Annotated in this window: 53 protein-coding genes and 1 pseudogene; 25 read left to right on the forward strand and 29 right to left on the reverse strand. The window is 66.1% G+C overall.

From position 1 onward, the window contains the following. Nucleotides 1–167 precede the first annotated feature (167 nt). The 4 genes from topA to QX094_RS34090 are packed head-to-tail and all read left to right on the forward strand — an operon-like array spanning nucleotide 168 to nucleotide 6567. On the forward strand, nucleotides 168–2939 hold the full coding sequence (gene topA / locus QX094_RS34075; protein WP_315711346.1) for a type I DNA topoisomerase: 2772 nt from the start codon (nucleotides 168–170) through the stop codon (nucleotides 2937–2939). Between the two features lie 4 nt (nucleotides 2940–2943). Then, on the forward strand, nucleotides 2944–5325 hold the full coding sequence (gene rnr / locus QX094_RS34080) for a ribonuclease R (RefSeq protein ID WP_315711345.1): 2382 nt from the start codon (nucleotides 2944–2946) through the stop codon (nucleotides 5323–5325). Then, on the forward strand, nucleotides 5322–5768 hold the full coding sequence (locus QX094_RS34085; protein WP_315711344.1) for a DUF983 domain-containing protein: 447 nt from the start codon (nucleotides 5322–5324) through the stop codon (nucleotides 5766–5768). The genes rnr and QX094_RS34085 overlap by 4 nt, the downstream gene beginning before the upstream one ends. A gap of 40 nt (nucleotides 5769–5808) precedes the next feature. Then, entirely contained in the window at nucleotides 5809–6567 is a 759-nt protein-coding gene (locus QX094_RS34090; protein ID WP_315711343.1) for an NUDIX hydrolase, read from the forward strand. Between the two features lie 34 nt (nucleotides 6568–6601). Here the strand turns inward: QX094_RS34090 and QX094_RS34095 are convergent, their stop codons facing one another. Then, nucleotides 6602–6982 carry a RidA family protein gene (locus QX094_RS34095; RefSeq protein WP_316188505.1) on the reverse strand — a complete coding sequence of 127 codons (381 nt, stop codon included), beginning with the start codon at nucleotides 6980–6982 and terminating at the stop codon, nucleotides 6602–6604. A 98-nt stretch (nucleotides 6983–7080) separates the two neighbouring features. Here QX094_RS34095 and QX094_RS34100 point away from each other — a divergent pair, with 98 nt between their 5' ends. The 4 genes from QX094_RS34100 to QX094_RS34115 all read left to right on the forward strand — a co-directional run bounded on the left by QX094_RS34100 (nucleotide 7081) and on the right by QX094_RS34115 (nucleotide 11797). Further along, nucleotides 7081–8412 (forward strand): amidohydrolase, encoded by a 1332-nt coding sequence (locus QX094_RS34100; protein ID WP_316188506.1) that lies wholly within the window; start codon nucleotides 7081–7083, stop codon nucleotides 8410–8412. 195 nt (nucleotides 8413–8607) lie between these two features. Further along, the gene (locus tag QX094_RS34105) at nucleotides 8608–9963 is read left to right on the forward strand and encodes an LLM class flavin-dependent oxidoreductase (protein ID WP_315711340.1); all 1356 of its coding nucleotides are present in this window, start codon (nucleotides 8608–8610) and stop codon (nucleotides 9961–9963) included. 90 nt (nucleotides 9964–10053) lie between these two features. Continuing rightward, nucleotides 10054–10221 carry a 50S ribosomal protein L33 gene (gene rpmG / locus QX094_RS34110; RefSeq protein ID WP_015666342.1) on the forward strand — a complete coding sequence of 56 codons (168 nt, stop codon included), beginning with the start codon at nucleotides 10054–10056 and terminating at the stop codon, nucleotides 10219–10221. A 223-nt stretch (nucleotides 10222–10444) separates the two neighbouring features. Beyond that, nucleotides 10445–11797 carry a globin-coupled sensor protein gene (locus QX094_RS34115; protein WP_315711337.1) on the forward strand — a complete coding sequence of 451 codons (1353 nt, stop codon included), beginning with the start codon at nucleotides 10445–10447 and terminating at the stop codon, nucleotides 11795–11797. A gap of 64 nt (nucleotides 11798–11861) precedes the next feature. On the opposite strand, the gene QX094_RS34120 is transcribed toward QX094_RS34115, so the two are convergent. The 6 genes from QX094_RS34120 to QX094_RS34145 form a co-directional block, all read right to left on the reverse strand. Beyond that, nucleotides 11862–12092, reverse strand: coding sequence for a hypothetical protein (locus QX094_RS34120; RefSeq protein ID WP_315711336.1), 231 nt, complete (start codon nucleotides 12090–12092; stop codon nucleotides 11862–11864). 145 nt (nucleotides 12093–12237) lie between these two features. Further along, nucleotides 12238–12936, reverse strand: coding sequence for an aspartate/glutamate racemase family protein (locus QX094_RS34125; protein WP_315711335.1), 699 nt, complete (start codon nucleotides 12934–12936; stop codon nucleotides 12238–12240). Nucleotides 12937–13191: 255 nt separating this feature from the next. Further along, on the reverse strand, nucleotides 13192–13593 hold the full coding sequence (locus QX094_RS34130; RefSeq protein ID WP_316188507.1) for a hypothetical protein: 402 nt from the start codon (nucleotides 13591–13593) through the stop codon (nucleotides 13192–13194). A gap of 468 nt (nucleotides 13594–14061) precedes the next feature. Next, complete coding sequence (locus QX094_RS34135) at nucleotides 14062–14469, reverse strand: DUF1127 domain-containing protein (protein ID WP_315711332.1); 408 nt, start codon at nucleotides 14467–14469, stop codon at nucleotides 14062–14064. A 1515-nt stretch (nucleotides 14470–15984) separates the two neighbouring features. Next, entirely contained in the window at nucleotides 15985–17406 is a 1422-nt protein-coding gene (locus QX094_RS34140; protein WP_315718396.1) for a PleD family two-component system response regulator, read from the reverse strand. 12 nt (nucleotides 17407–17418) lie between these two features. Further along, on the reverse strand, nucleotides 17419–17784 hold the full coding sequence (locus tag QX094_RS34145) for a response regulator (RefSeq protein ID WP_008964019.1): 366 nt from the start codon (nucleotides 17782–17784) through the stop codon (nucleotides 17419–17421). Between the two features lie 216 nt (nucleotides 17785–18000). On the opposite strand from QX094_RS34145, the gene QX094_RS34150 reads away from it, so the two are divergent. Both QX094_RS34150 and QX094_RS34155 read left to right on the forward strand, forming a co-directional pair. After that, nucleotides 18001–18300: a DUF3572 domain-containing protein gene (locus QX094_RS34150; protein WP_315718395.1), complete on the forward strand. Its 300-nt coding sequence runs from the start codon at nucleotides 18001–18003 to the stop codon at nucleotides 18298–18300. Beyond that, nucleotides 18297–19604 (forward strand): DNA polymerase IV, encoded by a 1308-nt coding sequence (locus tag QX094_RS34155; RefSeq protein WP_315718394.1) that lies wholly within the window; start codon nucleotides 18297–18299, stop codon nucleotides 19602–19604. Before QX094_RS34150 ends, QX094_RS34155 begins: the two co-directional genes overlap by 4 nt. Nucleotides 19605–19612: 8 nt before the next feature. Here QX094_RS34155 and QX094_RS34160 read toward each other — a convergent pair whose 3' ends face one another. Then, nucleotides 19613–20470 (reverse strand): cell envelope integrity EipB family protein, encoded by an 858-nt coding sequence (locus QX094_RS34160; protein ID WP_315718393.1) that lies wholly within the window; start codon nucleotides 20468–20470, stop codon nucleotides 19613–19615. 205 nt (nucleotides 20471–20675) lie between these two features. Here QX094_RS34160 and QX094_RS34165 point away from each other — a divergent pair, with 205 nt between their 5' ends. From QX094_RS34165 to QX094_RS34180, 4 genes are all read left to right on the forward strand, one after another. After that, nucleotides 20676–21143 carry a RidA family protein gene (locus tag QX094_RS34165; protein ID WP_315718392.1) on the forward strand — a complete coding sequence of 156 codons (468 nt, stop codon included), beginning with the start codon at nucleotides 20676–20678 and terminating at the stop codon, nucleotides 21141–21143. 75 nt (nucleotides 21144–21218) lie between these two features. After that, on the forward strand, nucleotides 21219–21971 hold the full coding sequence (locus QX094_RS34170; protein WP_315718391.1) for a glycerophosphodiester phosphodiesterase: 753 nt from the start codon (nucleotides 21219–21221) through the stop codon (nucleotides 21969–21971). A 102-nt stretch (nucleotides 21972–22073) separates the two neighbouring features. Beyond that, a complete protein-coding gene (locus QX094_RS34175) occupies nucleotides 22074–23282 on the forward strand; it encodes a GNAT family N-acetyltransferase (protein WP_315718390.1) in 1209 nt (402 codons plus the stop codon). 60 nt (nucleotides 23283–23342) lie between these two features. Then, nucleotides 23343–23768: an HIT family protein gene (locus QX094_RS34180; RefSeq protein WP_315718389.1), complete on the forward strand. Its 426-nt coding sequence runs from the start codon at nucleotides 23343–23345 to the stop codon at nucleotides 23766–23768. Here QX094_RS34180 and nadC read toward each other — a convergent pair whose 3' ends face one another. The 8 genes and pseudogenes from nadC to QX094_RS34220 form a co-directional block, all read right to left on the reverse strand. Continuing rightward, the gene (gene nadC / locus QX094_RS34185; protein WP_315718388.1) at nucleotides 23769–24617 is read right to left on the reverse strand and encodes a carboxylating nicotinate-nucleotide diphosphorylase; all 849 of its coding nucleotides are present in this window, start codon (nucleotides 24615–24617) and stop codon (nucleotides 23769–23771) included. It lies immediately after the preceding gene. Further along, nucleotides 24614–26167, reverse strand: coding sequence for an L-aspartate oxidase (locus tag QX094_RS34190; protein ID WP_315718387.1), 1554 nt, complete (start codon nucleotides 26165–26167; stop codon nucleotides 24614–24616). Before QX094_RS34190 ends, nadC begins: the two co-directional genes overlap by 4 nt. Then, nucleotides 26164–27150, reverse strand: a complete 987-nt coding sequence (gene nadA, locus QX094_RS34195) for a quinolinate synthase NadA (RefSeq protein WP_315827266.1) — start codon at nucleotides 27148–27150, stop codon at nucleotides 26164–26166. Before nadA ends, QX094_RS34190 begins: the two co-directional genes overlap by 4 nt. A 68-nt stretch (nucleotides 27151–27218) precedes the next feature. Further along, a complete protein-coding gene (locus tag QX094_RS34200) occupies nucleotides 27219–28178 on the reverse strand; it encodes an NrtR DNA-binding winged helix domain-containing protein (protein WP_315752988.1) in 960 nt (319 codons plus the stop codon). A gap of 15 nt (nucleotides 28179–28193) precedes the next feature. Continuing rightward, nucleotides 28194–28676, reverse strand: a complete 483-nt coding sequence (tsaA, locus tag QX094_RS34205; RefSeq protein ID WP_315718384.1) for a tRNA (N6-threonylcarbamoyladenosine(37)-N6)-methyltransferase TrmO — start codon at nucleotides 28674–28676, stop codon at nucleotides 28194–28196. A gap of 78 nt (nucleotides 28677–28754) precedes the next feature. After that, nucleotides 28755–29099 carry an AzlD domain-containing protein gene (locus tag QX094_RS34210; RefSeq protein ID WP_315718383.1) on the reverse strand — a complete coding sequence of 115 codons (345 nt, stop codon included), beginning with the start codon at nucleotides 29097–29099 and terminating at the stop codon, nucleotides 28755–28757. Further along, nucleotides 29096–29780: pseudogene (locus tag QX094_RS34215) on the reverse strand (AzlC family ABC transporter permease). Before QX094_RS34215 ends, QX094_RS34210 begins: the two are co-directional and overlap by 4 nt. A gap of 121 nt (nucleotides 29781–29901) precedes the next feature. After that, complete coding sequence (locus tag QX094_RS34220; protein ID WP_410052227.1) at nucleotides 29902–30867, reverse strand: transglycosylase SLT domain-containing protein; 966 nt, start codon at nucleotides 30865–30867, stop codon at nucleotides 29902–29904. A gap of 192 nt (nucleotides 30868–31059) precedes the next feature. Between QX094_RS34220 and QX094_RS34225 the strand changes: the two genes are divergently transcribed. Together QX094_RS34225 and QX094_RS34230 are read left to right on the forward strand one after the other, a co-directional pair. Further along, nucleotides 31060–31995 carry a glycine reductase gene (locus QX094_RS34225; protein WP_315827271.1) on the forward strand — a complete coding sequence of 312 codons (936 nt, stop codon included), beginning with the start codon at nucleotides 31060–31062 and terminating at the stop codon, nucleotides 31993–31995. 114 nt (nucleotides 31996–32109) lie between these two features. After that, nucleotides 32110–32571, forward strand: coding sequence for a PEGA domain-containing protein (locus tag QX094_RS34230; protein ID WP_315718380.1), 462 nt, complete (start codon nucleotides 32110–32112; stop codon nucleotides 32569–32571). Nucleotides 32572–32586: 15 nt separating this feature from the next. Here QX094_RS34230 and QX094_RS34235 read toward each other — a convergent pair whose 3' ends face one another. After that, nucleotides 32587–33603, reverse strand: coding sequence for a carbon-nitrogen hydrolase family protein (locus tag QX094_RS34235; RefSeq protein ID WP_316175143.1), 1017 nt, complete (start codon nucleotides 33601–33603; stop codon nucleotides 32587–32589). Between the two features lie 193 nt (nucleotides 33604–33796). Here QX094_RS34235 and QX094_RS34240 point away from each other — a divergent pair, with 193 nt between their 5' ends. Next, nucleotides 33797–34753 carry a helix-turn-helix domain-containing protein gene (locus QX094_RS34240; protein WP_316175141.1) on the forward strand — a complete coding sequence of 319 codons (957 nt, stop codon included), beginning with the start codon at nucleotides 33797–33799 and terminating at the stop codon, nucleotides 34751–34753. A gap of 78 nt (nucleotides 34754–34831) precedes the next feature. On the opposite strand, the gene QX094_RS34245 is transcribed toward QX094_RS34240, so the two are convergent. Then, nucleotides 34832–35716 (reverse strand): LysR family transcriptional regulator, encoded by an 885-nt coding sequence (locus QX094_RS34245; protein WP_315718404.1) that lies wholly within the window; start codon nucleotides 35714–35716, stop codon nucleotides 34832–34834. Nucleotides 35717–35810: 94 nt separating this feature from the next. Between QX094_RS34245 and bla the strand changes: the two genes are divergently transcribed. From bla to QX094_RS34270, 5 genes are all read left to right on the forward strand, one after another. Then, nucleotides 35811–36710: a class A beta-lactamase gene (gene bla, locus QX094_RS34250; RefSeq protein WP_316188508.1), complete on the forward strand. Its 900-nt coding sequence runs from the start codon at nucleotides 35811–35813 to the stop codon at nucleotides 36708–36710. Nucleotides 36711–36851: 141 nt separating this feature from the next. Then, entirely contained in the window at nucleotides 36852–37013 is a 162-nt protein-coding gene (locus tag QX094_RS34255) for a hypothetical protein (protein WP_315718376.1), read from the forward strand. A 41-nt stretch (nucleotides 37014–37054) separates the two neighbouring features. After that, nucleotides 37055–37381 carry a cytochrome c gene (locus QX094_RS34260; RefSeq protein ID WP_316171449.1) on the forward strand — a complete coding sequence of 109 codons (327 nt, stop codon included), beginning with the start codon at nucleotides 37055–37057 and terminating at the stop codon, nucleotides 37379–37381. Nucleotides 37382–37480: 99 nt separating this feature from the next. Next, nucleotides 37481–38908 carry an MFS transporter gene (locus tag QX094_RS34265; RefSeq protein WP_315753020.1) on the forward strand — a complete coding sequence of 476 codons (1428 nt, stop codon included), beginning with the start codon at nucleotides 37481–37483 and terminating at the stop codon, nucleotides 38906–38908. Between the two features lie 5 nt (nucleotides 38909–38913). After that, nucleotides 38914–39675 (forward strand): sulfite exporter TauE/SafE family protein, encoded by a 762-nt coding sequence (locus QX094_RS34270; protein ID WP_315827299.1) that lies wholly within the window; start codon nucleotides 38914–38916, stop codon nucleotides 39673–39675. Between the two features lie 87 nt (nucleotides 39676–39762). Here QX094_RS34270 and clpA read toward each other — a convergent pair whose 3' ends face one another. Beyond that, entirely contained in the window at nucleotides 39763–42150 is a 2388-nt protein-coding gene (gene clpA / locus QX094_RS34275) for an ATP-dependent Clp protease ATP-binding subunit ClpA (protein ID WP_315718374.1), read from the reverse strand. A gap of 409 nt (nucleotides 42151–42559) precedes the next feature. Next, nucleotides 42560–42892, reverse strand: a complete 333-nt coding sequence (clpS, locus tag QX094_RS34280; protein WP_008960690.1) for an ATP-dependent Clp protease adapter ClpS — start codon at nucleotides 42890–42892, stop codon at nucleotides 42560–42562. Between the two features lie 490 nt (nucleotides 42893–43382). Here clpS and QX094_RS34285 point away from each other — a divergent pair, with 490 nt between their 5' ends. Next, the gene (locus QX094_RS34285; protein ID WP_315718373.1) at nucleotides 43383–45158 is read left to right on the forward strand and encodes a pilus assembly protein; all 1776 of its coding nucleotides are present in this window, start codon (nucleotides 43383–43385) and stop codon (nucleotides 45156–45158) included. 91 nt (nucleotides 45159–45249) lie between these two features. Here QX094_RS34285 and QX094_RS34290 read toward each other — a convergent pair whose 3' ends face one another. Further along, on the reverse strand, nucleotides 45250–45591 hold the full coding sequence (locus tag QX094_RS34290) for a phasin family protein (RefSeq protein WP_316188509.1): 342 nt from the start codon (nucleotides 45589–45591) through the stop codon (nucleotides 45250–45252). 429 nt (nucleotides 45592–46020) lie between these two features. Here QX094_RS34290 and QX094_RS34295 point away from each other — a divergent pair, with 429 nt between their 5' ends. Continuing rightward, a complete protein-coding gene (locus QX094_RS34295; RefSeq protein ID WP_315827276.1) occupies nucleotides 46021–47769 on the forward strand; it encodes a D-alanyl-D-alanine carboxypeptidase in 1749 nt (582 codons plus the stop codon). 235 nt (nucleotides 47770–48004) lie between these two features. Here the strand turns inward: QX094_RS34295 and QX094_RS34300 are convergent, their stop codons facing one another. From QX094_RS34300 to QX094_RS34315, 4 genes are all read right to left on the reverse strand, one after another. After that, nucleotides 48005–48721 carry a DnaJ domain-containing protein gene (locus tag QX094_RS34300; protein ID WP_316188514.1) on the reverse strand — a complete coding sequence of 239 codons (717 nt, stop codon included), beginning with the start codon at nucleotides 48719–48721 and terminating at the stop codon, nucleotides 48005–48007. Nucleotides 48722–48831: 110 nt separating this feature from the next. Beyond that, the gene (locus QX094_RS34305; protein ID WP_316188510.1) at nucleotides 48832–49590 is read right to left on the reverse strand and encodes a VWA domain-containing protein; all 759 of its coding nucleotides are present in this window, start codon (nucleotides 49588–49590) and stop codon (nucleotides 48832–48834) included. A gap of 132 nt (nucleotides 49591–49722) precedes the next feature. Next, nucleotides 49723–50610, reverse strand: coding sequence for an alpha/beta fold hydrolase (locus tag QX094_RS34310; RefSeq protein WP_315718369.1), 888 nt, complete (start codon nucleotides 50608–50610; stop codon nucleotides 49723–49725). 412 nt (nucleotides 50611–51022) lie between these two features. Then, the gene (locus QX094_RS34315) at nucleotides 51023–51946 is read right to left on the reverse strand and encodes a division plane positioning ATPase MipZ (protein ID WP_315718368.1); all 924 of its coding nucleotides are present in this window, start codon (nucleotides 51944–51946) and stop codon (nucleotides 51023–51025) included. Nucleotides 51947–52208: 262 nt separating this feature from the next. On the opposite strand from QX094_RS34315, the gene panC reads away from it, so the two are divergent. Further along, nucleotides 52209–53060, forward strand: a complete 852-nt coding sequence (panC, locus tag QX094_RS34320; RefSeq protein WP_315718367.1) for a pantoate--beta-alanine ligase — start codon at nucleotides 52209–52211, stop codon at nucleotides 53058–53060. Between the two features lie 168 nt (nucleotides 53061–53228). Here the strand turns inward: panC and QX094_RS34325 are convergent, their stop codons facing one another. The 4 genes from QX094_RS34325 to QX094_RS34340 all read right to left on the reverse strand — a co-directional run bounded on the left by QX094_RS34325 (nucleotide 53229) and on the right by QX094_RS34340 (nucleotide 56074). Next, the gene (locus QX094_RS34325; RefSeq protein ID WP_315718366.1) at nucleotides 53229–53669 is read right to left on the reverse strand and encodes a DUF1489 domain-containing protein; all 441 of its coding nucleotides are present in this window, start codon (nucleotides 53667–53669) and stop codon (nucleotides 53229–53231) included. A gap of 23 nt (nucleotides 53670–53692) precedes the next feature. After that, nucleotides 53693–54685: a hypothetical protein gene (locus tag QX094_RS34330; RefSeq protein ID WP_315827277.1), complete on the reverse strand. Its 993-nt coding sequence runs from the start codon at nucleotides 54683–54685 to the stop codon at nucleotides 53693–53695. Nucleotides 54686–54983: 298 nt separating this feature from the next. Beyond that, entirely contained in the window at nucleotides 54984–55175 is a 192-nt protein-coding gene (locus QX094_RS34335; protein WP_315718364.1) for a hypothetical protein, read from the reverse strand. A 239-nt stretch (nucleotides 55176–55414) separates the two neighbouring features. Continuing rightward, a complete protein-coding gene (locus tag QX094_RS34340; protein ID WP_316171452.1) occupies nucleotides 55415–56074 on the reverse strand; it encodes a glutathione S-transferase family protein in 660 nt (219 codons plus the stop codon). Nucleotides 56075–56194 lie beyond the last annotated feature (120 nt).

Consider the following 56194-nt stretch of genomic DNA (forward strand, 5'->3'; position numbering starts at 1 on the left):
CATCGTGCTCCGTACAACCTGATAGGTACTTCGCCGGTCCAACGCAATCGCCTTTCAACATCCCTCGATTTGACAGGAACCCCCTCACCACCCATGTTCGGGTCAACGCAGCCGGCGCGAATCCCGCGAAGCCAGCTTCAATCCTTCCACTAAGCCATTGGAAATACATGAATATCGTCATCGTGGAGTCGCCTGCCAAGGCCAAGACGATCAACAAGTATCTGGGCTCCTCCTACGAGGTTCTGGCCTCTTTCGGTCATGTCCGCGACCTTCCGGCCAAGAACGGTTCCGTCGATCCGGACGAGAATTTCCGCATGATCTGGGAGGTCGATCCCAAGGCGGCGGGCCGACTCAACGACATCGCCAAATCGCTGAAGGGCGCTGACCGGCTGATTCTCGCCACCGACCCTGATCGCGAAGGCGAAGCGATTTCCTGGCATGTGCTGGAGGTGTTGAAGGAGAAGCGCGCGCTCAAGGATCAGAAGATCGAGCGCGTCGTCTTCAACGCCATCACCAAGCAGGCCGTCTCGGAGGCGATGAAGCATCCGCGGCAGATCGACGGTGCGCTGGTCGACGCCTACATGGCGCGCCGCGCACTCGATTACCTCGTGGGCTTCACTCTCTCTCCCGTGCTGTGGCGCAAGCTGCCGGGCGCCCGCTCGGCCGGACGCGTGCAGTCGGTCGCGCTGCGCCTCGTCTGCGATCGCGAGCTGGAGATCGAGAAGTTCGTGCCGCGCGAATACTGGTCGCTGATCGCAACCTTGGCGACGCCGCGCGGCGACACCTTCGAGGCGCGTCTCGTCGGCGCCGATGGCAAGAAGATCCAGCGGCTCGACATCGGCACCGGCGCGGAGGCCGAGGATTTCAAGACCGCGCTCAACGCGGCGAGCTACACGGTCGCGACCGTCGACGCCAAGCCGGCGCGCCGCAACCCGCAGGCGCCCTTCACGACGTCGACCCTGCAGCAGGAAGCGAGCCGCAAGCTCGGCTTCGCGCCGGCGCACACGATGCGCATCGCGCAGCGTCTCTATGAAGGCATCGACATCGGCGGCGAAACCACCGGTCTCATTACCTATATGCGAACCGACGGCGTGCAGATCGACGGCTCGGCGATCACCCAGGCCCGCAAGGTGATCGGCGAGATCTACGGCAACAAATATGTGCCGGAGAGCCCGCGCCAGTACCAGGCCAAGGCCAAGAACGCCCAGGAAGCGCATGAAGCGATCCGCCCGACCGACCTGTCGCGCAAGCCCGCCGAGCTACGCAAGCGGCTCGATGACGACCAGGCCAAGCTCTACGAGCTGATCTGGACCCGCACCATCGCGAGCCAGATGGAATCCGCCGAGCTGGAGCGCACCACCGTCGACATCATCGCCAAGGCCGGCGCCCGCACCCTGGAGCTGCGCGCCACCGGCCAGGTCATCAAGTTCGACGGCTTCCTCGCCCTCTATCAGGAAGGCCGCGACGACGAGGAGGACGAGGACGGCCGCCGCCTGCCGCAGATGAGCCCGAACGAGCCGCTGAAGCGGCAGAATCTCGCCGTCACCCAGCATTTCACCGAGCCGCCGCCGCGCTTCTCGGAGGCCTCGCTGGTCAAGCGCATGGAGGAGCTCGGCATCGGCCGGCCCTCGACCTATGCCTCGATCCTGCAGGTGCTGAAGGACCGCGGCTATGTGAAGCTCGAAAAGAAGCGGCTGCACGGCGAGGACAAGGGCCGCGTCGTCATCGCCTTCCTGGAGAACTTCTTCCGCCGCTACGTCGAGTACGATTTCACGGCGGATCTCGAGGAGCAGCTCGACCGCATCTCCAACAACGAGATCGCCTGGCAGCAGGTGCTGAAGGATTTCTGGACCGGCTTCATCGGCGCCGTCGACGACATCAAGGATCTGCGCGTGGCGCAGGTGCTCGACGCGCTCGACGAGATGCTGGGGCCGCACATCTACCCGCCGCGCGACGATGGCGGCGATGTCCGGCAGTGCCCGACCTGCGGCACCGGACGGCTCAACCTCAAGGCCGGCAAGTTCGGCGCCTTCGTCGGCTGCTCGAACTATCCGGAATGCCGCTACACCCGCCCGCTCGCCGCCGACAGCGAGGCCGCGGCCGACCGCGTGCTCGGCCAGGATCCGGACACCGGCCTCGACGTCGTCGTCAAGGCCGGCCGCTTCGGCCCCTACATCCAGCTCGGCGAGCAGAAGGATTACGCCGAGGGCGAGAAGCCGAAGCGCGCCGGCATCCCGAAAGGGACGTCGCCCGCGAGCCTCGAGCTCGACTACGCGCTGAAGCTGCTGTCGCTGCCGCGTGAGGTGGGCATCCATCCGGAGACGGGTCTGCCGATCATCGCCAATCTCGGCCGCTTCGGGCCGTTCGTGAAGCACGACAAGACGTATGCGAGCCTGGAGGCCGGCGACGAGGTGTTCGACATCGGCCTCAACCGCGCCGTCACCCTGATCGCCGAGAAGATCGCCAAGGGCCCGAGCAAGCGGTTCGGCGCCGATCCCGGCAAGGCGCTCGGCGACCATCCCTCGCTCGGCCCTGTCGCCGTCAAGGCCGGCCGCTACGGCGCCTATGTCACCGCCGGCGGCGTCAACGCCACCATTCCCGGCGACAAGGAAAAGGATACGATCACGCTCGCCGAGGCGATCGTCCTGCTCGACGAGCGCGCCGCCAAGGGCGGCGGCAAGAAGGCCAAGGGCAAGGCTGCTGCGAAGCCGGCCAAGGCTGCCAGCAAAGCGGCTGCCAGCAAGGCCAAGCCGAAGACCGGCGGCGACGACGACACGCCGAAGCCGGCGAAAAAGGCCGTGGCGAAGAAGGCGGCCGCCAAACCGAAATCAGACTCCACCAGCAAGGCGCGTGCGCCGGTTGCCAAGGCCGCCAAGACCTCGGCCAAGCCTGCGACCAAGGCGACGCCCAAGAAAAGCGCCGGCAAGGCCCGCGGATGAGAAAATGACCCAAAAGCGCGACATCGGCTTCCCTTCGCGGGAGGCCATCGTCGCCTTCATCCGCGCCAATCCGGGCAAGGTTGGCACCAAGGACATCGCCCGCGCGTTCGGCCTGAAGAACGCCGATCGCGTCGCGCTCAAGCAGTTGCTGCGCGAACTCGTCGCCGACGGCACGGTGAAGAAGAGCGGCCGCAAGAAGGTCGTCGAGACCGCGTCCCTGCCGGCCACGCTGGTCGCCGACATCACCGGGCGCGACAGTGACGGCGAATTGATCGCCAAGCCGGCCGAGTGGGACGAGGCCGAGCAGTCCGAGCCGCCGCGCATCCGCATCCACACGCCGCGTCATGCCGGGCCGGGCTCGGTGGCCGGCGTCGGCGACCGCGCGCTGCTGCGGGTCGAGCCGATCAAGGATGATGGCGGCGTCTCCTATCGCGGCCGCGTCCTCAAGGTGCTGGATCAGGCGCGGCCGCGCGTGCTCGGCATTTTCCGCAGCAATCCAGGCGGCGGCGGCCGCCTGATTCCGGTCGACAAGAAGCAGGCCGGACGCGAGCTCTCCATCGCCCCCGCCGACACCAAGGACGCCAAGGACGGCGATCTCATCAGCGTCGACCTGCTGCGCGGCCGCGGCTACGGCCTGCCCTCGGGCCGGGTGAAGGAGCGCTACGGCTCGGTCGCGACCGAGAAGGCGATCAGCCTGATCGCCATCCATGCCCACGAGATCCCGATGGACTTCTCGGCCGCAGCCGTCGCTGAGGCCGAAGCCGCGCAGCCCGCGACCTTGAAGGGCCGCGAGGACTGGCGCGAGCTGCCGCTGGTCACGATCGATCCGCCCGATGCCAAGGACCACGACGACGCGGTTCATGCCGAGCCGGATCCCGATCCGAACAATGTCGGCGGCTTCATTGTCCATGTCGCCATCGCCGACGTCGCCTACTATGTGCGGCCGGGATCGGCGCTCGACCGCGACGCGCTGATCCGCGGCAACTCGGTCTACTTCCCCGACCGCGTCGTGCCGATGCTGCCGGAGCGCATCTCCAACAATCTGTGCTCGCTGGTGCCGGGCGAAGCGCGCGGCGCGCTCGCCGTGCGCATGGTGCTCGGGGCCGACGGCCGCAAGCGCTCGCACTCGTTCCACCGCGTGCTGATGCGCTCGGCCGCCAAACTGTCCTACGCACAGGCGCAGGCCGCCATCGATGGCAAGCCGGACGACGTCACCGGTCCCCTGCTCGAGCCGATCCTGAAGCCGCTTTATGCCGCCTATGAGGTCGCCAAGCGCGGCCGGGACGCGCGCGATCCGCTCGACCTCGACATTCCCGAGCGCAAGATCCTGCTCAAGAAAGACGGCACGGTCGACCGCGTCGTCGTGCCGGAGCGCCTCGACGCCCACAGACTGATCGAGGAGTTCATGATCTCGGCCAACGTCGCCGCGGCCGAACTGCTGGAGAAGAAGGCGCTGCCGCTGATCTACCGCGTGCATGACGAGCCGACGGTGGAGAAGATCCATGCGCTGCAGGAATTCCTGAAGACGCTCGACGTGCCCTTTGCCAAGAGCGGCGCGCTCAGGCCATCGCTGTTCAACCGCGTGCTGACGCTGGTGGCCGGCCAGGACTACGAGCATCTCGTCAACGAGGTCGTGCTGCGCTCGCAGGCGCAGGCGGAATATTCGACCGACAATTACGGACATTTCGGCCTGAACCTGCGCCGCTACGCGCATTTCACCTCACCGATCCGCCGCTACGCCGACCTCGTCGTGCATCGCGGCCTGCTGCGCGCGCTGGGCCTCGGTGACGGCGCCCTGCCCGACAGCGAGACGCCGGATCATCTCACCGAGGTCGCGGCGCAGATCTCGGTCACCGAGCGGCGCGCGATGAAGGCTGAGCGCGAGACTGCCGACCGCCTGATCGCCCATCACTTGGCGGACCGAGTCGGCGCCACTTTCCAGGGCCGCATTTCCGGCGTCACCCGCGCCGGCCTCTTCATCAAGCTCGACGAGACCGGCGCCGACGGCCTGGTTCCGATCCGGACCCTCGGCACGGAATATTTCGACTATGATGAGACGCGGCATGCGCTGATCGGCCAGCGCAGCGGTGCCATGCACCGGCTGGGTGACGTCGTCGACGTGCGTCTGGTAGAAGCTCAGCCGGTGGCCGGCGCGCTGCGCTTCGAACTCTTGACGCAGGCCGACGTGCTTGTCTCGCGCCACGGCCGCCGCGAGCGGCCGAAGGGCAAGGCCGGGATCAAGGCAAGGGCCAAGAGCAAGGCAACGAAGCGCGCCAAGGCCGAGGCGCGGCCGAAGCACAAAGAAAAAAACCGCAAGGAAAGTCAAACGGCAGGGGCAAAACGCAAGCCCGGCACATCGAAGAAAGGCAGATCGTGGACGCCATGACCTCAACGCCCAGCACATTGCCCCCGCAGACGTGGACGCGCGACACCGGCCTCGCCGAGAAGCGCGACGTCTGGACAGCGATGAAGCGCGGCCTGCGCGGCCGCTGCCCGCGCTGCGGCGAGGGCAAGCTGTTCCGCGCCTTCCTGAAGGTCGCGGACAACTGCGACCGCTGCGGCCAGGATTTCTCCGGGCATCGCGCCGACGATCTTCCAGCCTATCTCGTGATCGTCATCGTCGGCCACATCATCGTGCCGCTGGTGCTCTCGATCGAGACCAACTACGCGCCGCCGGTGGCGCTGCAGCTCGCAATCTATCTGCCGGTGACCTTGGTCGCCGCGCTCGCCTTGATTCAGCCGGTCAAGGGCGCCGTCGTCGGGCTGCAATGGGCGTTCCGCATGCACGGCTTCGACGACAATCCGGTGGAAGGCATTCCGCCGGTCTGAGCGACCAGACAATCAACGAATAAGAAAAAGCGGGGAGGACATGAGCGAGACGGCACAGGCCACGGGCGCAGCGGCGGGCAAGCCGGCCGAGAAGGAAGCCGACCATCATCCCTACACCAAGCCGAAGGATGCTGCGACGTTGATCCTGGTGGATCGCAGCGGCACGGTGCCGAAGGTGCTGGTCGGCAAGCGCCACGACAAGGTCGTGTTCATGCCCGGCAAGTTCGTCTTCCCGGGCGGCCGCGTCGACAAGTCAGATCATCGCATCCCCGTCGCAGCGCCGATGCCGGCCGAGCTCGAAGCCAATCTGTTCAAGGGCAAGCCGCAGACGACGGCCTCGCGCGCGAAGTCGCTCGCCGTCGCCGCGATCCGCGAGGCCTGTGAGGAAACCGGTCTCTGTCTCGGACGCAAGGTCGGCGGCTCCGCGCCGAAACTGGACGGGCCATGGGCGCCGTTCGCTGACGCCGGCCTGCTGCCCGATCCCTCCGGCCTGTTCCTGATCGCCCGCGCCATCACCCCGCCCGGCCGCATCAAGCGCTTCGACACGCGCTTCTTCACCGCCGATGCCTCCGCCATCACCCATCGCGTCGACGGCGTGATCCACGCCGATGCGGAGCTGGTCGAGCTGGTCTGGGTCGAGCTCGGCTCCAAGCCGCTCGCCGATCTGCACCCGATGACCAAGAACGTGCTCCACGAGCTCGACCGCCGCCTCGCCACCGGCCCGCTGCGCCACGACGCCCCGGTGCCGTTCTTCCATTTCTACGGCGGCAAGATGCAGAAGGACGTCCTGGGCGGGTGATCGCACTGCTCACGGCGCCCCGCCGCGGCGATGCTCAGTCGTGAACGATGGCGGTGACCTCGATTTCGACCCGTGCCCTCTCAGGCGTGAGGCCCGCGACCTTCACCAGCGTGCTCGCGGGCCGCACTGCCCCGAAGGCCTCGCTATGCGCGCGGGCCACCGCGTCGGTGTCCGCCATGTCGGTCACGTAGACCACCGTCCGCACCACGTGCCGGAGATCCGCCCCGGCCTGCTGCAAGGCGCCGGCGATGATGGCCATCACGCTCGTTGCCTGGCCGAAGGCATCGCTGTCCAGATCGATACCGCGCGCAGTCGTTCCCGAGACGAAGACCTGGTTGCCGACCCTCACCGCCCGCGCATAGCCGTAGGTCTCCTCGAATGGATAGCCCGAGGAGATGTTGAGCCTCTCTGACAAGCCAGTGCTCCTTGCAAGCCGCGAAGATGCCGAAAGACGTGCTGGGCGGCTAAGCCGATGGGTCGTAGAGTAGGCCACACGTATCGTGGAGCCAATCCATGAAGCAGTCTCTCGGGCGTCTATTCGCGTCGGTCGCGCTGATCGCGCTGGCCTCGCCACCGGCCCATGCCGAGCTCGACGTCGCAGCCTTGACATCGACGATCGCGGCCTCGCTCGAGCGCGACTACCCGGCGCTCGACATGCTCTACAAGGACCTGCACGCCCATCCGGAGCTCGCCTTCCAGGAGGTCAAGACGGCGGCGAAGCTTGCGGAGGAGATGCGCAGCGTCGGCTTCCAGGTCACCGAGAAGGTCGGCAAGACCGGACTCGTCGCGCTCTATCGCAATGGCGAGGGCCCGACCATCATGTTGCGCACCGAGCTCGATGCGCTGCCGATGGAGGAGAAGACCGGCCTGCCCTATGCGAGCCGCGACACGGCCAATTGGAACGGGCGCGTGACCTTCGTCGCGCATAGTTGCGGCCACGACGTGCACATGGTGAGCTGGGTCGGCACGGCCAGGACGCTCATAGGCCTCAAGGACAAGTGGAAGGGCACGCTGATGTTCGTCGGCCAGCCCGCCGAGGAGGAGGTCGCGGGCGCGAAGGCGATGCTGGCCGACGGCCTGTTCACCCGCTTTCCGAAACCCGATGTCGGCTTTGCGCTGCATAGCGGCGGCTTCGCACATGGTGATGTAACGTATCGGGTCGGCGTCGGTTCATCGAGCATGGATGGCCTGTCGATCCGCTTCTATGGCCGCGGCGTCCATGACTCGGCGCCGCATACCACCATCAAGCCAATCATGATGGCGGCACGCTTCCTTGTCGATCTGCAGAGCGTGATCCGCCGCGAGAAGGACCCAACCGAGCCCGGCGTCCTCGTCGGAGTGATCCAAGGCGGCACCGCCAGCGAGATCATCCCGGACGACGCGGTCATGCCCGTGACCATCAGGAGCTTCAGGCCGGAGGCCCGCGCCAAGATGCTGGGAGAGATCGAGCGAACCGCCATGGCTGTGGCGGCCATGGCCGGCGCTCCGCGGCCCGGTATCGAGTTGGAGCAACGGACGGATGCCGTGATCAACGACGACGCGCTCGTCGCGGCGGCCGAGCCGGTGCTGAAGGCGGCGTTCGGCGACAGGTTGACGAGATCGCCGCCGAGCACCGCAAGTGACGACTATGCGGAGTACGTCAAGGCCGGCGTGCCATCGATGGTCTTCAACATCGGCGTCTATGATCCAGAGCGCGTCGCGGCTGCACGTCATGGTGGTCCGCGGCTGCCGCCGAACCGCTCGCAGCTGTTCGCGCCGGTGCCCAAGCCGACCATCGAGACCGGCGTCACCGCGATGACGCTCGCCGTGCTGTCGGCGTTCGATGCACGCGCACGGAGGCATTAGTTGTCCGGCCACGAATGACTCGCCATGAGACGGGCAGCCCTACGACACCATTTGCTGCGTAACCTGTATTGCCTCACGACAGAATGAGCGTGCTGCGCACGACCGCAAAAACGAAATCGTGTTCTGCCGTGGGTTGCTGACGCGGATCGGGCGAGTTCCTATCTGCTCAAGAGATCAACCATCCACGGACACCCCATGGCTCCCCGTCAACTCAAGCTCGGCGCCTTCATGCGCCCGGTCTCCATCCACACCGGCGCGTGGCGCTATCCCGGCGCCTGGCCGGACGCCAATTTCAACTTCGCGCATCTCAAGCAGCTCATCCGGAAATTGGAGGCCGGCAAGTTCGACGCCTTCTTCATGGCCGACCATCTCGCGGTCCTGAACATGCCGATCAATGCGCTCAAGCGCAGCCACACCGTGACTTCGTTCGAGCCCTTCACGCTGCTCTCGGCGCTGTCGGCGGTGACCGAGAACATCGGGCTGATCGCGACCGGATCGACCACCTTCGACGAGCCCTATCACCTCGCCCGCCGCTTCGCCTCGCTGGACCACATCTCGGGCGGACGTGCCGGCTGGAACATCGTCACCACGTCGAACCCGGATGCCGCGCTTAATTTCGGCCTCGACGATCACATGGAGCACGCCGAGCGCTACAAGCGCGCCCGCGAGTTCTACGACGTCGTCACCGGCCTGTGGGATTCGTTTGCCGACGATGCCTTCGTGCGCGACGTCGAGAGCGGGCTGTTCTTCGATCCCGACAAGATGCACGTGCTCGACCACAAGGGCAAATATCTGAAAGTCCGCGGCCCGCTCAACATCGCCCGCCCCGTGCAGGGCTGGCCGGTGATCGTACAGGCCGGCGCCTCGGAGGACGGCAAGCAGCTCGCGGCGGAGACGGCGGAGGCCGTGTTCACAGGCGGCGGCAGCCTCGCCGATGGGCAGAAGCTCTATGCCGACATCAAGGGCCGCATGGACAAGATCGGCCGTGATCCTGAGCATCTGAAGATCCTGCCCGGCGCCTTCGTGGTGGTCGGCGACAGCGTCGACGAGGCGAAGGAGAAGCGCGCGCTGCTCGACAGCATGGTGCATTACGACAGCGCCATCGCCTCGCTCTCGGTCATCCTCGGCACCGACGCTTCCGGCTTCGATCCCGACGGTCCGCTGCCTGATATCCCCGAGACCAACGCCTCCAAGAGCGGCCGCCAGCGCCTGGTCGATGTCGCCGCGCGCGACCAGCTCACGGTGCGGCAACTGGCGCAGCGGGTCGGCGGCTACGGCGGTCTGTCCTTCGTCGGCACCGCCAAGACGATCGCCGACCAGATGCAGGAGTGGCTGGAAAGCCGTGGGTCGGACGGTTTCAACATCATGTTCCCGTTCCTCCCCGCGGGGCTCGACGACGTCGTCGACAAGGTGATTCCCGAGCTGCAGCGCCGCGGGATCTTCCGGACGGAGTATGAGGGGCCGACCCTGCGGGACAATCTCGGCCTGCCCCGACCGAAAAACCGCTTCTTCGCGGCCCAGGGACCCCAGAATCTGGCCCTCAAACCTTGACTTTGGGGGCTGGCTGGGTAGGTTGCCGGCCAACGGCGCCCCCTCTTTGGCCGGTGCCCACCCCCGATCCCGATTCCAGAGGTTCAAGACATGGCCAAAGCGGTCACCATCAAGGTCAAGCTCGTGTCGACCGCCGACACCGGCTTCTATTACGTTGCCAAGAAGAACTCGCGCACCATGACCGACAAGATGGTCAAGAAGAAGTATGACCCGGTCGCGCGCAAGCACGTCGAATTCCGCGAAGCCAAGATCAAGTAAGATCGCGGTCTGCTGCGACTTCAACGGGGCCGTTTCGGCCCCGTTTTTTATTGCGCGCGATGCTCCCACTGCTGCGGCACGGGCCGTCCGCTTCTGATCGGTCCATTGGCTGCGGCTGAATCTGGTTCCCGACTTAAGGAGCCATCAACCAAACCCGTGCGATTTGGGGTAGCGGCGCCCCCCCCCGCAGCGTCTCCCTCCTTATCTTACCGGCAGACCAGTGATGACCGATCTTCAGACTTTGCAGTCCCGTCTCGATTTCATCGGCATCGACAATGCGACCCGAGAGGCGCTGCGGGAGCTGCGGCCGCTGATCGGCAAGGTGCTGCCCGGCCTGCTGGAGCAGTTCTACGCCCATGTCGGCAAGGTCCCGCATCTCGCCAAGATGTTCTCCAGCCAGGCCGCGATGCGGCACGCCTCGAAGGCCCAGCTCGACCATTGGATGTCGCTGGCGACCGCGAAGTTCGACGATGCCTATGTGAAGTCCGTGACGAGGATCGGCCAGGCGCACAACCGGATGGGGCTGGAGCCGCGCTGGTACATCGCCGGCTATTCGCTGATCGTGACCGGGCTGCAGAAGGCGATCGAGACGGAGATCGCGGACGGCTGGTTCGGCGGCCAGGCGGCCCGCGAGAAGAAGGCCGCGCTGCAGGCTGCGATCACCAAGGCGGCAATGATCGACATGGATCTCGCCATCTCGGTCTATCTCGATGCGGCCAAGACCGAGCAGCACGTCGCCATGCAACGCATGGCCGACGAGTTCGAAGCCACCGTCGGCCAGATCATCAACAAGGTCCATGCGGACGCGCGCACGCTCGAGGTCTCGGCCAACACGCTGACCAAGACCGCCGAGCAGACCCAGCACCTGTCGGCCAGCGCGGCCTCGGCCTCGGGCCAGGTCTCGACCAACGTGCAGTCGGTCGCCTCGGCCGCCGAGGAGATGACCTCCTCGGTCCATGAGATCGGGCGGCAGGTCAGGGAATCGACCACCATTGCCAAGGAGGCCGTTCGCCAGATCGAGCAGACCGATGTCGGCATCAGCGAGCTGTCGCGCACCGCCGAGCGCATCGGCGACGTGCTCAAGCTGATCACCTCGATCGCCGCCCAGACCAACCTGCTGGCGCTGAACGCGACCATCGAGGCGGCGCGCGCCGGCGACGCCGGCCGCGGTTTCGCGGTGGTGGCCTCCGAGGTCAAGGCGCTGGCGTCGCAGACCGCCAAGGCCACCGAGGAGATCGGCCAGCAGATCGAAGGCATTCAGAGCGCGACGCAGTCCTCGGTCGCCTCGATCAAGCAGATCGGCGGCACCATCCAGCAGATCTCGGAGATCGCCGCCGGCATCGCCGCCGCCGTCGAGCAGCAAGGCGCCGCGACGGGGCAGATCTCGCGCAACGTGCAGGAGGTCGCCGGCGGCACCGCGCGCGTCGTCGGCAACATCGGCGACGTCAGCAAGGGCGCCAGCGCCACCGGCACCGCCTCCGCGCAGGTGCTGTCATCCGCGCACTCGCTGTCGCGCGAGAGCGATCACCTCAAGGATGAGCTGGAGAAATTCTTGCGCAGGGTCCGTGCGGCCTGACTACAAAGAAGGGCGGATCGGCGTTGGCCGTCCGCCCTGCGACGTCGCGACGCTGCGCGCCGGCTTACATCCCGTGGCTCAGGAACACCGCCGAGCAGCGCTTGCTCAGCTTGGCCCGGTTCTGCGTCAGACAGTTCTGGACGCCGAAGTCATCGCCGAGCTGAGCGCGGCAGAAGCGCTTGGCGTCGGGCGCGCAAGCCTTCTGCTCCTGCGGCGTCCCCATATGGCCCTGAGCCATGGCAAATGGCGGCAGAACGGACAGCGACACGGCAACCGCAAATATCAGCTTCTTCATTGGGCGCTCCTCCTTGGGCTGAAACAAACGTTTCCCGCCCAAGGGGGTTCCGACGGAACTGTGCGTCCGAAGGCCGGATGGCGAGCGTCGCAGCCAGTGCTGCCTGCACGTCCCACTCTGAACGGCCAGCGCCTTGCCGCAATTCTCAGCCGGCGCAGGACGTGGCCCGCGCCAGCGCAGCACGCGCGAGCAGACGCGTCGAATCCAACGTCGGCAGAGGCGAGTTGGCATCGTCGATGATCAGCGGAATCTCGGTGCAGCCGAGCGCGACGGCATCGCAACCTTCCTCCTTCAGTCGCGCGATGATCGCCTGAAACGCGGCGACGGAGGGCGGCTGAAACCGCCCGTAGACCAGCTCATCCATGATGATGCGGTTGGCTTCGACGCGATCGGCTTCTTCCGGACGCGCGAACGCCAGCCCGCGTGCGGTCAAGCTATCCGGATAGACATTGCTGTCGACCAGCCATTTGGTGCCGGTGATGCCGATACGCCTGTAGCCTCTCCTGACCGCTTCCGTCGCGACCACGTCGGCGATGTGCAACCACGGCAGCGGAGAGCGCGGCAGCACCAGCGGCAGGGCCTGGTGGATGGTGTTGTCCGGGCAGATCAGGAAATCCGCGCCGGCCGCGGCGAGCTTGCGCGCCGAGGTCAGCATCAGCTCGGCGACGCCATCGAGATTGCCGCGATCGAGGCAGGCCACGTAGTCGGCGAGCGACGGCGTGTGCATCGACACCTCGGGATGGGCATGCGGCCCGAGCAGGTCGGCGCCCTCCTTGCAGATCGTGCGATAGCAGAGCGCCGCGCCCTCGGCGGAGCAGCCGACGATGCCGATATGTTTTGCCATTCGTCGTTCCATTTCCATCAACGTTGACGACGATGATAGCGCGAAAAGCGGCCGAGGGTGAACATCAACCCACCACGCACCATCCTCTGCCATTGCGCGCACAGCGAAGCAATCCAGAGTCCTTGCTGAGCCCTGGCTTGCTTCGCTGTGCTCGCAATGACGCGGTTGCAACAGATCGCGCGCACGACATCGCCAGGGCCGATCACACGCTGATCCGCCCTGCCGAGACATTTGTTCGCACTGGCCTGTTCGCAGCTACATCACACCGCGGGACATCATGGCGTTCGCTATGTCGAATCTCAGGCGCTCGAGCGCGCGGTGGGCTGCGATATGGTCGAGATCGCCTTGCGTCAGGCCGATATCCACCAGTTGCGCCTCGCTCAGGTCGCATAGATCGACTCTCATCCGCCTGAGCCGACGGCCTTCCTGAAACACCAGCCAATAGCGCGCGAGCAGGCCGAACAGCCCCGGAGCCGAGATGCCCGGCGGCCCGGCCGCATTCTTTTCCGACAACGCGTCACGCAGCACCGTGACGGATGCGCTGGGTCGCGGCGCGGCTGGCGCCTGGTGCGCCGCGTTCTTCACCAATGAGAGGGGGCGATCGCGCGTGGCGGAATTGCGGGCGATCTCGTCTGTGAGATGGGTCTGAGGTGGCATCGGTCGCTCCTGCTGCGTGATGCCGGCAGGGAGCGTGGCCAAACAAAAGGCCCCGTCCGATGCCGGCGGGGCCTGGTGGAATGATCGTGTCGTCGAAATCCTAGCGCACGACTCCTCCCACGGCCCAGCTGCGGCGGGCCGCATGTTTGCGGTTGGAGTTGCGCACGACGTTGATCATGGTTTGTCGGTACCACGATGATTGCGCCAGATCAAGGCATGTAGTTCCTGCGCTCGCACATGAGCACCTATGCGAGGCTTGTGTTCTGCCGAACTCCGCGCACGCGGCGTCTCCGGCAGGATAGTGTCCATAGATAAGCGCGATCTCACCTCCGTCGTTGCGAGCGCAGCGAAGCAATCCAGAGTCGTGTGCGGGACCCTGGATTGCTTCGCTGACGCTCGCAATGACGTCGCGGCGACCATCTCGCGCTGTTGGTCGGTTATCCCTGCGTCGCCACTTTCAACGACCAACTACATTCCCCGACGCGAGACGCCGCCCGGATATGGATCATCCCTCAATCTGTCGAGCGTCCGCAGCGCGGCGATGTGCTCGATCTCGGCGCGCGTGATGCCGATATCTGTGAGCTCGCGTTCGCTCAGGTCATGCAGGCAGTCCCGCACGCTCTCGCGGCGTTGCCATTCTTGGATCGCGCGCCAGCACCAGCCGATCAAGCGGATGATCGGCCAGGTCGGCGTGGCCGGCGGACCGGCCGCGTCCTTTTCTGGCGACACGTCTCGCAACGCTGCGATCGACGCTTCGGACTGCATCGATGGCTGCACGCTGTCGATCGCGTCGGTGATTGACGCGATCGAGAGATCGACGTTGAGCGCCGACACGTGCGCAGCGTCGATCGTCGCGCTGGTCTGATGGGGTGGCATCCTCTGCTCCTGCTGTTATGCCGGCAGGGAGCGTGGCCAAACAAAAGGCCCCGTCCGATGCCGGCGGGGCCTGGTGAAACGATCGCAACGTCCAATTCCTAGCGCGCGACTCCTTCCACGGCCCAGCCGAAGCGGGTCATGTGATAGAAGTTGACGATGCGGACCGATTTGCTCATGTCACGTAAGGTATCATGGCACGCACGCAACATCAAGGGATATTTGGGCGCCCCACATCCTGGCGGCGAGTTGTTGTAGATCGACCGCGCGAGCACGGCGGGCGGATTGGCGTCAGCTCAATCTGCCGATTTGCGGCGAACGTGAAGCGGCGCGCTGATCCGCCCTACGGAGTGCGGACTACCAGCTGAAATGTCCACATCGGGCACACTCCACAAACATCAGACGCTCTCTCGTCCGAGATACATCGGAATGAGTCGACAACCATCCGGCCTTGCGCGCTGACCAGCGCGACGTACCGCGCCCCGCCATGAACCGATCCAAGATGTCAGCCAGCGAGCCCGAAACGCCTCCCAAGACCATGAAAACCAAAAGGTTGGTCTGCACACCGAGCGCTTCGAGGACCAAGACTCCACACAACATCAGCACGCCGGCCAAAACACCCATGCGAAGCGGCTTCATGCCTTTTCCCTAACAAGAGAGCAACGCCGCAACTAAGCTAACATGAGACGCCTGAAGTTCGTAGGGCCGATCAGCGTCGGCCTGATCATCAGGGGTCCATCCTGAAGCATTGAGATGAGGAAGCGATCTTCCCATCGAGCGCCCCCGAGACGGTCCTGCGCCGAAGACTAACTTTTCGAACGCTTTCAACGAGATCGCTCTCGCCGGCTATCCAGATCGCAATTTTTTTCTTTCGCTTTTCCAGAATTCATGCTATCCCCCTGCACATCCCACCTCGCCAAGAGGGGCGCATCGCGATCGTCACGAGCGTGAGGTGGGCTGCGGTGGGCGTGTCGGGTTGCAGCGTGGCTTGTCCGCGCCGACGAACGATCCGGTGCGCACGGTCAAGCCGTGTGGTCCTGGCCTCCCGATGCTGAGGCCAAGCGGGCGCTGCGACGAAGCGCGCTCGCGACGGGGGCAAGAACGCCGGTCCCCGGGGAGAGCGCGGAGTAAGCCGTAAAGCCATCGCGCAGGGAGGGCCGGATGTCCGGCTCGTACCTGTGGTTCTGCCGCGTGCTTTCTTTCTGCACGCGGACCATGGGTGCGACCTGCACCCGGCCTTCCCTGCGCCCTCTGTTCTCGAAGAGGGTTTTCAATGGCACAGCTCGGGCGCGGAGGCGCGGCGAGGATGGGATCTCATGTGTGCTGAAGCAGGCTGCCCAGAGCTCACCGTCATTCCGGGGCGCCCGGAGGGCGAGCCCGGAATCCATAACCACGATCGGGAGTATGGATTCCGGGCTCGCGCTATGCGCGCCCCGGAATGACGTGGGGAGACGGTTGCGGCTACTCACGACCATCGTAGGCGCAGCAACGATCCGACGGCTCCACCGCCCTGCCCCTCTAGCGGCCGCGGCCGGCGGCTTGCGGCAGGAACGGCGCCGGCTGATGCACGGGGGCGATCGCCACCGCGCGGTTGCGGCCCTCGTTCTTGGCGCGGTAGAGCGCATTGTCGGCGCGCTTCATGACGTCGGCGATCGGCTCACCCTTCTGCTCCAGGGTCGACAGCCCGATCGACGTCGTGACCTCGATGCGCTTCTCGCCCTTGTGCACCGAGAACGGCTCGTTGGCGACCGAGCGCCGCAAGCGCTCGGCGACCATGCCGGCGACGTGCAGGTCGGTTTCGGGCATCACGATGACGAACTCCTCGCCGCCATAGCGGCAGGCGAGATCGATGCCGCGGATCGACTTGCGCACGCGCATGGCGAACTCGCGCAGCACGTCATCGCCGGCATCATGGCCGTAATTGTCGTTGATCGACTTGAAGTAGTCGATGTCGAGCATCATCAGCGCCAGCGGCTTGCCACGGCTCGCGGCCTGGTCGGCGAGCGTCGAAAGATGCGTCTCCATGTAGCGGCGATTGTGCAGGCCCGTCAGCGCGTCGGTGATCGCCATCTCGATCGAGTTCTGGACGTTGTCGCGCAGATGGTCGGTGTAGCGGCGCTTGCGGATCTGGGTGCGGGCGCGCGCCAGCAGCTCGTTCTTGTCGACGGGACGCAGCAGATAATCGTTGACGCCGATCTCCAGGCCGCGCAGCAGCCGCGAATTGTTCTCGGCTTCCGCAATCGCGAGGATCGGCACCTGCCGGGTGCGTTCCAGCGAGCGCAGCTGGCTGCACAGCCGCAGGCCGTCGTAATCGTTCAGGTCGAGCGAGACGATGACGAGGTCGTAATTGCCTTCGGCGGCGTTGAACACGGCCTCGGCGGGATTGGTCTCGACGTCGATGGCATGCTCGGTCGCCAGCATCGGCCCGAGCCGCTCGTAGGACGACGGCCGGTCGTCGACCAGCAGCACCCGCCCGCCCTTGCCGGCGTCGGCAACCGCGTTGCGCTCGGGCGCCTGCACGCCGATCTCGAGGGAGGTCAGCGCGCGCATGCGCAGCTCGTCCGTCATCATCTTCAGCCGCGTCAGCGAGCGCACGCGCGCGATCAGCACGACGTCGGAGACGGGCTTGGTCAGGAAGTCGTCGGCACCGGCCTCCAGGCCGCGCACGCGGTCGGACGGGCTGTCGAGCGCCGTCACCATGACAACCGGAATGAAATGCGTGGCCGGATTCGACTTCAGCCGGCGGCAGACCTCGAAGCCGTCCATGTCCGGCATCATGACGTCGAGCAGGATGATGTCGCATTCGGCGCGCTGGCAGATCTGCAGCGCCTCGGCGCCGTTCGCGGCGGTCAGCACGTCGAAATATTCGGCCGACAGCCGCGCCTCCAGCAGCTTGACGTTGGCCGGGACGTCGTCGACGACGAGGATACGCGCGGACACTGCAGAAACTCCTTAGCCGATAAAGCGGCGTACCGTTTCAATGAATTTTCCGACCGAGATCGGCTTGGAAAGATAGGCTTCGCAGCCACCCTCGCGGATGCGCTCCTCGTCGCCCTTCATGGCAAAGGCCGTCACTGCCACCACCGGGATGGCACGCAAATCCGGATCGTCCTTGATCCATTTCGTCACTTCCAGGCCCGAGACCTGCGGCAGCTGGATGTCCATCAGGATCAGATCGGGGCGGGTCCGGCGCACGATGTCGAGCGCCTCCACGCCGCTGGACGTACCGGACGTCTGGTACCCGTGGGCTTCCAACAGATCGCGGAAGAGCTTCATGTTGAGCTCATTGTCTTCCACGATCAGGACGGTCTTGCCCATCCGCCCCTCCGAATCACTGACACCGGCATGTCCTCTGGCGGACGCCTGTCCACCGCTACTCATCTAATTCAAACTAGCCCCAGATTCGTTCTAAGCCGTTAAGTCGGTATTCGATCTTTCCCCGAGATGGTTTCCACTTGCTTGAACCCATTCCGAAGACTCGGGCATGATGGCGCAAAGTAGAGCCGACAAGTTAACGGAAAGGCAAATCCGCCGTTGAAAAAGCCCGTTCGAAATCCGCGCGAAGTCGCTGAAATCGTTGCAGTTCAGGCCCTCGGCTTCCTGGCCGGCGAACCGGAGCGGCTGGGCCGCTTCCTGGCCGAGACCGGGATTGGGCCGGAGACGCTGCGATCCTCGGCCGCCGACCCCAATTTCTTGGTCAGCGTGCTCGATTTCGTGCTGCGCGACGACGAGACGGTAAAGGCTTTTGCCGCCCACTCCAAGTTACATCCGACCAATATCATGGCTGCACGGCAGGTATTGGGCGACCGGCAGTGGGAGCGCGACGTGCCGTGACCGAAGTAGCGCCAGCGAGCGGGTCGCGCGCGGTCGCCGGGCCGGCCTGCTTCTGCCGCGACTGCCTGACGGACCTCGATGATGGCGCGCGCCGCTGTACGGTCTGCGGCTCGCCGCGCCTCGTCCGCCATCGCGCCCTGCCCGCGCTGACGCTGGCCCATATCGACTGTGACGCGTTCTATGCAACCGTCGAGAAGCGCGACAATCCCGAGGTCGCCGACCGGCCCGTCATCATCGGCGGCGGCAAGCGCGGCGTGGTGTCGGCCGCCTGCTACATCGCCCGCACCTATGGCGTGCGCTCGGCGATGCCGATGTTCAAGGCGCTGGAGCTGTGTCCCGCGGCGGTCGTGATTCCCCCGGACATGGCGAAATATGTCCGCGTCGGCCGCGAGGTCCGGCAGGCCATGCAGGCGCTGACGCCGCTGGTCGAGCCGCTGTCGATCGACGAGGCGTTCCTGGATCTGTCCGGGACCGAGCGCGTCCACGGCATGATCCCGGCAAAGGTGCTGGCGCGCTTCGCCCGCGAGATCGAGCAGCGCATCGGGATCACGGTCTCGGTCGGGCTGTCCTGCAACAAGTTCCTCGCCAAGATCGCCTCCGATCTCGACAAGCCCCGCGGCTTCGCCGCGCTCGACCAGGACGAGGCACGGCAGATGCTGGCCGACAAGCCGGTCGGCTTCATCTTCGGCGTTGGCCCCGCCACGCAGCAGCGGCTGGCGAACCAGGGCTTCCGCACCATCGCCGACCTGCAGCGTGCCGACGAGATCGAGCTGATGAAGCAGTTCGGCGGTGACGGCCGCAGGCTGTGGCGGCTGGCGCGCGGCATCGACGACCGCAAGGTCGTCGCTGATCGCGGCGCCAAGACGATCTCCAGCGAGACCACCTTCGACACCGACATCCGCGACTACGCGACCCTGGAAAAGACCCTGTGGCGGCTGTCGGAGAAGGTGTCGGCACGGCTGAAGGCGAGCCAGCTCGCCGGGTCGACCATAACGCTGAAGCTGAAGACCGCGGACTTCCGCCAACGAACGCGCTCGCAATCGATCGCGGCGCCGACGCAGCTCGCCGGCAAGATCTTCGCAATCTGCAAGGAGATGCTGGCGCGCGAGACCGACGGCACGGCGTTCCGGCTGATGGGCGCAGGTGTCAGCGCGCTGCGCCCGGGCTCGGAGGCCTCCGACACCGACATGCTCGACCGCCGCTCGGCCTCGGCCGAGCGCGCGATCGATGCGCTACGCAAGAAGTTCGGCCAGGCCGCGGTCATCCGCGGCATCGCCTATGACGGCCCGGAGCAGACGGAATGATGCCCCGGTCAATTGCTGCAGGGCTTGCCGTCCTTCACGTCCTTGACGTCGAACTTGCCAAGCGCGCCGGCGATGACGAAATCATTGTAGTCGAGCACGAGCGCGCGCGAGACGCCGTTCTCGTAGAGCTCGAACGACATCGCGTAAACCGGCGTCTGCTCGCCCTCGGCCCGCTTGGCGTCGCGGTCATAATAGCTGACCGTCACCGGCCAGCGCGTCATCTTCTTCATCTCGTCATTGTCGGTCGAGGCGTCGGGCTTGGCGGCCGCCTTGTCGGCCGGCACCGGCGCACCGATCACGGTCAGCGTGTTGTAGACCTTCTCGCCATTGTCCGAGCCGTCATAGACCGTCAGCTCGAGCAGCGACTTGCCCTCGCGCGCGGCGGCGATGATGCGATGAATCTGCTCGGTCGGAAACACGGTCGAGCCGTCGAGCGTGAAGGTCTTCGCCTCGGGCTGCTTGAGCTTGACGGTGATGTGATCGCCGGTGCGCTCGGCGATACCGTCGACCGGGCTGGAGGCCTGCTCGTTCATGCGCGAGTCGATCTTGAAGCGGTAGCTCTTGCCGGCGCCGTCCTCCCACGCGGTGGAGCGCAGGTCGCTCAGGGTCACCTTGCCCTCACCGAGATCGAGCTCCGAGACCTGGCGGAATTCCGAAGTGTAGCCGTTGCAGGCGTTGCCAGAGAAATTGTAGAGGATGCGACCGCGCGCGCTGTTGACGGGGCTCGAGCCGCGCGACTTGACCAGGCTCAGGTCATAGAGCGCCTGATGCGGCAGGAACGGCACAGCCGCCCCGGCCTGCGCCGGACCGAACGTGATCGCCGCGACGGCGAGCGCTCCCATCGACAGTCGGAACGAATGAGCCATGAGTTTTCCTCGGAGGACGTATCGCTGAACCGTCACATTAGAGATCGCTGCATTGCGTCGCAACTGCGGCTGTCTCACGGAAACGTGCGCTTAAAGCGCCGGAATCGCGTCGGTGCTGGCTGCTTGCATGTCACTGGCAACTGCGCCAAACAGGGCCTCGGTCCGGCACGGGACCGGCTTTCAGGCGACAGAACGGGGATTCGAGATGGCGGGTACGGTTGAACAGAATCTGGCGGCACAGGGCATCACACTGCCGGCACCAAAGGCGCCGGTGGCCAATTACGTCCCGTTCGTGCGCACCGGCAACCTGCTGTTCGTGTCGGGCCAGGTCTGCCTCGGCGCCGACGGCAAGATGATCGCCTCCGGCAAGCTCGGCGGCGGCGTGTCGATCGAGGACGGCTATGCGGCCGCGAAAGGCTGCGGCGTCAACCTGCTGGCGCAGGTGAAGGCGGCGGTCGGCGATCTCGACAAGGTCGTGCGCGTGGTCCGGCTCGGCGGCTTCGTCAATTCGGCGCCCGACTTCCTCGACGGGCCCAAGGTGCTCAACGGCGCCTCCGACCTGATGGTCGCAGCGTTCGGCGACAAGGGCCGGCACGCCCGCACCACCGTCGGCGTGTCGGCGCTGCCGTCGGACGCGGCGGTGGAAGTCGAAGGCGTGTTCGAGGTTGAGTGAGAGAGAGCGCATGATCCGGAATAGTGCGCGGCGGTTTTCCGACGAGATCATGCGCCAGCAAAACGGACGGGGCGAATGCGCGCACCTGACTGGCTGACGGCCCGCCCCGTCGCCCATCGCGGCCTGCACGATGCTGATCGCGGCATCATCGAGAACATGCCGGCCGCCGCACGCGGCGCCGTGGCCGGCAACTTCGCCATCGAATGCGACATCCAGCTGTCGGCCGATGGCGAGGCCATGGTGCATCACGACTATGATCTCGGCCGCCTCACCGAGGGCACCGGCCCGCTGATCGAGAAGACCGCGGCAGAGCTGAAAGCGATCAAGTTCAAGCAGACCGACGAGCAGATGATGACGCTCGGCGACCTCTGCAACCTGATCGCCGGGCGCGTGCCGCTGGTCATCGAGGTCAAGAGCACGTTCCAGGGCGATCGCCGGCTGGTCCGGCGCATGGCCGAGGTGCTGGCGTCCTACTCCGGCCCGGTGGTCGGGATGTCGTTCGATCCGGACCAGGTCCGCGCCTTGCGCGAGACCATGCCGACGCTGACGCGCGGCATCGTCGCGCAGCGCAGGTACGAGGACGGCTACTGGGCCAAGCTGACCCAGGCGCAGCGCGACAGCATGCTGCATCTCAAGCATGGCTTCAGCAGCCAGCCGCATTTCGTCGCCTATTGGATCGAGCAGCTGCCTGCGCCTGCCCCCTGGATCGCGCGCAACGTGTTCGGCTGCCCGCTGCTGACTTGGACCGTCCGCACCCCTGAGCAGCGTGCCGCCGCAGCCCGCTATGCGGATCAGATGATCTTCGAGGGGTTTACGCCGGGGACGTGACGCCGGCCTTGAACTCGCTGCTGCGATGCACGATCTTCAGGGCGTGGCATCTGGGGCGTCCCGGCCGGGGCGTGCCGTGCCGGCCCGTTTGACAAGGATTCGATGGCATCGCCTGAGATCACGCTCGAAGCCGTTCCCGGGATCAACGAGGTCCCGGCCGCAGCATGGGACGCCTGTGCCAATCCCGAGGGCCGCGTCAGTCCCGGCTCATCTTCCGCCTGCGGCCGCGCCTACAATCCGTTCATCTCACACGCGTTTTTCTCGGCGCTCGAAGCCTCCGGCTCGGCCACCCTGCGCACCGGCTGGGCGCCGCGCCATCTGGTGGCGAAGATGGGTGACGAGGTCCTCGGCGTCGTGCCGTGCTACCTCAAGTCCCACTCGCAGGGCGAATATGTCTTCGACCGCGGCTGGGCCGATGCCTATGAGCGGGCCGGCGGGCGCTACTATCCGAAGCTGCAGGTCTCGGTGCCGTTCACGCCGGCCACAGGGCCGCGGCTGCTGATCCGCGCCGACCAGGACCGGGACATGATCGGCAATGCCCTCGCCCAGGGACTGAAGGCGCTGTGCGGGATCAGCGAGGCGTCCTCGGTCCACGTCACCTTCGCCCGGCAGGCCGAATGGGAGCTGCTCGCCGCGCAGGGCTTCCTGCAACGCACCGACCAGCAGTTCCACTGGCACAATCAGGGTTTTTCCAACTTCGACGATTTACTGGCGACGATGAATTCGCGCCACCGCAAGGCGATCAAGCGCGAGCGGCGCGACGCATTGGCCGCCGGCATCACCATCCATTGGCTGACCGGCAAGGACATCACCGAGGACGCCTGGGACGCATTCTTCGAATTCTACATGGAGACCGGCTCACGCAAGTGGGGCCGGCCGTATCTCAACCGCAAGTTCTTCTCGCTGATCGGCGAGAGCATGGCCGACGACGTGCTGCTGGTCATGGCCAAGCGCGAGAGCCGCTGGATCGCCGGCGCGATCAACTTCATCGGCTCGGACACGCTGTTCGGGCGCAACTGGGGCGCCATCGAGCACCACCCGTTCCTGCATTTCGAGGTCTGCTACTACCAGGCGATCGACTTTGCGATCCAGCACAAGCTCCAAGTCGTCGAAGCTGGCGCTCAGGGCGAGCACAAGATCGCGCGCGGCTACCTGCCGCAGACCACCTACTCCGCGCACTACATCGCCGACCGCGGCCTGCGCCGGGCCATTGACGACTATCTCAAGCGCGAGCGCGCCTATGTCGAGGAAGCCGGCCGCGAGCTCGCCGAATCCGCCCCGTTCCGGAAAGGCATGGACGAGCCGTCTTGACCGGCGACACGCGCCGGTGAGAGTAAGGCGCACCAAGAGGAACCGCTTAAGGGACTGCCCATGACCGCCTACGATCCCAACAATCCGTTCGCGAAGATCCTGCGCGGCGAATTCCCCTGCACCAAGGTCTATGAGAACGACCACGTGCTGGCGTTCCTCGACATCATGCCGCGCGTGCCCGGCCACACCCTGGTGATCCCGAAGGCCGCCGCACGCAACATCCTCGACATCACCGAGGAGGACTATCTCCACGTCGGCCGTGCCGTGCGCACCATCGCCCGCGCCGCCAAGACCGCGTTCGCCGCCGACGGCATCACGGTGCAGCAGTTCAACGAGCATGCCGGCGGCCAGATGGTGTTCCACCTGCACGTCCACATCATGCCTCGCCACAACGGCGATTCCCTGCTGCCACCGGCGAGCCGCAAGGAAGATCCGAAGGTGCTGGAGGAGAACGCCGCCAAGCTGATTGCGGCGCTGAAGGGCTGATCAGGCCTCGTCGAGCCCGATGTCGAGCGCGGCCGACGAATGCGTGATCCAGCCGACCGAGATCAGGTCGACGCCGGCCGCGGCGATCGCGGGCGCGGTCTCCACGGTGATCCGGCCCGAGGCTTCGGAGATGGCCTTGCCGCTGATCATGCCGACCGCGGTTTCGAGCTCCGCCGGCGTCATGTTGTCGAGCAGCACCGCATCGACGCCCAGCGTCAGCGCCTGCTCGAGCTGAGCCAGAGTGTCGACCTCGACCTCGATCTTGACGAGATGGCCGGCATGGGCCTTTGCGCGCGTGATGGCAGCCTTGATGCCGCCGGCGATGGCGATGTGGTTGTCCTTGATCAGGACGGCGTCATCGAGCCCGAACCGGTGATTGCCGCCGCCTCCAGCGCGCACCGCATATTTCTCCAGCGCGCGCAGGCCCGGCGTGGTCTTGCGGGTGCAGACGATCTGCGCCTTCGTCCCCTTCACCGCCGATACCAGGGACGCCGTCGCGCTGGCGACCCCGCTCAAGCGGCAGAGGAAGTTGAGCGCCACGCGCTCGCCGGTCAGGAGCGCCCGTGCCGGGCCGCTGATGGTCGCGATCGCGTCTCCCGGCGTCACGACGCTGCCGTCCGGTCGCACGATCTCCATGCGCACGTCCGGCGAGACGGTCTGGAAGGCGCAGCGCGCCACATCGAGGCCTGCGATCACCCCGTGCTGGCGCGCCCGCAGCTTCAGCGAGGCGCGCTGCTCGGCGGGGACGATGGCATCGGTGGTGATGTCGCCGGCGCGGCCGAGATCCTCGAGCAGCGCCATGCGCACCAGCGGCTCGTAGAGCAAGGGCGAGAGAGGATTGAGAGTCATGGCACTGCGCTCCTGAACGGCGTCTGCTCGGCCTCGACAATGTCGCGGGCAACCGCGATCGCCTCGGGCAGAGTGAGGCTGGATGGCTGCGCGACGGGCAGCGTGCCCGGACGATCGCTGCGGAAATGCGCGCCGCGGCTCTCCTCCCGCGCATGGGCCGCGACCGCAAGCATCAGGCCGACCAGCGCCGGGTCAGCCATGGACCCGGCCTGCTCTGCCAGTGGAAGCAGGCCGCTGACGGCAGCCGCGATCGTGCGATGCTCGCGCATCACGCCCAGCGCATGCGACAGCAGCGGCCGTGCGGCCGACGGATCGGACCCCGGCGGAATGGCAGCCACCGCGCACGGCTTGCCCGCACGCTGCGGCGCGCCGGCCACGCTTTCGGCCACCCATTGCGCGCAGACGATCGCTTCCATCAGCGAGTTGCTGGCGAGCCTGTTGGCGCCGTGCAGGCCGGTGCGGCTGGCCTCGCCACAGGCCCACAATCCCTCGACCGTGCTGCGTCCCATCGTGTCAACAGCGATGCCGCCCATATGATAGTGCACGGCCGGCCGCACCGGGATCGGATCGCGCGCGGGGTCGATGCCCGCCATGCGGCAGAACGCGCTGATCACGGGATAGCGCGCGGCGAAATCCTTGCCCGGCTTTTCGCGCGCATCGAGGAACACGCGGCGGCCTTGCGCACGGCGGCGCCATACCGCCCGCGCCACCACGTCGCGCGGCGCCAGCTCAGCGCCGGGCTCGTCGGCCATGAAGCGCGTGCCGGTGTCGTCGATCAGGACGGCGCCATCGCCGCGGATCGCCTCGGTGAGCAGCGGCAGCGGCCGCGACGGTCCGTCGAACGCGGTGGGGTGAAACTGCACGAATTCGAGATCGGACAGCACGGCCCCGGCCCGCGCCGCCAGCGCGAGGCCCTGGCCGAAACAACCGGCCGGATTGGTGCTGTCGAGGAACAAGCCGCCGATGCCGCCGGTTGCGATCACGACGCGTGTCGTGGCGAGGATCAGAGCTTCGTCGCCGCGCGCCGCAGCCACGCCCTGGATCGCGTTGTCATTGACGATCAGCCGGCGCGCCTCGACGCCTTCGAGCAAGGTCACCGAAGCACAACGCCTGACAGCCGCGATCAGCGCGCGCATGATCTCGCGTCCCGTGCCGTCGCCCGTCGCATGCACGATCCGGTTGCGGCTGTGTGCGGCCTCCAGGCCCAGACGCCAACGTCCATCCGCACCTCGGTCGAACGCAACGCCAAGCTGCGCGAGGCGCTCGACCGCGGCCGGCGCAGCATCGATGATGCGGCGCGCGGCGGCCTCGCCGCACAATCCGGCTCCGGCGGCGAGCGTGTCCTTCAGATGCAGCCCCGGATCATCGTCATCGCCAACCGCCGCAGCCAGTCCACCCTGCGCCCACATGCTCGACGCCTCCGCGCCGAGCGGCGACTTCGACAACAGCACGACCGGCTCGGGCGCAAGCGCAAGCGCCGTCATCAGACCTGCGGCACCGCCGCCGATGATCACGGGACGGCCGATCAACTTCGAAACATCGATGCTCATGATGCCAGCATCCTTTCCACCGCGCGCCGCGCGCGCTCGGCCATCGCGGGATCGATCGTGACCTCGTGCGTGTTAGTCTCGAGCGCATGGCGGATGTTCTTCAGGGTGATCCGCTTCATGTGCGGGCACAGATTGCAGGGGCGGATGAACTCGATGTCAGGATGGAGCACGGCGACATTGTCGCTCATCGAACATTCTGTCAGCAGCACCACCCGGGCCGGCCTTCTTGCTCCGACGAAGTCCGACATCGCCGCGGTGGAGCCGGCGAAGTCCGCCTCCGCCACGACCTCTGGAGGACATTCCGGATGCGCGAGCACGGTGACACCAGGATGGTTGTCGCGCAGCGTGCGGACGTCCTCGGCGCTGAAGCGCTCATGCACCTCGCAATGCCCTTTCCAAGCCGTGATCCTGACCTTCGTCTGTGCGGCGACGTTCCGCGCGAGATATTCATCCGGCAGCATGATGACGTGATCGACACCGAGCGACTCGACCACCGCGCGCGCGTTGCCGGAGGTGCAGCAGACGTCGGACTCGGCCTTCACCGCCACCGACGTGTTGACATAGGCGACCACGGGCACGCCCGGGTGGCGCGCGCGCATCAGCCGCACGTCGTCGGCGGTGATCGACTCCGCCAATGAGCAGCCCGCCTCTACGTCGGGGATCAACACCGTCTTGTCGGGATTGAGCAGCTTGGCGGTCTCGGCCATGAAGTGGACGCCGGCGAGCACGATCACCTCGGCATCGACCTTGGTCGCTTCGCGCGCCAGCAGCAGGCTGTCGCCGACGATGTCGGCGACGCCGTGATAGATTTCGGGCGTCTGATAGTTGTGCGCCAGCACCACGGCATTGCGCCGGCGCTTCAGCGCCAGAATGGCTTCGACATCGTCCTCGAAGACAGCCCATTCCGGCGGCGGGATCACCCGGCTCAGACGCTCAGCAAGCGATGCATTCGGCGCGACGGCGGGCAGGACAAGATCGACCATTTATACTCTCCATGAGCATAAGATGGCTTATACTTATCCTGAGCATAAGCTGTGTCAAGAGCCGGAGATCAAGATCGCGAGAGCGGCAGCTTGGTTCCGACCACCGCCCGCTCGGCCAGCACCCCCTGCCGGAAGCGAAACAGCTTGGCCGGCCGGCCAATCGTGTCGGCAGCAATTGCGCCTGTCTCTTCAACCAGTTCCTGCTGCTCGATGAGGCGGCGGAAGTTCTGCTTGTGCACGAGCCGGCCGGCGAGAGCCTCGACGCTGCGCTGCAATTGCAGCAGTGTAAATTCTTCCGGCATCAACTCGAACACGACCGGCCGGTATTTGATCTTGGCGCGCAGGCGGGCAATGCCGGTGGCGAGAATCCGACGGTGATCACCGATCATGGCGCGCCCGGGCAGCATCGGCTGGCTGGCCCCCTTCTCGCGCACGCTCTCGGGGATCAGCGCCGCCTCATACAGTAACTCATAGCGCTGCAGCGTCAGCTCCTCGTTCCACTCGCGGCCGTCGAGACCGAAGGTGATGGCGGCGCGCTGCCACCTCGTCTTTTGCAGCGCCGGCTCGTGGGCGGCTCGCGCCCAGGCCTTCAGCTTCGGCGCGATGATCTTGGCCAGGATCGTCGGCGGTCCGTCGCGATGATCCTCCCACGGGAAGTAGTCGTACCACGACGACCATTGCGCATCCGCGCCCTCACGCCCCTCCTCCTCGCGGGTCAGACCGAGATAGCTGATGGAGATGCGGTGCGGCGCGTCGGGATCGCCGCCGCGACCGCGGTCGGCGAAGGTGTAGAGCTGCTCGACATAGCCGAGCGGATGGCCGGTCTGCGCCTCGACCCAGGCGCGCAGCCCCATCTGCAGTGAGCGGTGCGCGAACTGAAACGGTCCGCTCGGAAGCGCCGCAGCATGCTCGATCGTCATGATCTTCGGGTGCCCGTCGGTCACCGCCACCAGCACGGCGACGAGGTCCGCCGTGATCGCATCCTGAGCCGTCACCGTCTTCTGCGGCCGCTTGTTCACCTTCGACATCCGGATCCGTCGGTCCTATTTGTCATCCTCACCCTTCGCCGCCGGCGTGAACGCGCAATGATCCGGCTTCAGGTCGATCAGTGGCGTCTCGTCGAGGCAGTCGAGACCGCGCACCAGCACGGTGTTGCCTTCCAACGCGACGAAGCGGACGGTCGACACGCCGATCGGATTGGGACGCACCGGCGAGCGCAGCGCGAAGGTGCCCCGGGTTTCGCCGTCATGATGCCGCGGGCTCTGCTTGACGAGATCACGGCGCGCCCGGTTGAGCCAGTACAGCACCTGGAGGTGGCTGAAGGCGTCGATGCCCTGCAGCGCCGGCACCCAGGGCTCGAAGATCTCGAGCCGGCACACCGGCCCCTCGAAGCTGCCCTGCCGCGGCGTCTCGAGCCGTGAGGTCCAGGGCGTGCGGATGCGGCCGATGAAATACAGCGTGGCGTCGCGCGGCTGTGGCGCGTCGACGGCGACTTCTCCCGGGCGCAGATCGGTATCAGTGGTCATTGCGGAGTCCTTGCGTCTTTCCGGCAATCTATCCGAACCTCGGCTCACCGCAATTGCGGTCGCGCAAGATCGCGCAACTCAGCCGAGCCACCATTTGCCGGCCAGCATCGCGGCTTCGCCGCAGACGACACCGGCAAAGATCGAGCGGCGGCTCGCCATGAAGGCCGCAAGGCCGGCAACGACGGCACCGTAGCGCAGCCCCCAAGGCACGCTGGCGAGCGCGCCCGGCGGCTGCACCAGGATCTGGGCGATGACCCCCGCCAAGATGGCGGTCGCGACCGCCTTGACCCACATCAGCAGGTCCGAGCCCTCGTCGAGCCCGCTGCCGAACCAAAGTCCGAGCAGGCGCCAGATCTGGTTGGGGATCACGCCCGCCACCAGCAGCACCACGAGCGCATGCCAATCGCCGATGAAGTCGCTCATGCCAGCCCCCGCCGCTCGCGCCATTTGTGCGCGCCGAACGCGAGCGTTCCGGCGACGACGCCGCTGACCAGGATGTCGACGCCGCTGTCGAGCTGGGCGGCCAGAGGATACAGCACGAGGCCGAGACCGAGCGCGAGCACGTCGGCAAGCTCCCTGGCGTTGCGCAGGGTCGAGAACAGGAAGGCCAGCGGCGTCAGCAAGAGCACCGCGGCGCCGAAGGTCTGCGACAGATTGGCGGCGAGAGAAGGCGATGCGGCGCTCGCGCGGCACATGCGGCAGGAAGCGATAGCATTCGACCCACAGGGTCACGGCGGTGAAATGCGCGATCAGCACCAGGTGCCGCCGCTTGGTCTGCGGCGAGCGGATCAGCGGCAGCACCGCCACCACCATCGGAAACAGCCGGATCGCGCTCATCGTGACCGCGATCGCAGATTGCAGAATGGTCTGGCCGGAGCCGAGCGTGGAGACCAGGATGATCTGCGCTGGACCGGCCCAAACCAGCACCGTGCTCAGGATCGCCCAGAGCATGCTGAAACGGGTATCGTGGGCGAGCGCGCCGATGCCGATGAAGGTGACGAACAGCACCAGTGACAGGATGGTCGCTGACGTCGCGCGCAGCCCCCAGCCGAAGGCGCGCAGTGAACCATGCCATTGCGGCGAATCGAGCGGAGGAAGTGTCACGGGCGGCCCAGCGGAACGAACCGCGATAAGGCTGGTGAAAGCCGCTCGCGTCAACCGCCATCAGGCGCGCGCGGGTCTGCGTCCGGCGCAGCCATCCCCCACACGCAGCGCTGAGGCAGCTCTATCCGGAGCGATTGCGCAGCACGAAGCAGGCACCGCCGGCCTCGCGGATCCGACTGCAGAGCGCGTCGGCCTCGGCCCGTGTCTCGGCGCCGATCCGCACCTGGTAGAAGGCGCGGTTGCCGCGCGAGCGCATCACCGACGACAGCAGGCTCGGGTCGCGGTCGCCGATGACCGGGCCAAGCCCCTTGATCGCCCGCGAATACATCGCGAGCGCCTTGTTGCGGTCGAAGCCTGCAGCCAGTTGGACGCCCCAGGGTTTCGCGGCCGACAGCGCCACATGCTGCTCGAGCTCCGTGACGAACGGATTCGGCGCGCGCTTCAACATCGCCATCAGCTGACGACACGAGGTCGGCGGCGGGCTTGGCAGCGTCTTGCCGCCGTTACCGGCGGCCGCCCACTCATCGATCGTGGCTCCCGTGATGGCCGAGACGTAGTTGCGGGTCTCCCAGGGCATCTGCCCCTTGCCGGCGAGCCAGTCCTGCACCCGGCGCGGCCCCGCATTGTAGGCCGCCGCCGCGAGCCCGAGATTGCCGAACTGGTCGCGCAGCTCGGCCAGGAACTGCGCCGACTTCGGCAGCGCCTGAACCGGATCGAACGGATCGAGCAACTGGCGCTCGTTCGCCGTGCCCGGCATGAACTGCGCGATTCCCTGCGCGCGCTGGCCGTTGCGCGTGACCGGCCCGACTGCATCGCTCTGGAAGCGGCTCTCCTGCCAGATCACGCGAGCGAAGAATTCGAGCGGCAGATCATTCGCCTTGGCTGCGGATTCGATCATCAGGCAGATCGCCTCGCGCGTACCGCTCTCCTTGGGCTCCTCGGACTTGTTCTCCGAGCCCTCTGCCGCAGCGTCTGCCGGCTTGGCAGCCTCCTGCGGCGAATCCTGCCGGGCGCCGTCCTTCGGATCAGCCGGCACGGCAGCGTCACGGTCGGAGGCCTGCTCCGCCGCCACGCCGGACAAGGGCATGGTCAGCATCAAGGCAAGGCCGAGACAGGCAATGCGAGCAACCGAAACCATGGAAAGCATCGTGAGCGCGGTGCAATGGTTGAATTCTGCCGACAGACAAAGCCCAGGACCATGCGGGGTTCCACCGCGCGGCGCCTTGACACAGCGAACGAGCCGGCTAGCAATCCCCGAGTGCCGCAGGGAGCGCGACGGATGACCGCACCGACCGACGACAGACTCGGCTTCGCGCCCGAAAGCGATGCGCCATTGTCCTACATGGCGCGCACGCGCGACTACTATCTCGCGATCGGCTATGACACGCCCTATCGCTGGGCTCACTACACGTCGGCGCCGTTCCATCCCTTGCGCAAGCCGCTCGCGCAGTCGCGCGTCACCGTCGTCACCACGGCCGCGCCTTTCGATCCCGCCAAAGGCGATCAAGGCCCCGGCGCGCCCTATAATGGCGGCGCCAAGTTCTACGCCGTCTATGACGGCGACACGTCGGCGCAGCACGACCTGCGCATTTCCCACATCGCCTATGATCGCGCGCACACCTCGGCCGAGGATTCCGGCACCTGGTTTCCGCTGCCACAGCTCCTAAGGCTGGCAGGTGAAGGCCGCATCGGCGCGGTCGGACCGCGCTTCTTCGGCGCGCCGACCAATCGCAGCCACCGCGTCACGATCGAGACCGATGCGCCGGAGATTCTCGCGCGCTGCCGCGCCGACGAGATCGACGCCGTCGTGCTGGTGCCGAACTGTCCGGTGTGCCACCAGACCGTGAGCCTGGTGGCACGGCATCTCGAAGCGAACGGCGTCGCAACCGTCGTCATGGGCTGCGCCAAGGACATCGTCGAGCACGCCGCCGCGCCGCGCTTCCTGTTCTCGGATTTTCCGCTGGGCAATTCCGCCGGCAAGCCGCACGACGCGGCCTCGCAGGCCTTCACGCTCGAGTTGGCTTTGCGTGTCCTCGAGAGTTCACCAGCCGCACGCACGACCGTGCAATCGCCTTTGCACTGGAGCGACGATCACGGCTGGAAGCGCGACTACAGCAATCCGGCCATGCTCGCGCCGGACGAGCTGGCGCGGCGGCGCGCCGAGTTCGATGCGCAGAAGGCGATCGCGCGGCAGGTTCGTGGAAAGCAGGTGTGAAAGCCACACTCGCGCGAAACTCGCCCGGGAATTTCTTCGGATAATGCTGATTGCGCTTGCCGTCCCGCTCCAGTTGCGCTTGAGTTCCCCCGGGTTTGAAGGGGGCAGTACCAAATGAGAGTTGTAGCGTTGGTGGCGCTGTGCGCCGCGCTGGGAGGCTGCGCGTCCGTAACGCGGGGTACAACCGAGACGATCAGTGTCGCGTCGACGCCGTCCGGGGCCGAAGCCACGATCGCCGGTCTCGAAGCGCCGATGACCTGCACGACGCCCTGCTCGTTCGTCGCCAAACGCAATGCCGACATCTCCGTCACCATCGAAAAACCGGGCTACGAGACCCAGATCATCCCGTTGACCAAGGACATCCCGGCGACCGGCGCGGCCGGCTTCGCCGGCAACATCCTGGCGGGCGGCCTGATCGGCATGGGTGTGGACGCAGCGACGGGCGCGGCGACCGACCACAAGCCGAACCCGGTGATCGTCACCTTGCAGCCGCGCATGGCGGCGCCGGCAGGCCGTCCGCAGCGGCCGCCGCGGCGGTCGGCCCCGCCGCCGGCACAACCGGAGGCCGGGACCTAGCGCCCGCCAAGCCTGTCAGCCAGCCGCCGATGGCGCCTCGCCGGGAGTGACCGTGTCGACCGGCAACGCAAACTGCTCGACCCGGTTGAGCGGCTTCTTGTTGAGCAGCAGCCGGGTGACGTCGGGGCGCGAATAGTGTCCCGCCGGATCGGCGGCATTCTTGGCGATGCCGATCATGCCCAAATCGATCTCGGCGATCAGCAGGCCTTCCTGCTCCGGCGGCAGCTTCTCGGCGAGCGAAGAGCCGTCCGGACCAAAGATCGCGGCGTGGCCGCCGCCGACATGCAGCAGCGCGTGCTTGTCGGGCCGGTCACACAGTTCGTCGATCATCGCCTGCGAGACGGTGGCGCACGGCGCCAGCACGAAGCACGAGCCCTCGACCGCATAGACGCGCGAGGCGGCGTTGTTGACCTCGGCGCCGAGCGCCGGCGCGAACGGATCGTACAGCGAGAAGCTCGGCCACGCCGCGACATGCACCTGCTCGTTCTGCGCGTACATCGCGTATTTCGACAGCGGCTGCAGATGCTCCCAGCAGCACAGCGCACCGATCCGGCCGATGTCAGGCCGGTCGTGCACGGCGAGATCGCTGCCGTCGCCCTCGCCATAGACGGTGCGCTCAGCATGGGTCGGCCGCAGCTTGCGGCGCCTGGCGATGGTCTCGCCGTCCGGGCCGATCAGCCATTGCGCGATGTACAGGCTGCCGCCGTCGCGCTCGGACAGTCCCAGCACGGCCGTGAGCCTGGCCTTGCGCACGACAGCCCGCAGCGCCTCGGCCTGCGGGCTGTCGTAGGCCAGCGAATTGTCGAAATAGCGCTGCACGAAGCCACGGCCGATGCACCAGGCCGGCGAGTCCATCCAGATGTGCCAGGGATAGCCGGGGATGAAGACCTCCGGAAACGCGATCAGCTTGGCGCCCTTGTCGGCCGCGTCCTCGATCAGGGCGATGGTCTTCTTGATCGAGGCGTCCAGGTCGAGCCAGGCCGGCGCCGCCTGCACCACCGCCACCTTGTATTTCGGATGTGCCAGTCCCATCGCTGCTGCTCCCTGATGCCCGTGCGCGGCGGTGGCGCCGCGACCGGGCCAACTATTGACGCCAGCCGGCTTTCGCGCTCGTCTCCCACGGAACGAAAATTCGACTACGGCCGAGGCGAAGACCCCGGCCGGGCCCGGAATTTGCTGCATTGCCACAGATCAAGCCGGCACAGGTGCAGGGGGAGACGGAGCGATGCCGATCCTGTTCACCACCGACGGAAGCCCGGACCACCGCCGGCTGGCGCGGTGGCAGGACATCGTCTGCGACGTCTATGTCGGGCTCGACTGTACGTCCGATCTCGGCAGCGCGTTTCGCGGCTCGGTGACCCACACCGCGTTGGGACGGGCTGTCTGCTCCGAGGTTGCCTCGGACCGGCAGCGCGTGCACCGGACCTCGCAGCGGATCTCCCGGGCGGATGCCGACTTCGTTCTCGTCGCATTCGGACGTGAGGGAATCGGCGGCGTCGTCCAGGATGGCCGCGACACCGTGATCCGGCCCGGCGAGTTCGCGATCTACGACACGACCCGCCCGTATGAGCTGCAGTTCGACGCCGCGTTCAAGCAGATCGTGTTCAAGCTCCCGCGCGAGATGCTGCAGCGCCGGATCGGCCCGACGGAGACCGTGACGGCGATCAGCTTCGGCCCCGACAGCCCGCTCCAGCCCCTTGCCCATGAGTTCATCGTCAGGCTCTGCGAACGCGCCGAGCACATCGGCCCCGAGCATGCCGAACCTCTGGCCAACCAGGCCGCCGACCTGCTCGCCATGACCTTGGCCGAGCGGCTGCGCGCACAACCCCTGCCCGCCTCGAGCCATCGCGCAACGCTGCTCTATCGGATCAAGGCGCACATCCGCACCCGACTATCCGACGCCGGCCTCTCACTGCCGGAGATCGCACGCGAGCTCGGGCTATCGACGCGCTACGTCAATGATCTGTTCTCGGACGAGGAGACGTCGTTCCAACGCTTCGTGCTGGCCGAGCGGCTCAAGCAGTGCCGGCGCGATCTCGGCTCGCCGATGCTGGCGCATCGTCAGATCAGCGAGATCGCGTTTTGCTGGGGCTTCAATGACCTCTCGCATTTCGGCCGCGTGTTCCGCGAGCAGTTCGGCCTGTCGCCACGCGAGTGGCGGCGCAGCGCCGTAAAGCGCTGAGCTGGCCGCAACGCGCCCGCCTCACGCGCCTCGTGGCGCTGTTCGCGCCCTCGGCTTGTGCGCGGTGGCGCCCTGCCGTCAGCGCGGCGGATCGGCGCGCAAGGCGTCGACCAGCCAGTCACGAAAGGCAAGCATGCCGGACGTCGGTTCTTTCGACTTCAACCAGGTCAGCCAATAAGAACCGGCGGCGACCCCAGCCGCAAACGGCCGGACCAGCCGACCCGTCTCGAGCTCGCAGTTGAACATGGCGATCGGAACCAGGCCAACGCCGACGCCGCGCGCGGCCGCTTCGGCCATCGCGACGGAGCTGTCGAAGATCGGCCCCTGGATCATCGGGCATGGAGCGCCCGCGACTGCAAACCATAATGGCCATTCCTCGGCGCGATACGACCGCAGGAGATTTTCGCCCGCGAGGTCCGACGGCGCGCGCAGACGACTCGCGACATCGGGATGACAGACGGGCGACAGCGGGGCAGACATCAGATGGATGGCCTCAGTGCCGTGCCAGGATCCGTCGCCGAAGCGAAGCGCGATGTCGAGCCCGTCTCCGGCGATATCGATGCGGTTGTTGTTGGTGAGGAGGCGCAGGTCGATATGGGGGTGCGCATCTCGAAAACCGTCGAGGCGTTGCAACAGCCATCCCGTTGCAAAGGTGCCGACACAGCCGACGGTCACGACCTCGCGGGTTCCCTTCGCTTCGATGCGATCGATCGCGCCGCTGATGCGACTGAACGCATCGTTGAGGACGGGAAACAGAGCCAGGGCTTCGTCAGTCAACGTGAGGCCACGCGGCAGGCGCCGGAACAGGTGAGCGCCCAACATCTGCTCGAGCTGTTTCACCTGGTGACTGATCGCGGTCTGCGTGACCCTGAGCTCCAAGCCTGCCTTGGTGAAGCTCAGATGCCGGGCGGATGCTTCGAAGGCCCGCAAGGCGTTCAAAGGGAGATGGCTGCGGATGGGCATGATGACCAAGTTCTGCTCATGGCTCGACGAATAAATGATCGTTTGTCAGTCGTCACCTCGTTCGGCAGGTTCGCGCAGTCACTGGAGAATGAACATGCTGACGAGACGGCATCTGGGTTTTGGAATCCTCGGGATGGCGGCTGCGGCGAGCGGGCTGCCATCACCTGCGGCGAAGGCGGCGGCCGACCGAAGGGCGCATCTGGAAGGGGAACTCGCCCGCATCGAGCGCGAGAGCCTCGGACGGCTCGGCATCGCCGTCCTCGACTCCGAAAGCGGGTTCGAGGCGGGCCTGCGCTCGGCCGAGCGCTTTCCGATGTGCAGCACGTTCAAGTGTCTGGCTTCCGCGGCTGTCCTGAAGCGCGCCGACGCCGGCGAACTGCATCTCGACACGCGCGTCCCGTTCGAGGCGAAGGATCTCGTAACATATTCGCCGGTGACCAAGGAGCACGTCGGCCGCGGCATGACACTCGCCGAGCTCTGCGAAGCTGCGCTCACCCAGAGCGACAACACCGCGGGAAATCTCCTGTTGCGGCAGATCGGCGGTCCTGCGGGTTTGACGCGTTTTGCCCGATCGATCGGCGACGAGATCAGCCGCCTGGACCGCTGGGAAATTGAGCTCAACGAGGCGCTGGCCGACGACCCTCGCGACACGACCAGTCCGGCCGCCATGCTACAGAACCTGCGCCGCGTGCTCCTTGGCGAGGTCTTGTCGACGAATATGCGCCAGCGATTGACGGACTGGATGATCGCCAACAAGACCGGCGACACTCGGCTTCGCGCCGGTGTGCCGCGTGACTGGCGCGTCGCCGACAAGACGGGCGCTGGGGACCGCGGCACGACCAACGACATCGGCATTCTCTGGCCCCCGGGCCGCAAACCGGTTCTGGTCACGGCCTATCTGACTGGTTCACAGGCGTCTCCCGAGGATCGCAACGCAACGATCGCGAAAGTCGCGCGGGCGGTTGCAGACGTCGTGATGGGACAGGCTGGGTAGTTCCAGCATCCGGCTTCCGAGCCCCTCCGGAAGCCGGACATCAGACCCAAGATGTTCGCCATGGCGGCGCAACGATTGGGCAGGCTAAGCTGCGGCCGGCCCACGTCATCGGAATGTGCGGCCGCTGCCGGGATCGATCCGATGCGCCGCTTTGCCATGAAGGCCCTGTTCTCCCTGCTGACCTTGCAGCGGGACGACGAGACACAGCTGCGCTGGGACCGGATCGTCCTGATCGGCTCGACCCTGGTGACGATCGGGCTGATCGCCCTATATGCCTATAGCAAGGCCGAGGGCCGCTGGTAGCCGGGCGCAAGACACGCGAGAACGAGTTCATGAGACGACGAATGGGGTCCGCCTGCCTGCTGCTGGCGTTCGCGTCGACCGCCAGCCATGCGCTGGACAGCGAGCAGAAGCGTGGAAAAGCGCTCTTGCAAAGCCTTTGCAGCCGATGCCATGCGGTAGGTCTCACAGGCGCCAGCCGGCACCCCGACGCGCCCCCGTTCAGGACCTTCGGTGACAGCAAGCTCTACGACGAGGATTTCGCCCAGCGGCTGCAGGCCGGCCTGTCGACCATTCACAAGGACATGCCGAGCTTCCAGTTCGATCGCGCCGAGGCGGAGGCCGCGGTCAATTACCTCAAGGCGATCCAGGTCCGCCCCAAACGGCGGTGACGCGCCGGCGCGCTCCGCTGGCGTGAAACGGGACTTGTACGGCCCGGTTGCCCGTTCCCGTTCATTGTCCGCGGCCCGGCTGCGACCGGAGCCCGCATGATGACGCCGACGACCACGGGTCTGCACGCCGACGGACTGCCGCTGCCGCAGCGCACCTGGGCGATCGTGACGATCGCCCTCGGCATCGTGCTGGCCGTGATCGACGGCGCCATCGCCAATGTGGCGCTGCCGACGATCGCCCGCGACCTCCATGCGAGTCCTGCTTTTTCGATCTGGATCGTCAACGGCTATCAGCTCGCGGTGACGATCTCGCTGCTGCCACTGGCCTCGCTCGGCGAGATCATCGGCTATCGGCGGGTCTATCTCGCCGGCCTCGTGCTGTTCACGGCTGCCTCCGCCTTCTGTGCGCTGGCCGACAGCCTGCTGCTGCTGACGCTCGCGCGCATCCTGCAGGGCTTTGGCGCCGCCGGCATCCTCAGCGTCAACTCGGCGCTGGTGCGTTTCACCTATCCGCACGCTCTGCTCGGCCGCGGCATCGGCATCAATGCGATGGTGGTCGCGGTCTCCGCCGCGCTCGGTCCGACCATCGCCGCCGGCATCCTCGCCGTCGGTAGCTGGCCGTGGCTGTTCGCGATCAACGTGCCGCTCGGCATCGTCACCTTCGTCTTCGGCTTCCGCTTCCTGCCGCATACGCCGCGCGCGCCGCACATGTTCGATTGGCAGAGCGCGGCGCTGAGCGCGGTCGCCTTCGGCTTCCTGATCGCCGCCGTGGACAGCCTCGGCCATGGCGAGGCGCTGGTGACCTGCGCGATCGAGTTCGTCGTCGCCGTCACGGCCGGCGTGTGGCTGGTCTGGCGCCAGACCCACATGGCCTCGCCGCTGCTGCCGGTCGACCTGCTGCGCATTCCGGTGTTCGCCCTGTCGATCGCGACCTCGATCTCGTCGTTCTGCGGCCAGATGCTCGCCTTCGTCGCGATCCCCTTCTATCTCGAAAGCCATTTCGGCTATTCGCCGGTGCAGATGGGCCTGCTGATCACGCCGTGGCCGATCGCGGTCGGCCTGACGGCGCCGATTGCGGGGCGGCTGGTCGAGCGCGTGCCGGCCGGGCTGCTCGGTGGCATCGGTCTCGTGATCTTCGCATGCGGGCTCGGTGCGCTCGGCCTGCTGCCGCGCGAGCCGTCGGCATGGGATGTCGTCTGGCGCATGGCGCTGGCCGGCTGCGGCTTCGGCCTGTTCCAGACGCCGAACAACCGCACCATGATCGCCGCTGCGCCACGCGAGCGCGCCGGCGGCGCCAGCGGCATGCTCGGCACGGCGCGCCTGCTCGGCCAGACCACGGGCGCCGCCCTGGTCGCGATGTTCCTCGCGATCGACGCGACCGACGGCACGCGGCTGTCGCTCTTGACCGGGGTCGGTTTCGCGCTGGTCGGCGCGTTCCTGAGCATGCTCAGGCTGTCGCCGGCCGGCGCGCGCGGCGCCGAGCGCGTCCGCGTCCAGGACGGCCAGCGGCTGAAGGGCGAGTCGTGACAGCGATGACGGACTGGACGATGCTGGCCCTGCTCGCCCTCGCCGCCTTCGGCTCGGGCATCGTCAATGCGCTGGCCGGCGGCGGCGCGTTCCTGACCTTCCCGACGCTGCTTGCCGCCGGCATTCCCGCGATTGACGCCAACGCTTCCAGCACCGTCGCGCTCTGCCCCGGCCAGTTCGTCAGCGCTTGGGCCTCCCGTGAGATCTTGAACGACGCAAAGGCGCCCTGGCGCCACGACCTCGTGCGGCTGTCGATCATCAGCCTGCTCGGTGGCACGCTCGGCGCCGTGCTGCTCTTGGTCACACCGTCGGCCGCCTTCAGCCGGCTGGTGCCCTGGCTGTTGCTGTTCGCCACGATCGTGTTTGCATTCGGCATGCGCTTTACGCCCAAGGATGGCGCGCGCTGGTTCGGGCCGCGGACCATCCAGGCGGTGCAGTTCGTGATCGCGATCTATGGCGGCTACTTCGGCGGCGGCATCGGCATCCTGATGCTGGCGGCCCTGGTGTTCTACGGCATGCGCGACATTCGCGCCATGAACGGCATGAAGGTGCTGCTCGCTGCGCTCATGAATATGACGGCCTCCGCCATCTTTGCGTTCTCAGGCCGCGTGCATTGGCTGGAGACGCTGACGATGATGGGCGCTGCCATGGTCGGCGGCTTCGTCGGCGCGCGGCTTGGCCAGATCATCCCGCCGGCCCATGTGCGCCGCTTCATCATTGCCGTCGGCTGCGGCCTGACGGTGTATTTCTTCGTCAAGCCGGCCTGAGCCGGACGTCGCATCAAAGAACCTCGCGTCAAACGAAAAAGGCCGGCGCGATGGCCGGCCTTTCGTAGTCATCTCGTAGCGTCAGGCCTACGCCTTGACCAGCGGTCCCTTCGGCGCCGGCCCCTTCGAGCCGCCGCCGGACTTCGGCTTGCGCTTGCGCGCGGCCGGAACTTCGGACTTCGGCGTGACCGGGCCCTCGACGAACTCGAAGCCGATCTTCTCCTCGACGCCGGATTCGTCCTTGACGAGAACGACACGGACGTGACCGCCGCCCTTCAGCTTGCCGAACAGCACCTCGTCGGCCAGCGGCTTCTTGATGTGCTCCTGGATCACACGACCCATCGGCCGCGCGCCCATCTGCTCGTCATAGCCGTGCTGGATCAGCCAGGCCTTGGCCGGTTCCGACAGCTCGATCGTGACGTCGCGGTCGGCGAGCTGGGCCTCGAGCTGCAGCACGAACTTCTCGACGACCATTCCGATCACCTCGACGTTGAGGTGCGCGAACGAGACGATGGAGTCGAGCCGATTGCGGAATTCCGGCGCGAACTGCCTGTTGATCGCCTCGTGGTCGTCACCTTCCCGCTTCGAGCGATGGAAGCCGAACGCCTGCTTGGCCATGTCGGCCGCGCCCGCATTCGTGGTCATGATCAGGATCACGTTGCGGAAGTTGACCTGCTTGCCGTTGTGGTCGGTGAGCCGGCCGTGATCCATGATCTGCAACAGCACATTGTACAGGTCCGGATGCGCCTTCTCGATCTCGTCCAGCAGCACCACGCAGTGCGGATGCTGGTCGACGCCATCGGTCAGGAGGCCGCCCTGGTCGAAGCCGACATAGCCAGGAGGCGCGCCGATCAGGCGCGACACCGTGTGCCGCTCCATGTACTCCGACATGTCGAAGCGCAGCAGCTCGACGCCCAGGGTCGAGGCGAGCTGCTTGGCGACCTCGGTCTTGCCGACGCCGGTCGGACCCGAGAACAGATAGCAGCCGATCGGCTTCTCCGGCTCGCGCAGGCCGGCACGGGCCAGCTTGATCGAGGCCGACAGCGAATCGATCGCCTTGTCCTGGCCGAACACCACGCGCTTGAGGGTCTGCTCGAGATGCTTGAGCACCTCGGCATCGTCCTTCGACACGCTCTTCGGCGGAATCCGCGCCATCGTGGCGATCGTGGTCTCGATCTCCTTGATGCCGATCGTCTTCTTGCGCTTGTTCTCGGCCAGCAGCATCTGCGCCGCGCCGGATTCGTCGATCACGTCGATCGCCTTGTCCGGCAGCTTGCGGTCATGGATGTAGCGCGACGACAACTGCACCGCGGCCTCGATGGCCTCGTTGGTGTATTTCAGCCGGTGATAGTCCTCGAAGTACGGCTTCAGCCCCTTCAGGATCGCGATCGCATCCTCGACCGACGGCTCGTTGACGTCGATCTTCTGGAACCGGCGCACCAGCGCGCGGTCCTTCTCGAAATGCTGGCGATACTCCTTGTAGGTCGTCGAGCCCATGCAGCGGATCGAGCCCGAGGCCAGCGCCGGCTTGAGCAGGTTGGACGCATCCATCGCGCCGCCCGACGTCGCACCGGCACCGATCACGGTGTGGATCTCGTCGATGAACAGGATCGCGTTAGGATGCGCCTCGAGTTCCTTGAGCACCTGCTTCAGGCGCTCCTCGAAGTCGCCGCGATAGCGCGTGCCCGCGAGCAAGGTGCCCATGTCGAGCGAGAACACGGTCGCGGCCGACAGCACCTCCGGAACCTCGCTGTCGACGATGCGCTTGGCGAGGCCCTCGGCGATCGCCGTCTTGCCGACGCCGGCTTCGCCGACGAACAGCGGGTTGTTCTTCTGGCGCCGGCACAGCACCTGGATGGCGCGGTTGATCTCGGAGTTTCGGCCGATCACCGGATCGATCTTGCCGTCACGCGCCTTCTTGTTGAGATTGACGCAATAGGTTTCCAGCGCCTCGCCCTTTTTCTTGGAGTCCTCGTTGCCCTTGGCTTCGGTCTCCTCGTCGACGCCGCGAACCGGGCGCGCTTCGGAGACACCAGGGCGCTTGGCGATGCCGTGGCTGATGTAGTTCACGGCATCGTAACGCGTCATGTCCTGCTCCTGCAGGAAGTACGCGGCGTGGCTCTCACGCTCGGCGAAGATCGCGATCAGCACGTTGGCGCCGGTGACCTCTTCGCGGCCCGACGACTGAACGTGGATCACGGCGCGCTGGATCACGCGCTGGAAACCTGCGGTCGGCTTGGCGTCGTCGCTGCCGTCCGTGACCAGATTTTCGAACTCGGTTTCGAGGTAGTTCACGAGACTGCCGCGCAGCTTGTCGAGGTCGACGCTGCATGCGCGCATCACGGCCGCTGCATCGGAGTCATCGATCAAGGACAGAAGGAGGTGTTCCAGTGTCGCGTATTGATGATGACGCTCGTTGGCGATCGCCAGCGCACGATGCAGGGATTGTTCAAGGCTTTGAGAAAAAGTCGGCATGCGCGTCCTCTGTGGCCCCTTGCCATCATGATCGCCGCCGCCCGGTCAGGCAACAACAACCTTCGTCAAATATAGTTATAACCGAGTGCGACAAAAGACCGGCCGAGCCGCTCGATTACGGGTTCACCGGATCGTCAATGCAAAACCCGTTCCGATTGCGGCAAATCCGGCGGCGACAACCGAACGGCGCACGCCGCCGAGCGGGGAGAGATAAGGACCAGAGCGGCCGTAATTCTTCGGACGAGAAGTGAAACCTGCCCGGATTGCGCTGACCTCGTCTGCAGCAATTTGCGGCTTTCGATGCCCTTCGTCCGATGCCGATTCGCGGTGATCAATCGCGCAGCGCCCCAGCCCCCGCCCCTGGCTTGCAGATGCGCGCGTCGGCGGCCCCCTTCGCGGAGGGAGCCGGCTATTTCTTCTCCATCACACACTGCAACGGGTGCTGGTGCTTGCGGGCGAAGTCCATCACCTGCGTCACCTTGGTCTCGGCGATCTCGTAGGTGAAGACGCCGCACTCCCCGATGCCGTGATGATGCACGTGGAGCATGATCTTGGTCGCGGCCTCGACGTCCTTGTTGAAGAACTTCTCCAGGACGTGAACGACGAATTCCATCGGCGTGTAATCGTCGTTCAGGATCAGGACGCGGTAGAGGTTGGGGCGCTTGGTCTTCGGCTTGACCTTGGTGATCACGGACGTGACCGGGCCACCGGTGCCACCGGACTTGTTGTCGTTATTGCTCATCCTGGGCGCGGATCGGTTCAATCTGGAAGTTGGCTGCGACATCTTGCACGCGTTAGATATGGCTGCGAGGCTCCCAATAAAGAGTTTCCCTCGGCGGGTTGCTCTCAATAAGGGGTGCCCCCCGACCTGTCCCCTGCCGGGCCGCTTTCCGCCACCCGGTCCTGCTTTCCAGATCGCCTGTCCCAGCCGACCGGTCCGGTCGGACCGACACCGGGAATATGGGTCAGCGCCCGGTTTGCCGCAAGCGCAGGCCCGGGACGGACCGACGCTCCGGCAGGACCGATTCCCTGCCCCGGCGATGAGGCGCAAGGTTAATCAAACCGGTCGCATTTTACAAAGCCCATTCAGCGGGCATTGACAGGGAACCAGCCCGGTTGCGGGCGCGGCGCCACGCTGCGGGCATTGGCCCGGTGTTTCGCGGTTTCGATTTACCCGTCCTTGACGAAGCCGAACCGAAAACACCTGCAGAAAACCATAATTGGTGAGCGACATGACCGATGTCTCCTTCATTCGACTCTGCCGCCGCGCCGTCCGACGGTTCGCCTGCGACCGCGGTGGCAATATCTCCATGCTGTTCGCCATCGCGCTCGTCCCCATCCTGGCCTTCGTCGGGGCAGGCGTCGACTACAGCCGGCTGAACGCCGCGCGGTCGTCGATGCAGGCGGCGCTCGACTCCACCTCGCTGATGCTGTCGCGCGACCTGGCGCAGGGCACGATCAGCGCAGCCGACATCGGAACCAAGGCAAGCGCCTATTTCAAGGCGCTCTACACCAGCACGGACGCACAGAACGTCACCGTGACGGCCAGCTATACCGCCTCGACCAGCTCGTCGGCCTCCAACATCCAATTGTCGGCCAACGGTCAGATCGTCACCCAGTTCATGAAGATTGCCGGCTTTCCGACCATGGACTTCGGCGCCAAAACGACATCGACCTGGGGCGACGTGAAGATGCGGGTGGCGCTCGCGCTCGACAATACCGGCTCGATGGCATCCAGCGGCAAGATGTCCGCGCTGCAGAACGCCGTGGCCGGCAGCGGCGGGCTGATCGACCAGCTCAGCGCGCTGGCCAAGACCCCGGGCGACGTCTACATCTCGGTCGTTCCATTCGCCAAGGTCGTGAACGTCGGCGCCAGCAACTACGCCAAGGACTGGATCGACTGGACCGACTGGCAGAATCCGCCCACGATCCAGCCTGCCAATGGCTCCTATCAGGCCGCAATCCCGAACGGCAGCTACACGCAATCGCAATGGGACATGGTGGGACCGGGATCCTCCTGTCCGTTCAAGTCCGGCAACGGCTTTCCCTACTTCTCCTGCACCAGCGACCCGGCGACCGGGAGTTCGAGCGCCTCGCGGATTCCGACGAGTGGGAGCTACACGGGCTACATCTGCCCGGGCTACGATTCCGCCTCGCACAGCTATTACAACGGCTGCTGGAACAGCGTTCAGACCAGCACGCGGGTGAACTGGTGCACCGGCAGCTATTGCAGTTGCCCGACCAGCGGCAGCAATCTTCCGAACAACACGTGTAGTTGCACGGGAAGCGGATCCAGCACGGTGTGCAAGGTCAACACCTTCACCCACACCTGGGTCGCCAACACCAAGAGCACCTGGACCGGATGCGTCGCCGACCGCACCCAGCCGAACGACGCAAATGCCGTGTCACCGGCGACCTCCGACGTGACGACGCTGTTCCCGGCCAACCAGCACATGGAGAACAACATCCAGTACTGCAGCAGCACGGCCTCCACGAAACTCGCGGAAATCGTGCCGCTCAGCTACAACTGGAGCTCGCTGAAGAGCGCGGTCAACGCCATGCAGCCGACCGGCGGCACCAACCAGGCGATCGGACTTGCCTGGGCCGTGCAGTCGCTGATTCCAAACGGCGTGCTGGGCGCGCCGGCGGAGGACGTCAACACCACCTATAACCGTGTCATCATCCTGCTGTCGGACGGCCTGAACACCGAGGACCGCTGGCCCGAATACGGCAACGGCTCGTCGCAAGCCTCGGGCAACCCGATCGACGCGCGCCAGGCCCTGCTCTGCTCGAACCTGAAGAACACCAAGGATTCGAAGGGCAACGCGATGTACACGATCTACACGATCCAGGTGAACACGAGCTCGCCCGCCGATCCGACCTCGGCCGTGCTGCAGAACTGCGCCAGCAGTCCCGACAAGTTCTACATGCTGACGAGCTCGAGCCAGATCGTGACCACGTTCAACTCGATCGGCACCGCATTGTCGAAGCTGCGCGTCGCCAAATAACAGAAGCGCCGGGCACCGACAGCGCTCCACCTTCAGCCAACAAAAAAGCCCGGCGCAAGCCGGGCTTTGTGCTCCCTGCGGGCGCGAACGGTCAGTGCGCGGCCGGCGGGGTGAACTTGGCAGCGATGCCTTCCAGCGGCTTGAACGCCTGCTTGGCGAGATCCGAATACAGCCCGGCGATCTTCTGCGAATCGGCGACGAAGGTCTCGTAGGCCGACTTGGCGAACTCGGTCTGCACCTCGAGCACCTTGTCGAACGACTTCACGCCCTGGAGCTTCTCGACGAACGACTTGGTGTCCTCGAACGACTTCTTGGTGTAGTCGCCATACGCGGTGGCGATGGCCTGAAGGCCGTTCTGCACGGTGGTCGCGGAGTTCACGACGGTCTCGAACTGCTCTTTGCCGTAGTTCTGAAAGTCTTCAACCTTAAACATGTGGCATTCCTTTCCCTGATTTTGAGCGCCCTCAGGGAAGCCCCGGCTCCCTGACGCATTCATAATATAGTGCAGCGCACAAAAAAATCAAGAATCTTGTGCAATGCACCATCCCGGGCATTGCGGTCTCGACGCACCGTCGGACGCCCCAAGCCGGGGCAGTTCGGCAGAAATACCAGCCATCGCCGCAAGGTTTCTTTAATCCTTTGGCAACTCGACCGTCCTAACCTCTCCGGTGGTCCCGGCCAGCGTCGGCCGAACCGTAAAGCTGTTCTAAAACAGCGTCTTAACAAAACCTCAGTTCGAGGCCTTCGATGCTTGGCAGCGTCACGGCGCGATCGGGAGGTCCGACAGGCACGGTTACGGGGGCGTTCGGCACAATTTCGCCTTACGAGCCGGTGATCACGTCAGAAATTGGACGGGGATTTCATGCTTCGCAAAAAAATGGCTTCCTCGCGCCTGTTGCGAGTTGGCGTCTACGGACTGATCACCCTCGCGACGGCAGCAGTGGTCACGGTCGACAGCGCGGAGGCGCGTCGGCGCCATCGGCAGCATCACGCGCGTCACTCCCCCCATAATGACGAGGGCAGCTACAGCCCGGCGTTCGCGTCGATCGTCGTCGACGGCAATTCCGGCGCGACGCTGACGGCGACCAATCCCGACGCCTTGCGGCACCCCGCCTCGCTCACCAAGATCATGACGCTCTATTTGCTGTTCGAGCGGCTCGATTCCGGCAAGATGAAGCTCGATACCGAGATGCCGGTGTCCGAGCACGCCTCCGAGCAGTCGCCGACCAAGCTCGGCTTGCGCCCCGGCCAGAGCATCCGCGTCGAGGACGCGATCAAGGGCCTCGTGACGCGCTCGGCCAACGACGCCGCCGTGGTCATCGCCGAAGCGATCGGCGGCGACGAGGACGAGTTCGCCAAGATGATGACGCGCAAGGCGCGCTCGCTCGGCATGAGCCGCACCACCTATGTGAACGCCTCCGGCCTCCCCGCCGACGCGCAGATCACGACGGCGCGTGACCAGTCGATCCTCGGCCGCGCGATCCAGGACCGCTTCCCGCGGTACTACCGCTACTTCTCGACGGTGGTGTTCAATTATCGCGGCCAGTCGATCCGCAACCACAATCATCTGCTCGGCAATGTCGAGGGCATCGACGGCATCAAGACCGGCTACACCCGCGCCTCCGGCTTCAACATCGTGACCTCGCTGCGCCGCGGCAACCGCCATCTGATCGGCGTCGTACTCGGCGGCCGCAGCGGCGGCTCGCGTGACGCCATCATGCGCAACCTGCTCGCCGAAAATCTCGACAAGGGCGCGACCCGGCGCACCGTGGCGGCGATCGGCGAGCGCGGCGGCTCCGACAGCGGCGATGCCGATCAGGGCACGATGCAGCTCGCCTCGGCGGCGCCGGAGACGCCGGCCCCGAGCCGCGCCTCCAAGATCATCTCAACCCTCTCGGAAGCCACCGCGGCCCTGCCGCCGGCGGCACCGAGAGAGGCCAAGGTCGAGCCGGCGCCGATGACCTCCGGCGTGATCCAGAGCCAGCCGATGTCGATCGTTCCCGGCTCGACCGAGCCGATGAAGCCGGTCAAGGTCAGGACGGTCCAGGTCAAGGCCGGCGCGGTCAAGCTCGCGACCGCCGCGCCGCAGCCGGCCGCCCCTGCTCCCGCACCCTTCGCTCAGCGTGTCGAGGCCATCGAGCCGGCGCCGCCGATCGCCCGTACCGAGGCCCCCCGTCCCGACATGCCGCCGCAGCCGCCGGGCCATGGCACCGGCAACGGCATTCTCGGCGTGCTGCCCGCCTCCAGCCTGCCGGCAGGCTCGTCGCAGGCCATGGCCTATGCGGCGCCTCCGGCCCAGCCGGCGCCGACGCAGATCGCCTCCGCGAGCGCTGCGCCGGAGCTTCCGAGCAAGCCTTCCGTCACGCGCAGCGGCTGGATCATCCAGGTCGGAGCGCTGGACAACGAGGCCGAGGCCCAGAAGCGGATCGAGGCGGCCCGCAGCTCGGCACAAGGTCTCCTCAGCAAGGCCGATCCCTTCACCGAGACGGTTGCGAAGGGCGACAAGACCCTCATCCGCGCCCGCTTCGCCGGGCTCGATCGTGATCAGGCCGAGGCCGTCTGCAAGAAGCTGAAGCGCGCCGACATCTCCTGCATGACCGTGCACAACTAACGCCGGCACTGATCCTGTTCCGATGAGGCCCGCGCGACACAGCGCGGGCCTTTTCGTTTGCGGACCACGCGATCGACGGCGGGACGCACGGGTGCAAACCACTCGTCAAGGATTTCCCGCTAGAACTTTTTCACCATGACGAACGATCGTGCCTGGCAAGGGCGAGAGCCGCCGGCGTCGACAAAGTTGCGTTGAAAGCGGGTTCGGTGTTGTGGCGTTGGTGGCGTTGCCGGAGTTAGCCGTGATGCGTACGAAGCAGAGTATCCTTGGCCTCGTTCACCCGGGCGGCGAGGTACGTCGACCCCCCTTGGTCGGGATGCAGTTTCTTCATGAGCGCGCGGTGGGCACGCCCGATCTCGTCTCGCCCCGCGCCCGGCTGCAGGCCAAGGATCTGATAGGCCTCCTCTTCCGTCATTTTGGAGCTCGACGCCGCGCGGCCCTGCCGCCCTGCCGCATCGCCCTGCGCGTGCTGACGCCAAGCGGGAAACCGGCGGTCCAGATAAGTTTCAAGTAGAGCGACGCTGTCGGCATCGAGGCTCGGCGTCATCGCGGCGAGCTGCGCCAGATCGAACTCGTCCAGCGACCGGCCGGCATGGGCGCCGGCGACAAAGCGGCCCTGCATCTGCCCGCTGTCATGATCGAGCACCATCTCGATGAAATGCGAGCGCACCCGCGAGCTCTGACCGGACGAGCGCTGCCCACCCAGCCCGAACATGCTGCCGAAATTGCCGAGACCACCGGGTGACCAGCCGAGCAGCCCCGCCCCGAACAACCCGATCGGGATCGCCACCACCAGCTCGCCGCGGAGGCCGGTGAAGGCTGCCACCGCAAGGCAGCCGATACCGCCGGCAACCTTGATCGCGCGCGCCAGCGCCGCCGGATTCGCGTTCCGGAACATCTGCAGCAACAGATAAAGGGTGATGACGGCGACGGCGCCAGCGATCAGTGTCATGGCCCGAATATAGGGCGTGCCGGGACAAAAAGCATGATCGGCTGCGTCCGCGACCGGCAGGCTCGAGCCGCTGCGCCGGGCTTGACGTTGGCGGCCGCCGAAATCGATCTCTACTTCATCTGCCCGATCAGGCGTGCCGCGCCCGCTTCGGAGCCGGCCAGCCGGAGCAGCGCCGCGCGGCCACCCGCCGCGTAGGCCGCGGCGGCGCGCAGAAGGTCGCGCAACTGCGCGGATGCGCCGGGATCGAAGCGGCACCATGCTCCCCCCGACAGCCGCGCCATCTCGCGAAACGCCTGCTCGGCCGCGGGCTCATGGCCCTCCTGGAACATGAACAGCGGGACCTTCAGCAGCCCGAGCTCGCCGGCCTTTGCGCAGAGCACGTCGACATTCTCCTCCATCGCGTCGCCAACGAACACGACGGCGCGGATTCCGGATGCTGTCGCATGGCGCCGCGCCTCGGCAAGAACCTTGCCGATCTGGGTCTGGCCGCCGCGGCAATCGATCTTGCCCATCAGCCGGGCGAGCTCAGCGCTGTCGGAGATCCAGCCAGTGGCGCGGCATTCATCGAAGCCACGATAGTACACCAACCGGATATCGAGGCTGCCGAGTGCGGCGGCCTCGCGAAACATGTCGGCCTGCAGGGCACAGGCCATGTCCCAGGTTGGCTGGCGGCTCAGGGTCGCATCAAGCGCAAAGACGAGACGACCTCTGGTCCCCTGAGCTGCTGGAGCCACGGCCTTGGCCTGCGCAACGAACGCCGCAATGGCGTCTGCGGTGGAGCGCTCATTGTCGGGCAACCGCTGCTGGCGCGATCCCTCTTCGGCCGAGGTCAACGGGGCAGAACCGGGCTTCGAACGATCATCGACCATGCACGCACCTTGCTCGGACGCGCATCATGTGGGCAGGCGGACGGACGGCTTCAACGACGGCAACGCATCTACCCGCCGACGTGGCAGGCAAGGATCAGGCGAGGCTGGCGCGCGCCCCGGCGGCTTGCGCGCTCAATGCGTCAGCGGCTTGGCCGGCGTCGCGGTCTTGCCAACCGGCGCATAAGGCGCGACGGGACCCGGATCGAGCAACGGGGTCTTGGTCTCGACCGGCCCGATGTCGCTGGTGCTGTCGCTATCGGCGAGGAACTTGTCCAGCATGGCCTGGATCGACGACTTGGCGTCGTCAGGTCCGGTGTCGCGCATGTCGTTGTGCTGGAAGTCCGTCTTGACGACGGTGATGCCTTCCTTCTCGCAGATGTCGTCGCTCGGGATCACGCCGGGATCGGTCTTGAATTGCGGGTCCTTCGAGCGGAACGACAGGATCTTGAACTTGCCGTCGGTGACGAACGGGACGCGGAGGTTGTCGAGCGTGACGACCTTCCGGACGTCTTCGGGATACTGCTTGGCGAAATACATCGAGATGTCGCCGCCCATCGAATGACCAACCATCGTCAGATGATCATAGTCGGCATTCGGCTGCACCTGGTGCATCTGCTCGACGGCGAACCGGATGTTGGCGACACCGCGCTGGATCTGCGGCAGCCGGCCGACATAGGGCTCGCCGACCTTCGTCACCATCGGCGCATCGGTCGGCAGGTCGTGCTGGATGCTGACCGCCATGTAGCCGCGCGCAGCAAATACGTTGGCCAGGAACGAGTACTCGGTGAACTTGACGGTGTTGCCGTGATTGAGGATCGCGACCGGCAGCTTGATCATGCCGGCTTCGGCCTGCATCTCCTTGTCGCGCCGGACGGCCACGGCGACCTCGACCAGCCGGTTGTCGCGCGAGGCGTCATAGAACCTGATGGTCTCGTGCCGGATAGCCCACTTGCTCGCGGTGAAGTAGCCGACCGCCGCCAGCACGCTGACAGACACAAGAACGGTTATTCCACGCTTCATGTTTGTCCCTCGGGAGCACAATCAAAGGTAGTTTTGAACCTGTAAGACTCTCGCGACCCGTTCTGTTTAATATATGTAACGGCGCTGTGACAGGAAGACCAAATGTTGTGTATCCGTCGCCCGTTCGTTGTGCGCCGCACCTAGTTGCTGTGCAGCATAGCTGGGTTCCGCCGCCCGTCTCTTGCGACTTGAGCCCTGAACGTCAGGTTCAAATCAGTCATGAATTTGACGGTAATCTAGCGAAATTGGCGGCTGCGGCGTTGACCTGAGACAAATCTTCCTCCGTCCGCCCCCAAACAGGCCGGGCGCGCCGTTACCCGCCACCGCTGTCCGCAGATTGTTTAACCAAGCCGGGCGCACGTTCAACGCGCACAATGTCTCAGGCGAGGTCTCGCCCGAATGCGGACGGTATTCAGGCGCTGATGATGTCGTGCAGGTCGAGTGGCTTGTCGACCTGGGCGAACCATTCGGCGCGGTTCGCGGCGCGGCGGCGGCCGCGCTCGTCCAGCGGCAGCTTGAGCTGGCGCAGCAGGCTGGTGACCTCCTCCCGGGCCGTGACGTGGCCGAGATTGGGGCGGGTGCCCAGGGTCGCCTCGTCGATGTCGTCGAGCGCGGTCAGTCCGCGCGGGAAGAACTCACGGTAGACGACGCGTTCGGCAAAGCCGTCGATGGCGCGAAAGCCGAGCCGCAGCGACAGGTCCTTGAGGCCGTCGGCGACCAGTTGCTTGTTGCGGGAGCCGAGCATCGACAGCCGGTTGCGGACCACGATCCAGTCGGTCATCGCACCGTCCACCTGGCGGCGCTTGCGCCGGACGTCACGCACCATCTCCGCATAGTGGCTCTCGCCGGTCACGGCATAGGTCGCGGGATCGACCGTTCCCAGCACGTCGAAGTCGAGGAAGCTGTCGTTGATCGGCGTGACCAGCGTATCCGCCATCGAATGCGCCAGGCGCATCAGGTAGCTGTCGTTGCCGGGCGTATCGATGACGATGAAATCGAACGAGCGTTCGACGGCGCTCACGGCCTCCATGAACTGCTGGAACTCGGTGTTCTCGTTCTCGTCGATCTGCAACGTCCGGCCGAGCTGGATGCAGTAGTGCGTCGGCAGTTCGAGGCGCAGTCCGGTGCGGCGCGCCCAGGCGCTCCGGTTGTTGATGTAATGGGTGAAGCTCTGCTGGCGGCAATCGAGATCGATCGTGGCGACACGCTGGCCGGCCTTCAGGAGTGCCACGGCAATGTGCAGGGCGGTGGTCGACTTGCCCGACCCGCCCTTCTCGTTTCCAAGCACAACCACGTGGGCCGAGCCCGATTGTCCTTGGCTAGTTTGCACCAGCATGTTGTCGACCTCTTACGATCATCTTCGAGTCACGGTCGTCTGCGGTCAAGTGAAATGCATCGTCATCGTGAATCCCACGGGGGACGCATCCTCCGCTACTACTTGACGCGCGCGTTTACCAACTCCGCATCGGACGCGGAGACGTGCTAACAGGCGTATTCAAGTATGCTGAGCGGCGTGTCGCGTTCTTGTTAAGGGCAGTCGCCCGAGCGTCAAGGCCGAACAGTGCAACCGCAATTTTTCGCTGTGAGATCGAGCAAAAATGTCACGAAGCCCGCGCGTCGCCCGCACCGTTTCCGCCCTCCGCCGCGAGCTCGACAGCTTGCGCGCGAGAAAAGCCAGCATCGCGCTCGTGCCGACCATGGGCGCCCTGCATGAAGGGCACATCTCGCTGGTCCGGCTGGCGAAGCGCCGCGCCGACAAGGTGGTCGTCTCGATCTTCGTCAACCCGACTCAGTTCGCGCCGACGGAGGATTTCGGGTCCTACCCCCGGACCTGGAAGGAGGATGTCGCGAAACTCGCGGCCGAGCGCGTCGATCTGATCTGGCATCCCGACGCGAAGGCGATGTATCCGGACGGCTTCGCGACGCGGATCGTGCCGGAGGGCGCGGCATTGGCCGGGCTGGAGGATCGCTTCCGTCCGCATTTCTTCGGCGGGGTCGCGACCGTGGTCGCCAAGCTGTTCACGCAATGCCGGCCGGACGTCGCGATCTTCGGCGAGAAGGACTATCAGCAGCTCCGCGTCGTCGCCCAGATGGCGCGCGACCTCGATCTCGGCGTCCGTGTCGTCGGATCCCGTACGGTGCGCGAACGCGACGGACTCGCGATGTCGTCGCGCAATGTCTACCTCACGGCAGACGAGCGGCGGGCGGCGCCGACGCTGCACCGTGTCCTGAAGGAGCTGGCGGCCCGGCTGCGCGCCGGCGACGACATGCAGGCGGCCATTGGGGATGGCGCCGCCGCGATCACCGAAGCCGGCTTTGCCTTGGACTATCTCGAGGTCCGCGACGCCGAGACGCTGGCGCCCATCGCCCCGAACGAGTCAGGACCGAAACGCATCCTGGTCGCGGCCAAGATCGGAACCACGCGACTGATCGACAATATCGCCGCGTGAGCCGCCGGGAGACCAGCCGTCCGCCAACACCGTGAGCGCGCCCTCGCCCGCAAGGCAGAGGCAAGGACAACTGACGCCGCGTCGAGCGTACGCCCGGCCCTTGCGAGCGAGGCTGACTTCCGCCTCGCGTGAGATGCTCACGCGCAACACCACCGGCTCATCAAAGTGCTACAGCAGGCCGAGATCGCGCAGCTCGCGGCGCAGCGGCTCGGGCATGGCTTCGACGCCCGCCGCACCGGACTTGCCGAGATCGGCCGGCGCATCCTCGGCCGTCAGATAGCGCCAGCCCTGGAACGGACGCATCGGCCGCGGCGACACCGCGATCACCTTCGGCTGCATGATGATGCGGCACCGCCCGATGCCGTCGCCGTCGCGGAACGGCTCGATGCCGACGATCTTCTCGCGCGCGGCGACCTCACCGCGAATCACCCAATACAGCGAGCCGCCGGCGAGGATGTCCTCGACCCGTTTCGGCGTCATCCGCGTGACATGGACGTGCTGCTGCGGCAGGCCCTTCTTCTTGGCCGCGAGCATGCGCTCGGCGATCCACTCCTTCAGCTCTTTCACGGACTCGCAGCCGACGGCGAGCTTGATCAGGTGCAGAGGCATGATGGCGGTTCGACCAGCGGGATCTATTCGTTGTTGGCGGCCGGCTCGGCGGCCTCAGGCGCCGCTTGAGGCGCCGCAGCGGCCGGCTTCGGCTTCGGCGCGGCCTTCTTGGCCGCCGGCGGCGCCTGGGCGTGGCTGGCAGCCACGGTCGGTGGGGCTGCGGGCGGCGCAAGCTGCGTCGGCGGTTTCGGCGCGGCGGCTGCCGGGGCGACCGAGCGCGTCGAGGCCGTCGGCTCGGGATTCATGATGCTGACCGGCGGGGTGTTCGCCGAGCTGGGAAATTCGGCGGTCGTCGGCTTGCCGTTCGGCGCCGACGGCGCCAGCCCTGGAGGCGCCAATCCCGCAAAGGTCCCAGCGGCCGGTTGGCCCGGCGCCGCATTCCACTGCGAGGCGTAGCGCGTCACCAGCCCCTCATAGGTCCGCCCTTCCATGTTGTTCATCAGTTGCTGGCGATCACCCACGGCACGGAACATCACGCAATCGCTCGGCGTGCAGCGGTCGCGTGTCAGCAGCACATAGGCCATCAGGCCATAACGATCGCGCTCGACGGCGCGGCGCAGCGCCAGCAGCTCCGCGGTCATCACCTTGTTGGCGCTGGCGACGTCGCCCACCTGGGACAGCCGGCTCAGCATGCCCGCCGCATAACTGACGGCCGCGGCGGTCATCTCGGCCGATCCGAACAGGCTCTTCTCGCAATTCGCGAGCACCAGATCGCCGGCGAGATCATCCACGCAGGCCAGGGCGGGTGCCGAGAGGCCGACGGAGGCGGTCACCGCAGGATCGCCATTGGCGCCACGCGGGGTCGCATCCTGGCTCCGCATCATCGACGCCACCGCAATCCCGACCGCCAGCAGCGTGATCACCGTCAGCGCGCCGTTGGCGACCGATTTCTCGGCCCTGAGCAGCGTCATCAGCACGACCAGTGCAAAGAAACCCGCCGCGGCAACGGTGAGCCACATCGGGAACGCCGGTGAGTTCAAGAGCTGATCCAACGAGGAAGGCCAGGTCGAGTTCATGCGCGCTTGTTCCTGACGCGGGCCAGCGAAAACGGCCCCGATGGCGTCCCTACATGGGACGGCCGTGAAACGATCATCAAATTCAAATGATCACCCGATCGATTGCGGCCCCACCAAGACAATAAGACGATTCCATACGCCTGCGGGCGCCGGATGGTGTGGAGCTACCCGCTATCCCCAAAGGGATCGCGCAGCAATCGTCATCGCCTCGCGCCACGGCTCCCGAACGCGTGGCAACTCCCCCTCTCGCTTCGGCCATGTCTCCGGCGGCCGCGTCCGCCGACGCGGCACGTCATCTTCAAGACAAGGCCAATTGGCTCTCTCTGGCAACCCGCTCGAAGGCTTCCGTCGAGCTTTTGATCCGATACTGGCAGTCGTCGTCTTCCGTCGGAAGCTGGCGGATGATCTCGTAGGTGCCTGTGGCGGCCGGACGCGAGACGTTGCTCGCGGTGAAATAGACGGTCGCCCCAATGGGGAACTTGTGTTTCAACGCCCTCTCCTGCTCGCATGCCGGCAAGAGCCCCTGGTCCCGCTGCCCGGGCCGGCGTGTCTTTATAAATATCGCCCTTATATCACGCCGCCGCCCGCCCTGACCAGCGACCTCACGACATGGCAAACGCGGAGATTGCGAGAGTCTTCAACGGGATGGGCCCGCAAACGGTATTCTTGGACGAGCGGCTCGGGGTTCGCTCGTCCACCACGGACCAAATCGCGAACGGACGAGGCCGCTCAGATGTTCTCGACCCGCTCGATGACCCAGTCCTCCGCGAGGCCGTCCTTCACCCAGGCCGCGAAGGCCGGCATCGCCATCATCATGTCCATGTAGGCGCGGGTTTCGGCGGCGACCGGAATGGCGAAACTGTGGAAGCGCGTGACCACCGGCGCGAACATGGCGTCGGCGGCGCCGAAGCGGCCGAACAGGAACGGCCCGCCATGGCCGTAGCGGGCACGGCAGTCGCGCCAGATGTCCTCGATCCGGGCGATGTTGGCCTTGGCATCGGCAGACAGCTCCACCGGCCGCACCGGCCGGTGCAGGTTCATCGGGCATTCGTTGCGCAAGGCCGGAAAGCCGGAGTGCATCTCCGCGCAGACGGATCGGGCATGGGCGCGCGCAGCGGCATCGGCGGGCCACAGCCCCGCCTGCGGGAAGCGCTCGGCGAGATATTCGATGATCGCGAGCGAATCCCACACGCTGATCGCGCCATCGATCAGGATCGGCACCTTGCCGGCCGGGGAATGCTCAAGGATGCGCGCCTTGTCGGCGGGATCGGCGGTGTAGAGCGGGATCACGATCTCATCGAAGGCGATGTCGCAGCCGCGCAGCGCCAGCCACGGCCGCATCGACCATGAGGAATAGTTCTTGTTGCCGATCACCAGCTTCAGCGTCATGTCGCACCGTCTCCGTGTTGGGCGTGGACGGCCCGCGCAGCCGCGCCGTCGACGCTCATGCTATGGGCGACGCATACAGGATGATCGGCCGCTGCGTCGACACACAAGCGCTACGCCCCA

Origin of the sequence: Bradyrhizobium sp. SZCCHNS1050 (assembly GCF_032484785.1) — a bacterium.
Classification (GTDB): domain Bacteria; phylum Pseudomonadota; class Alphaproteobacteria; order Rhizobiales; family Xanthobacteraceae; genus Bradyrhizobium.

Excerpts from the sequence above, each read along its gene's own strand:
- topA (WP_315711346.1), top strand. The coding sequence starts at position 168 with ATGAATATCGTCATCGTGGAGTCGCCTGCCAAGGCCAAGACGATCAAC.
- rnr (WP_315711345.1), top strand. The coding sequence starts at position 2,944 with ATGACCCAAAAGCGCGACATCGGCTTCCCTTCGCGGGAGGCCATCGTC.
- QX094_RS34085 (WP_315711344.1), top strand. The coding sequence starts at position 5,322 with ATGACCTCAACGCCCAGCACATTGCCCCCGCAGACGTGGACGCGCGAC.
- QX094_RS34090 (WP_315711343.1), top strand. The coding sequence starts at position 5,809 with ATGAGCGAGACGGCACAGGCCACGGGCGCAGCGGCGGGCAAGCCGGCC.
- QX094_RS34100 (WP_316188506.1), top strand. The coding sequence starts at position 7,081 with ATGAAGCAGTCTCTCGGGCGTCTATTCGCGTCGGTCGCGCTGATCGCG.
- QX094_RS34105 (WP_315711340.1), top strand. The coding sequence starts at position 8,608 with ATGGCTCCCCGTCAACTCAAGCTCGGCGCCTTCATGCGCCCGGTCTCC.
- rpmG (WP_015666342.1), top strand. The coding sequence starts at position 10,054 with ATGGCCAAAGCGGTCACCATCAAGGTCAAGCTCGTGTCGACCGCCGAC.
- QX094_RS34115 (WP_315711337.1), top strand. The coding sequence starts at position 10,445 with ATGACCGATCTTCAGACTTTGCAGTCCCGTCTCGATTTCATCGGCATC.
- QX094_RS34120 (WP_315711336.1), bottom strand. The coding sequence starts at position 12,092 with ATGAAGAAGCTGATATTTGCGGTTGCCGTGTCGCTGTCCGTTCTGCCG.
- QX094_RS34125 (WP_315711335.1), bottom strand. The coding sequence starts at position 12,936 with ATGGCAAAACATATCGGCATCGTCGGCTGCTCCGCCGAGGGCGCGGCG.
- QX094_RS34130 (WP_316188507.1), bottom strand. The coding sequence starts at position 13,593 with ATGCCACCTCAGACCCATCTCACAGACGAGATCGCCCGCAATTCCGCC.
- QX094_RS34135 (WP_315711332.1), bottom strand. The coding sequence starts at position 14,469 with ATGCCACCCCATCAGACCAGCGCGACGATCGACGCTGCGCACGTGTCG.
- QX094_RS34145 (WP_008964019.1), bottom strand. The coding sequence starts at position 17,784 with ATGGGCAAGACCGTCCTGATCGTGGAAGACAATGAGCTCAACATGAAG.
- QX094_RS34160 (WP_315718393.1), bottom strand. The coding sequence starts at position 20,470 with ATGGCTCATTCGTTCCGACTGTCGATGGGAGCGCTCGCCGTCGCGGCG.
- QX094_RS34165 (WP_315718392.1), top strand. The coding sequence starts at position 20,676 with ATGGCGGGTACGGTTGAACAGAATCTGGCGGCACAGGGCATCACACTG.
- QX094_RS34170 (WP_315718391.1), top strand. The coding sequence starts at position 21,219 with ATGCGCGCACCTGACTGGCTGACGGCCCGCCCCGTCGCCCATCGCGGC.
- QX094_RS34175 (WP_315718390.1), top strand. The coding sequence starts at position 22,074 with ATGGCATCGCCTGAGATCACGCTCGAAGCCGTTCCCGGGATCAACGAG.
- QX094_RS34180 (WP_315718389.1), top strand. The coding sequence starts at position 23,343 with ATGACCGCCTACGATCCCAACAATCCGTTCGCGAAGATCCTGCGCGGC.
- nadC (WP_315718388.1), bottom strand. The coding sequence starts at position 24,617 with ATGACTCTCAATCCTCTCTCGCCCTTGCTCTACGAGCCGCTGGTGCGC.
- QX094_RS34190 (WP_315718387.1), bottom strand. The coding sequence starts at position 26,167 with ATGAGCATCGATGTTTCGAAGTTGATCGGCCGTCCCGTGATCATCGGC.
- nadA (WP_315827266.1), bottom strand. The coding sequence starts at position 27,150 with ATGGTCGATCTTGTCCTGCCCGCCGTCGCGCCGAATGCATCGCTTGCT.
- QX094_RS34200 (WP_315752988.1), bottom strand. The coding sequence starts at position 28,178 with ATGTCGAAGGTGAACAAGCGGCCGCAGAAGACGGTGACGGCTCAGGAT.
- tsaA (WP_315718384.1), bottom strand. The coding sequence starts at position 28,676 with ATGACCACTGATACCGATCTGCGCCCGGGAGAAGTCGCCGTCGACGCG.
- QX094_RS34210 (WP_315718383.1), bottom strand. The coding sequence starts at position 29,099 with ATGAGCGACTTCATCGGCGATTGGCATGCGCTCGTGGTGCTGCTGGTG.
- QX094_RS34220 (WP_410052227.1), bottom strand. The coding sequence starts at position 30,867 with ATGCCCTTGTCCGGCGTGGCGGCGGAGCAGGCCTCCGACCGTGACGCT.
- QX094_RS34225 (WP_315827271.1), top strand. The coding sequence starts at position 31,060 with ATGACCGCACCGACCGACGACAGACTCGGCTTCGCGCCCGAAAGCGAT.
- QX094_RS34230 (WP_315718380.1), top strand. The coding sequence starts at position 32,110 with ATGAGAGTTGTAGCGTTGGTGGCGCTGTGCGCCGCGCTGGGAGGCTGC.
- QX094_RS34235 (WP_316175143.1), bottom strand. The coding sequence starts at position 33,603 with ATGGGACTGGCACATCCGAAATACAAGGTGGCGGTGGTGCAGGCGGCG.
- QX094_RS34240 (WP_316175141.1), top strand. The coding sequence starts at position 33,797 with ATGCCGATCCTGTTCACCACCGACGGAAGCCCGGACCACCGCCGGCTG.
- QX094_RS34245 (WP_315718404.1), bottom strand. The coding sequence starts at position 35,716 with ATGCCCATCCGCAGCCATCTCCCTTTGAACGCCTTGCGGGCCTTCGAA.
- bla (WP_316188508.1), top strand. The coding sequence starts at position 35,811 with ATGCTGACGAGACGGCATCTGGGTTTTGGAATCCTCGGGATGGCGGCT.
- QX094_RS34255 (WP_315718376.1), top strand. The coding sequence starts at position 36,852 with ATGCGCCGCTTTGCCATGAAGGCCCTGTTCTCCCTGCTGACCTTGCAG.
- QX094_RS34260 (WP_316171449.1), top strand. The coding sequence starts at position 37,055 with ATGGGGTCCGCCTGCCTGCTGCTGGCGTTCGCGTCGACCGCCAGCCAT.
- QX094_RS34265 (WP_315753020.1), top strand. The coding sequence starts at position 37,481 with ATGACGCCGACGACCACGGGTCTGCACGCCGACGGACTGCCGCTGCCG.
- QX094_RS34270 (WP_315827299.1), top strand. The coding sequence starts at position 38,914 with ATGACGGACTGGACGATGCTGGCCCTGCTCGCCCTCGCCGCCTTCGGC.
- clpA (WP_315718374.1), bottom strand. The coding sequence starts at position 42,150 with ATGCCGACTTTTTCTCAAAGCCTTGAACAATCCCTGCATCGTGCGCTG.
- clpS (WP_008960690.1), bottom strand. The coding sequence starts at position 42,892 with ATGAGCAATAACGACAACAAGTCCGGTGGCACCGGTGGCCCGGTCACG.
- QX094_RS34285 (WP_315718373.1), top strand. The coding sequence starts at position 43,383 with ATGACCGATGTCTCCTTCATTCGACTCTGCCGCCGCGCCGTCCGACGG.
- QX094_RS34290 (WP_316188509.1), bottom strand. The coding sequence starts at position 45,591 with ATGTTTAAGGTTGAAGACTTTCAGAACTACGGCAAAGAGCAGTTCGAG.
- QX094_RS34295 (WP_315827276.1), top strand. The coding sequence starts at position 46,021 with ATGCTTCGCAAAAAAATGGCTTCCTCGCGCCTGTTGCGAGTTGGCGTC.
- QX094_RS34300 (WP_316188514.1), bottom strand. The coding sequence starts at position 48,721 with ATGACACTGATCGCTGGCGCCGTCGCCGTCATCACCCTTTATCTGTTG.
- QX094_RS34305 (WP_316188510.1), bottom strand. The coding sequence starts at position 49,590 with ATGGTCGATGATCGTTCGAAGCCCGGTTCTGCCCCGTTGACCTCGGCC.
- QX094_RS34310 (WP_315718369.1), bottom strand. The coding sequence starts at position 50,610 with ATGAAGCGTGGAATAACCGTTCTTGTGTCTGTCAGCGTGCTGGCGGCG.
- QX094_RS34315 (WP_315718368.1), bottom strand. The coding sequence starts at position 51,946 with ATGCTGGTGCAAACTAGCCAAGGACAATCGGGCTCGGCCCACGTGGTT.
- panC (WP_315718367.1), top strand. The coding sequence starts at position 52,209 with ATGTCACGAAGCCCGCGCGTCGCCCGCACCGTTTCCGCCCTCCGCCGC.
- QX094_RS34325 (WP_315718366.1), bottom strand. The coding sequence starts at position 53,669 with ATGCCTCTGCACCTGATCAAGCTCGCCGTCGGCTGCGAGTCCGTGAAA.
- QX094_RS34330 (WP_315827277.1), bottom strand. The coding sequence starts at position 54,685 with ATGAACTCGACCTGGCCTTCCTCGTTGGATCAGCTCTTGAACTCACCG.
- QX094_RS34340 (WP_316171452.1), bottom strand. The coding sequence starts at position 56,074 with ATGACGCTGAAGCTGGTGATCGGCAACAAGAACTATTCCTCATGGTCG.